A 57,671-nucleotide genomic window follows, 5' to 3' on the forward strand; every position below is an offset into this window, starting at 1 on the left:
GTTCAAAGAAAAGAGCTGCAAAATCATTCATGGTGGCTTATCTGCAGTATTTTTTATATGATGATGCCTGCTTTAGGACGTGGTATGATCGTTTTTTGGCGAAGTATACTGCCTCCCGATAAGTTCAATCCCATGATTGTTTTTGTTAGCGCTGAAGTCATATACATTCCGTTGTTTGTATTGTTCGTTTATAAATTTGGAAAGTTTAAACACTTGGCGACTATTATTGGATTTTTTCTGGTTATCGTTCGCGTATTGAGAGTTCCAATTGGCTCATCAGAAATGGTTCAGGAATTCTTAAAAGTGTTAATTAGGTTTTAAACGACCACAATCAAACATTCTCTAACAAATTAATATTAATTAAAAAGTAGCTTTATCTTTGTCTAATACATTCAATTTATCATGCTAGGATTAAAGCTGTCAACAGATCCTCGTTGGGTCAACATTGTCGAAAAAAACATTGAAGAAATTCTAGTCGATCATGCTTATTGCGAGCAAAAAGCTGCTAGTACCGCTATCTCATTAATTATCGGTTTTCCAGAAAAAACAGCATTGGTGCAAGAAATGATTGCCCTAGTCAAAGAGGAAATGAGTCACTTTAAATTGGTACATGATCACATTATAAAACGTGGCTATGTTTTAGGACGTGAACGTAAAGATGAATATGTATTAAAACTGCTGAAATTTTTCCCTAAGGGAGGAAGTAGAACCACACACCTCGTTCATAAGTTACTTTATGCCGCATTAATTGAAGCCAGAAGTTGCGAGCGTTTTCGATTATTATCAGAAAACATCAATGATGAAGAACTAGCAGCTTTTTACAGAAACTTAATGGTAAGTGAAGCGAATCACTATACTATGTTCTTAAAATTTGCTCGAAAATATGGTGAAGATCGAAAGTTAGTCGACAGAAAGTGGCAAGACTTATTAGAATATGAGGCCGAAATCATGAAAGAGCTAGGCACCGTTGGGACGATGCATGGGTGATTGGACTTTAGATAATCTCTTATATCGAGAACATAGGTCTCATATCTAACTACAACGTATATGCAATAGTGACTTGTACATAACGATGTTGACTATCTTGAAATACATTAGGGTCATCAAAAATTTGTTGTAACCCGAAAGAATACCGAATATCGAATTCAATATTTTCGATAATATTAATCCCTACGCCACCGACAGCGGCATAGTCCAGATTTTTTAAGCCATCTTGAAATTCATGAATCTTAAGTCCTACTTGAGGACCTAATTGAATATTGACATTTTTAGTAACGAAGTATTTCCCTAAAACTGGAAGTTGTAAGTACTCTACACGAAATTGCTTTGAGCCTTGAGCCGAATATTGTAGCTCTGGTTGAATTTTAAATTTGTCGTTAATTGAATAGCTAATAAAAAATCCGGTAGCAAATCCGTTTCTGGTATCGGCAACATCTTTTCCTTCAAAAGTGAGGTCGGAGAAATTAGCCCCAATTTTAAACCCATATTTTGGAATTGCTTGCGAAAAACAATTCAACGAAAATAAAATAAAAGCAATTGCTAAAAGCTGCTTCATGAAGATGATGTTTACTACTGTAAATATATTTTAAACCTCTAGGTTAAGCATTAAAACGCGGAACTAATGTTTAAATTATCGGTAAATATGCGTTTTTTTCGACGTATTGCGGAAAATGAATCAAGCATTTATTCGCTTAGCTTTTCCAAATAGTAATTATAAATAGCAATTTGTGAGCGTATTGCGGGTCCATCAGTTTTTCGATAAGCATTATCATTTTTAGCAGAAAATACTCTCGCTTTTACATTATCGCTCCAGCAAATATCAAACGTATCGATCAATTCTTGCTTGATATCTTCATCATAAATTGGACAACTTACTTCCACACGTTTATCAATATTACGGGTCATCCAATCGGCTGAAGAAATATAAATTTTGGTGTCTCCACCATTTCCAAAGATAAATAATCTTGGATGCTCTAAGTACTTATCAACTACGCTAATTGCTTCAATATTTTCACTCATTCCAGGAATCCCGGGTATTAAACAACAAATACCACGGACGATGAGTTCTATTTTAACTCCGGCATTACTTGCTTCATATAATTTGTCGATCATTTTAAAATCGGATAAACTATTGATTTTTAGTTTAATGAAAGCAGTTTTCCCTTCTTTTGCATTGGCAATTTCGGTATCTATAAGTCGAACAAATGCTTTCCGAGTATAATGTGGTGAAACGATTAAGTGTTTGTACCGTGCAATCTTATAGTTGGTCTCAAAAAAGGTGAATACTTTATCTACTTCCTTTAAAATATCTGGATTTGCTGTAAACAAAGTATAATCAGTATACAGTTTTGCTGTCGATTCGTTGAAATTACCCGTACTAATAAATCCGTATCGTTTTATTCCGCCTGCTTCTTCACGCTCTACTATACAGGTTTTGCTATGTACCTTTAGTCCAGGTACTCCAAAGGTCAATTTTACACCTTCTAGTTGCATTTGCTCGGCATACTTAATATTCGCTGCTTCGTCAAATCGAGCTCGAAGTTCTAGTTGTACGGTAACTTCTTTCCCATTTTTCACTGCATTTATTAGTGAACTGGCAACATGCGAAACCTTGGCAAGACGATATATAGTGATTTTTATTGTTCGCACTCTAGGGTCAAGAGCTGCTTCGCGTAAAAACTTCACCAAATACGCAAATGAATGATAAGGCGCGAACTGCATATAATCTTTCTGAGCTATTTTATTAAAAAGACTTCCTTCTAAACTCAGTCCCTTAATAGGCAATGGTGGATATTGTTTGTATTGCAACTCATCGCGGCCTAAACTTGGGAAGCCCATATAGTCTCTTCTGTTGTGGTAACGTCCACCGGGAATAAGACTATCATTATTTTGGATTTTCATTTTCTCCAATAGAAATTGGAAGGTATCCTTGTCTATTTTACTATCATAAACAAAACGAACAGGATCGCCTTGACGTCTGTCTTCGACACTAGCAGCTATTTTTTGTATGAAACTCTTCTTAAAATCATTATCCAAATCAAGCTCCGCATCTCTTGTAATCTTGATCATATGTGCTGATATGGTCTCGTAGTCAAACACATTAAATATCGAATCAAGACAATACCGAATCAGGTCATCAAGAATCATAATGTACTGCTTATTTCCTTCTTTAGGAAGCACTACAAAGCGATCAATAGAGCGAGGTATTTCAACTAAAGCATATCGTTTTTCCTTTGGTTTAGATTTAAATAGTTTTCCGAGACCTTTAGCTTCATTTTGCGGCTTTAAGGTCATTTTTACCGCTAAATATGCAGCACTGTCTTTTAGTTCGGGAAACTGAGTAAGGTCATTTAAGACAATGGTAACTAAGGCCGGACTAACTTGCTGAATAAAATAATCTCGTATATAGGCACTTTGACCTTCAGACACATGATTTTCATTAATCATGAAGATATTCTCCTTCTCCAATGCTTTCTGGATTTCGCCCAATATTTTGAGGCTCTCGGCTTGTAGCTCGATCACTTTTTCAGTGATATCTTCCATCAGATCCTTCGCTTTAATTCCGCCAAGAAGACTTTTGGCGCCCTTTCCAACCTCTGCAATTCGTTTTACGGTTGCATATCGAACTTTAAAAAACTCATCTAAGTTGTTCGAGAAAATCCCAATAAATCGAAGCCTATCAATCAGCGGAACTTTGGCATCCGCTGCCTCCTGCAGTACACGCGCATTAAATTGAAGCCAACTTTTTTCTCGATTGAAATATTTTTTGTCTGCAGTTTTTATCATTTAAGTTGTTTTGGAAAAAGTACTAATTCGGTAACTCCTTTTTCCTCTGGAATATTTTCCCAATTAGAACTGGCAAAATTAATAACTACAACACCAGCAGTTGTCACATTATCGATAAATTTATCGCCAAGCATGTTTACAACAGAGGTCATCGCATAATTATGTCCAAAAAGCATGGCGGTATCTGCCTCATTAGGTAGACTTTTTATTGTAGTAATCAGTGAAGAGCCTTCAAAGTCATATAAATTGGCATCTATCTTTAATGTCGATGGTGAAATAGCCATTTGCCTTAACATTATTAAAGCTGTATGCATAGCTCGGTTAGCAGGGCTGGAAAAAACAAGATTGGGGTGATAGTTTTCTTTTTTTAATCGATCTCCTATTAAATAAGCATCTTGAATGCCTCTCATTTTTAAAGGCCTGTCTATATCACTTACCTCATAGTCCCAAGAACTTTTAGCATGTCGCGTAAATATTATTTTTTTCATGATTGATGGTATTCAATTATTGTTGAAAAAATAAGTGGTAAAAAATGTATTCAGCTATTGAGCACGTATTAAATAGTGCTATTTTTGCGGCTAATTAAACTCATTTTTTCTACTGTTGAAATTAAAAAAATAACAATAGAAATGAGCAGTTGCAATGCCCTTTTTAGAGTTATTTAACCGTAATTTGGTCGTTTAATCGAATTTATGTGAAGACGCTATTGAAGGTACATACCTTTAGAGTCCAACTTAGATCCGTAGTGTAAACGGAACGAAACAACTGCCTTTTGTAAGCCCCCTATTTATCGACCCTACTTTCAGATGGAAATCTGAATGCTATTGTATTTTATAATGTAAGCTTATGAGGCAATTTTACACTAGGGGGTTGGGAGTCATATTGGTATTTTTTACCGTCAATATTTCCCTAGCAAATTCAAATACTTTAATATTAGGTAACACGACGGATAGTTGTACACTCTCTAACTTCGTTGAAGCATTGCCTCAAGATACGACAGTTGAATGTGCCAACATTCCTGATCCTGCTATATTGACGGCAATAGACAGTTGCGGAAATAATGTTACCGTTGTTTTTAAAGAAACTAATAATGATGATGGCACTTGTACAGATTACACTATAGTTAGAGAATGGTCTGCATGCGGACCTTCAGGAAACGTGATCAAGCACAAACAAACTATTACAGTTAGAGATACCGTAGCTCCTTATTTTATTCAAGATCTTCCTAGTGACCTTACCTTAGAGTGCACAGATACAGTTCCAGATGCAGTTACCTTAACGGCCGCTGACAAATGTGACCCTAGCGTTTGTGTTGTTAGTTTTGAAGAAGAGATTACAGGTCTAGATGATGGATGTGCTTCCAACTACGTGATTACAAGAACATGGAAAGTAAATGATTGTGCAGGAAATGAAAACGTTCATGTACAAACGTTGACTATAGAAGATAATGAAGCACCAGAATTTCAACAGGATTTACCGGAAAGCTACACCTTAGAATGTACTGCTGGTATTCCTGATGCCGAAACCTTAACTGCTCGTGATTCTTGTGATTCATCAGTATGCGCAGTTAGTTTTAATGAGATAACTATTGGCAAAGACGATGGTTGTGATGCGGAATACAAACTGAAAAGAATTTGGAAAACAGAAGACTGTGCTGGTAATGAAAACCAACATATCCAAATAATTACGATCGAGGATAATACGCCGCCAACCTTCGTTCAAACCTTGCCAACGGATGCTACCTTTCAATGCGATGCCGACGTGCCGGATGCACAGACGATCACCGCAGTAGATTCATGTGACTCTTCCGTTTGCGTGGTCGACTTTAATGAAGTTATCACAGGAAAAGATGATGATTGTCCAGCGACATTTCAAATCGTTCGTACATGGACGACAAAAGATTGCGCTGACAATAGCGTTTCGCATACTCAAACATTGACGTTTGAAGATACTACTGCTCCAGAATTTGTTGAAACATTACCTGCGGATATTGAAGTTAGTTGTACTGATATTCCTGATGCTGCAGTCTTAACAGCAAATGACAATTGTGACGCTAATTTGGTTGATGTCACTTTTGAAGAAACTGTTTTTAATAAGGATGATGAGTGTGACACCGATTATGTCATAAAAAGAGTTTGGAAAGTATCAGATTGTGCAACCAATGAAGTAATGCATACTCAACACATCACTGTTACTAGTGGGGATCCAGCTTTTGTTGAAAGCTTACCAGCAGATATTGAAGTTAGTTGTGAGAGTATTCCAACCGCTGATACTTTAACAGCAACGGATGGATGTGGAAATATGCTAACAGTCAACTTTGAAGAAACATCAACTGCTGATAGTACTACTTGCGGTGATTATACTATTACGAGAACGTGGACAGCCCAAGCATGTGATTCTGAATTAGTGCATACTCAAACTATTACAGTAACTGCACCGACAGTTTCTTTTAATGAAACACTTCCAGAAAATGTAACTGTAAGTTGCACAAACATTCGTCCTCCCGAAACTTTAACTGCTATAAATAGTTGTGGTGACGCTATTGCGGTTGTTTATGAAGAAACTAGTACGGCAACAGGCGATAGCTGTGAAGCATACACTTTAACTAGAGTGTGGAAAACTGACAGTTGTGTGGATACTGATATTACGCATACTCAAGTAATCACAGTTGAGCCTGCAGATAGTGCATCGTTTAACGAAACTCTACCTTCAGATGAAGCAATACAGTGTACGAATGCTTCTGCTCCAGCAACATTAACCGCTGTTGACGCCTGTGGAAATACTATCGATGTTGTTTTTGAAGAAAGTTCGGACCAAACAGATAATTGTAGTAGTTATACACTAACAAGAACGTGGACTGCAGCCTTTTGTAGTGATAATTCAATTTCACATACGCAAACGATAAGTGTTACAACTGGTGAATCGACCTTTAATGAGGCACTTCCAGAAAATACTGAAATAGAATGTACGAGCATTCCAACCCCCGCTACATTAACAGCTATGGATGGTTGCGGAACACCAATTGAAGTTACTTTTAACGAAACCTCAACTCAAGTTGACGATTGTACAGCCTATACGTTAACAAGAACATGGTCAACTGCAAGCTGTAATGATCAAACACTAACGCATACACAAATAATTACTGTAAACCCAGGTGAGGGGTCATTTGTTGAAACTACATTACCAGAGAATATTGATATCCAATGTGAAGATCTCCCTGATCCAGTAGTATTGACAGCAACTGATGGTTGTGGTAATAGCATCGATGTAAATTTTGAAGAAATATCCGATCAGGCTGATGATTGTGCAAATTATATGGTTACGCGTAAATGGACAGCCACCTATTGTGGTGACAAAGTGCTGTCTCATACACAAGTAATTAATGTAACTTCTGGAGAGATTTCTTTCGTTGAAGAATTACCAGCGGATGAAACAATCGAATGTGGTGATCCTGATGCAGCAGTAACACTTACAGCAACTGACGGTTGTGGAAAACCCGTTGATGTAACTTTCGAGGAGACTTCAGATCAAGATGAAGCTAACGATTGTCCTTTATACTTAATTACAAGAACTTGGACAGCAATTGACTGTAATGGATCAGAAATTTCCCATACACAAATCATCTCAGTTGGTGATACCATAGCACCTACGGTTGTGGAGACTATTGAAGATATCGACTTAATATGTGGTCAAGATGTTCCTCCAGCGCCAGACTTAACATTTGAAGATAATTGTACTGCGTCAGAGAATTTAACAGTTGAATTCGCAGAAGACGAACAAACAAATAATGGCGACATTGTAATTACCAGAACATGGAGTGTAACTGATAGTTGTGACAACTCAGAAACATTTAGACAAGTTATTACAATTACAGAACCTGCTACCGAATCTCAAACAGTTACCAATTGTATTAATGATGGAACAATTGACCTAATGTCATTATTCAATGATAATGGAGTAACGGGGACTTGGGAAGACCTCAATAATTCTGGTGCACTAACAGGTAACGAATTCAACACCTTCGCAACTGGTGTTGGCACTTATAACTTTAGATTAATCGATAACACTACAAATTGCACAACAGGAAGAGAAGTAACTATAATTTTAGATGATAGTTGCGAAGTACTACCATGTCGTTTAGAGGATATCGAAATATCAGAAGTAGTTACTCCAAATGGTGATGGTATTAACGAGTTTTTTGTAATTGACGGAGTTGAAGGTTGCGGTTTTGTAACACAGGTTAAGATTTTTAATCGTCTGGGACAATTAGTTTTTGAATCTAATGACTATCAAAACGACTGGTCAGGACGGGAATTAGGCAATGATCAGTTACCGTCGGGAACATATTTTTATATTGTGAAACTAGTAAATAGTGGCTTTGATGATATACAAGGCTTTATTTTCCTAGGTTCTGGGGCTTAAATAAAAACTATGAAAAAAAAATATGTATCACTCCTTCTAGTGGTGATTACAACCGTAAATTGTTACTCTCAGCAGAATGAACAATTTACGCAATACATGTATAATACCATTGCAATCAACCCGGCCTATGCAGGGTCGCGAGAAGCGCTAAGTATTATCGCACTCAACAGAAACCAATGGATTGGTGTTGAAGGTGCTCCCGTTACTCAAACTATATCGATTAATACACCATTACGAAATGATCGTGTAGGTGTTGGAGTCTCTTTTATTAATGACCAATTGGGCTTCGAAAAATCGACCAAGCTCTACGGTGATTTGTCTTATACCATTCCTGTATCTCAAACAATAAAAGCATCTTTTGGATTAAAAGCAGGGGCTAATTTCTTTAATTTTACAGGCTTGACATCGGCTACCGCACTTGCAGACCCCTACATAGCGGGTATCAATAAGCAATGGACATTTAATTTTGGCGTAGGAGGTTACCTCCACAGCGAAAAATTCTATGTAGGATTATCTGCGCCAAAATTATTAACTAATGATAGGAATAGAAATGCCGATTTTGAAACTTTAGAGCAGAATGATGTTTATGTGATTGCTGGATATGTTTTTGATATAAGTGAGACCGTCAAATTTAGGCCAACATCCTTATTACAGATTACCCAAGCTGTTCCAATCTCTTATAATTTTACAGGTAGTTTTCTACTATACGATAAACTTTGGCTAGGGGCTTCATATCGTGTTGGCGGCAATCTAGGTAATGCCATTGGAGCATTGGCTGATTTTAAAATATCTGATCAGTTTAGGGTGGGTTATGCATATGAATCTCCTTTAACTGCCTTAAAGGCATTTACAAGATCGACTCATGAGATCTTGCTTATTTATGAGTTTAGTTTCGTGAAAAACAAAATGAAATCTCCTCGTTATTTTTAATCGCATCCATTTAATGAGACACTATATTTCAATCACAATTTTATTACTACTAACTACTGTAAATGTTGTAAATGCTCAATATGGAAGGCAACGTCGCGGCGATGCAATGTTTAATGGCTTTGCATATGCCAAGGCGATCAAGTCTTATCAAGAAATGATCGATAACGATTATAATGTCAATTACGCAAAACGAAAAATCGCAGATGCATATAGTTTATTAAGAGATCCGCAAAATGCTTCTAAATACTATGCCGATGTTGTAAAACAAAAGGATATCGATCCTGATTATTACTTGCGCTATGCACAGGCACTCCGTGGGATAAAAGAATATAAAGAATCACGTATTTGGTTAAAAAAATATCGCAAAACAAAAAAAGGAAACCTTGATAATGTTGAGCGCATGATCAAAAATGATAGGTTCGTTGACGATATTTATCAGGCAAAACAACGCTATGAAATAGTAGAAAGCCCTTACAACTCAACCTTTAGTGACTTCGGGGCCTATACACACGACTCAATTACTTATATCGCTTCTACTAGAGATGATGGCGGCTTAATAAAGCGCTTATACGGTTGGAATTTACAACCATTTTTAGATATTTATAAAACTGAAATCGATACTTCAGGGATCGCTATACTTACAAAGCTTTCAGGTGATGTGAATACAAAAGTGCACGAGGGATCAATGACCATTTCAGAGGACGGGAATACCATGTATTTTACTCGAACTAATTACCTGAATAAAAAAGGAAAAGATGATAATGGTATTAGTAATCTAAAAATATACAGGGCCACCAAGATTGGTGGTAAATGGGATAATATTACCGAATTACCCTTCAATAGTAATGATTTTTCTACTGGACACCCGTCGCTTTCAAAAGATGGAAAAACCTTATATTTTGCATCGGATAGTAAAGAAGGATATGGAGGTAGTGACCTTTACAAAGTCTCAATTTTAGAGAACGGCACATACTCTACTCCAGAAAATTTAGGTGATACGGTTAACACTCCGCTAAATGAGTTATTTCCATTTATACATGAAAACGGCACACTGTTTTTCTCTTCAGATGGCCATCAAGGTCTTGGACAACTCGACATTTTCGCAACTATTTTAAACGATGATGGAGATGCAGTTGATATTTTAAACCTAGGGCTTCCGGTAAACAGTAATAAAGATGATTTTTCATATTATCTGGCACCAGATGGAATTAACGGTTACATTTCCAGTAACCGCATTGGCGGTACTGGTGATGATGACATCTATTCTTTTGAACGTATTCCACAAATAACATTGAAAGGTGTTGTTACCGATGTTGTAAACGCAACACCAATTGCAAATGCTACAGTTAAAATTACCGAAGATAACAACAAAGTCTTTGCTACCGTACAAGCAGATAAAAATGGGTATTATGAGCAGGACGTAGATATGGGTGTGATTTATACTGTCGAAGCTTCGGCACCTAAATATATATCACAAACTAAGCAAATTGAAACTATAAAACCAGAAAATGGTAGCTATAGTATGACCTTAGACTTTCAGTTAGAGCCAATAAAAAAATTAGAAGTCCTAGCAGATATTGATATCAATAAAATCTATTTTGACTTCGACAGATATAACATTCGTCGAGATGCAGGCAAAGAACTTGATAAGGTAGTTGATTTAATGATCAACAAATATCCTGAAATGATTATTGCCATAGGGTCACACACCGATAGTCGTGGTGCTGATGCCTACAACTTAAAACTATCTCAAAACAGAGCCTTAGCAACCTATCGTTACTTAACTAAAAAAGGGGTTCCTAAACATCGTATCGAAAACCACCAAGGGTTTGGTGAAATGGAATTAATCACTCCTTGTGACGATGGTCAACAATGTTCAGAAGAAGAACATGAACTCAATCGCCGATCTGAGTTTGCAGTAGTGCGAATGGAGTCAAATTAAAATATTTATGTCCAAAAACCGTGGGCCTCAGCGCGAAAGTGTTGGGGCTTTTTTGTTTTCAATCAACATCAGAATATAGTGTTTGCGAAAACTATTTTAAAGTTAGTTTCGGTGTCGTATTTTAGCTTCAAATTGAAGCTATGTTATCTATTGACGCATACCGGTCGGTGTTTGTAGAATTTCTAGAAAAGAATACTTATAACAATCAACCTAAAAACCTTTACAAGCCAATTAATTACATCTTAAAACTTGGAGGTAAACGGTTACGGCCCTTACTCACACTTATGACTACTGATATATTTTCAGGAGATCATAAAGATGCGCTAGAAGCTGCCCTTGCCATTGAGGTTTTTCATAATTTTTCTTTGGTCCACGATGATATAATGGATGATGCCCCCCTGCGAAGAGGACAGACTACCGTTCATGAAAAATGGGATTTAAATACAGGAATTCTTTCAGGTGATGCGATGCTAATTAGAGCATATCAGTATTTTGAAAATTACGATGATCCTATTTTTAGGCAGCTTGCAAAGTTATTTAGTAAGACCGCTATCGAAGTTTGCGAAGGTCAACAATATGATATAGACTTTGAGACTAGAGATGATGTAACTATCTCTGAGTATTTAAAAATGATTGAATACAAGACTTCGGTTCTAGTTGCAGCAGCAATGAAAATGGGAGCGATTATCGCGAAGGCCGATGAAACAGATCAAGACCATATTTACGAGTTTGGTCGAAACTTAGGAATTGCTTTTCAATTGCAAGATGATTATCTAGATGCATTTGGCGATCCCAAAACGTTTGGAAAACAAGTTGGTGGTGACATTATAGAGAATAAAAAGACATATCTATACCTAAAGGCTCTTGAGCATGCCAGCAAAGAGCAAGCGAACCAACTTACAGATCTATTCTCTATTCAGCCAGCCTCTAGCGACGAGAAGGTTGCAATAGTCAAACAACTTTTTGAAGAGACTGGTGCCTCCAATGACACTAAACAAGCTATTAAAGATTATACCGAAAGTGCTTTTACAGTCCTTAATGACTTGAACATTAGTTCAGAGAAAAAGGCATTACTAAGAACATTTGGTGAAGGTTTAATGAACCGGACAGTTTAGCTAAAAAAGTCGCTTAAAAAAGGTCTCAAAAAATGGGAATGAAGTCAGACTAAACATTATACGAAGCTCTTCAAAAAAATGTGTCTGTTCATCTAGAAAGCGTAAAATTTGCCTAGGAGCGTTTCGTTTAAACATTCGGGTAAAAATCAATCCGCCTTTATGATTATACTTGGTCAAAACATCTAAAAACCACAGATCGTAATACCAAAACCTTGTTTTTTTATTGTAGGTTGTAAAGTCTAATGATTCATTTATCCGTGGTACTAGTTCCTTGGTCTTACGACTTATCATACTAAATGTAAATCCCGTACTTGCCTTAGTCCAACCACCAGCAGTACCAATATTTAGTATGTTTCTCGTATTTGTTGAAAACGGAGCGACAGTCATTGGTATTGAGCCTTGCTCCTTTTCTGCTATACGATACTCTTTAACACCAAGTTCGTTTAAATACTCCTTAATGGCATTTTCATATTCAGATTTATCCAATATATGTTCTGAAAACAAGGTATACTCCAACAATGCTTTTTTTGATGTCTCCGGCAACACATACATAAATCGCGTATTCCCATTTTGCTGCAGATCGAAATCCATAAAAGTTGCCGTATCTGCATTAAAAACTGACTTTTCCGTCTCAACAAACCAGCCAATAAAGTGCTGTTGTAAAACAGGGTATTTTTCTTGTTTGGTGATGGTGTTCCAATCAAAAATACTATTGAATACTTTTACACTTTTATAGGAACTAACATCAGTTATAATAGAAACATGAGAATGCTCATCTTTTATAGATTGAATGGATTCATATTTGATAGTGACATTACTATAAGTTGACAACGATGAAAGCATCATCTCATAGAAATCAATTCCTTTAATCATTTTATAAGAAAAAGGTGATAACCTAAAAGAATTGCTGTATCCTTTTCCTTTAAATAAACAGCTATCCCATTTTTTAGTAATGATAGTATCCCATTCTCCTTCTCCCTCTTCCCAAAAACACCAAGTACGATCGTTGGTGTTTTTAAGGTTCTTATCAATTAGCAAAAATTGTTTTGTATTGAAATCGCCTGATTGCAACATTCTATATGCCAACATTAAGCCAGCAGCGCCTGCTCCTGCAAAGATATAGTTATACGTTGCCGACTCACCTACTTCCATCTAATTAGAGTAGGTAATTACAGGAATGCGAATAGTCTCTTTCTTAAAGGCAATATCTTCAACTATAGCTATAATCTCAATTGCAATGTGAATACCGTATAAATTATCAGGATTATTTAAGGCTAAGAAAACCGCATTTCGCGATTTCTTTTTGACGGTTACAATACCTGATTTATAATTCTCTCGTGAACTACTTAGATCATATGCGAAGTCATCTTTATCCTTAAAGAGCAAAGCATTCGATTCATCAACCACATAAATATCACAAATATTAGCCCCAGGAGGCGCATTCAAACTACTCACAGATTGTTGCAATGATGACTTTTTCTCAATAAAAGACGACAGTTCTCCTGCAAGATTAAAAGTTTTTAAAGTATTGGTAATCTGCTCCTCATCGCGAGAAGCTGAAAACACATAGTACCACTCTTTCGTATTGTTTGGAATATTTACCGGCAGTAAAACTCGATTTTTACCGCCTTTCACTAGTGCATTGCTTCTGCTATTCAAGTAAAATTTATCTTTTTGAATGGATTGTGTTTGTAAAATAGCGACCGATTTCATCACTGTAGTTTGGTAGGCATAAGTGGTGTCAATCTTTCTTTTTTTCTGAGCTACTGAGACCATGGTTACAAAAGAAAAAACAACAATTAGTGAGGAAGATAAATTCATATAACTACGTACTTTTCTCAAAAGTAAGAAAAGCAATTTATAAATCAGTGCCTATTTTTAAGCCTACAAAATAAGTCCTTGGGCGTGAAGGACCATAAATGTAATTTGCATCTCGATCTGCACCGAGATCAAAATCAAATTGATAGCTATTAAATACATTTTGCATTCCCGCACTTAGCTGTATTTTATATGAATCATCAATATCAAATGTATATGATGATTTAAAATTTAATTCAAAAAAATCCTTTGTGAATTCCAGTCGGTCTTGCTGAATAAACCCCGCGATATGTGGCACATACATGCGACCAGTATAAACAGCGGATAGATTATGCTGAAACTTCTTTGTCGGGGCAAAAGTGACAACAAAATTGCCGTACAAATTGGGTGATTTAAAAAACTGATCTGCATTTTCTAAATCGATATCTTGGTCGTCGCTCCAGCGAATGGCTTCATCATAAATAGATTGTTGAATAGTACCACCAAGTTGCATCGTCCATTTTTCATTCGGCGCATACTTTGCTTCCATATTAACGCCATATACATTTGCGCCTGTACTATTCTTTTTAATATAGATAAATTGATTTTCTGACACGTCGAGACCAAGAGCCGCCAACTCTTCGTCAGTTGCTTGCTCCGACACAAAAGGATCTTGTAATCGCGTATAAAAGGCCTCTATTGTAAGTCCAACCTCAGAAAACTGAGTAGTTTTAGACCAGTCAGCCGATGCTAAAAAGCTATGTGATGTTTCCGATTTTAAATTAGGCGCAAAACGAACAAAAGATACTTCACCAGCTGCCAAGGTTGCGTGTAAATCTTCAGTAAAAAATTGAGCAGCCCTAAAACCTTTTGCATAACTGGTACGCAACTGTAAATTATCGTTCACATCATACAAAACATTAAGTCTTGGATTTATATTTACCGCTTCATCTGTAATATTATGGATATCAACTCTCACACCACCAAGTAGCTTTAATCGCTCGTTTAACTGCCATTCCTGTTGGGAGTATAAACCATAAATGCGGACTGTTTGATCAACAAAGGCGTTAAAACCTGGTTTTGCATCTTGAGTTAAATTGTATTTAAATTCAATTCCACCAGTAAAAACACCTGAACCACCTAAAAACTTATCTTGATTTCTGGAAAATTGTCCTCCCGCAACCCATACATTGTCTTCAGAGGTTCCGAAACCGATAACCTCACCTTGCTGAGCAATTAGATCTTCACCCCCGCCGTAATAATTTTGATTATTTGAAAGTTGCGTACTTACATATAGGGAATATCGGTTTTTGAGTAATTTATCGAATAACTCATATGTCAGACCAACTCCAGTCACTTTACTATCGATCTGCTCGGTAATTTCCGACTCAAAAGGCTGTAAATTTAACTGATCGCCACCACGTCGGAATTCATTAATATGATGAAAATCTAACGAAACCTTACTTTGGTCATCCGGTTTGTAATAGGTTTTAAAACCCAGCGTAGTATTCTCCATGGTCGTGATCTCAGTGAAACCATCGTATTGATAATCAAAAGGATTTCGATCTCTATATAAACCAAAAAAAGTAATTCCTGCTTTGTTGTTGTCAGAAACAACAGTACCGTTAAGCGTCAATGACCTATCGGGAGCTATGCCATTAATAAACGCCAGATTACTACCTAGTTGAAAAGAATCTTCTAAGGCTTCTTTGGTGATTACATTAATGGTTCCAGCTATGGCATTCGACCCATACAAGGCCGAGCCACCACCGCGCACTACTTCAATACGATCAATTATATTGGCGGGGATTTGATCGAGCCCGTACACACCATTCAGTGCGCTAAAGATGGGGCGACTATCTATTAATATTTGTGAATAAGCTCCATTGAGGCCATTCATACGTACTTGAGCAAAACCACAGTTTTGACAATTAGTTTCCATACGCAAACCAGGCTGAAAATTCAACCCTTCAGATAAACTAATAGACTGAGTTGCGTTAAATATTTTTTCGTCAGTAATCGTAACAATAACTGGGGCTTCTTTCCTGTTTTGCAAACCCCTAGTTGCAGATACTACTACTTGATTTAAACCAAGTACTTCTTCTTTTAATTCAAAGTTAAAAGTTAGTTTTTCGTGCTTCTTAATTGTAAATTCCTGTTCTATTTGTTTAAAACCAATGGTACGCACAAGCAGCGTAAATGTACCCACGCCGACTTTTAGTTCATACTCACCTTTATTGTTAGTGGTGGTTCCGATATCCGTTCCTTCTACATAAACGCTTACATAAGGTACGGGTTCATCGTTGTGTGTGATTGTTCCATTCAAGAATCCACCATCATGTGAAAACAATTTGGACATAAAAAGTAGAAAAAAGACAACAATAAAAATTCTCATATTCAATTTTGAAGTGCAAAAATAGCTTTATTTTTAGATTAATCTAAAAAACAAATTACCAAAGCTTAAAAAAATGATATATTTGTTAAAATTTTGAGACCATGTTCACGCATTCAGAAGAAAATTATCTAAAAGCTATTTATCATTTAAGTCAGCAACAGGAAGGTGGAGTAAGCACAAACTCAATTGCTGACAAAATGGAAACGAAAGCTTCATCAGTAACTGATATGATTAAAAAACTAGCGGAGAAACAACTTGTTGATTATGTGAAGTATCAGGGTGTTACTTTAACCAAAAAAGGTGAAAAAGTGGCGATTAAAATTGTTCGGAAGCATCGTTTGTGGGAAGTTTTTTTAGTAGAAAAATTGAATTTCACCTGGGATGAAGTACATGATGTAGCAGAACAGTTGGAACATATTAAATCGGAAAAACTAACCGCTGAGCTTGATGCATTTTTAGAATACCCAACCGAAGATCCGCATGGAGACCCAATACCAGACAAGGATGGGCTGATAAAGAAATCGAAGCGCGTAACCCTATCTGAAATTGAAGTTGATGAACGTTGTTTTTGCGTTGGTGTTCATGATTCTTCTTCAGATTTTCTTCAATACCTAGACAATCACAACATTCGACTGGGAAAGAAAATGAAGGTAATCTCCAAAGAAGCATTTGATGGTACCATGGTAGTACGGCTTAAAAAGAAAGAACTCCCTTTATCTAGTAGAATAACCAATAATTTATACGTAAAGAAAATTTAAATGTTTGATCAGATTGTAACATATTTAGAAGGAATTGATCCCATTTTGGCAGCACTTTATGCTTCTTTATTTACATGGATTTTAACCGCTACCGGAGCAAGTCTTGTTTTTCTTTTTAAAGGAATGAATAGAGCATTGCTAGATGGTATGCTAGGGTTTACAGGCGGTGTAATGGTAGCAGCAAGTTTTTGGAGTCTGCTCGCACCAGGAATTGAAATGAGTCCTGGCGAAGGTTTTGTAAAAGTAATGCCCGCGGCAATAGGTTTTGGACTTGGAGCATTTTTTATTTTTGGCTTGGACAAAGTACTACCGCATTTACATATCAATTTTAGACAAGAAGAAGCTGAAGGTATTAAAACTCCTTGGCATAGAACCACTTTATTAGTACTTGCTATCACATTACATAATATTCCTGAAGGTCTTGCTGTAGGAGTACTATTTGGAGGTGTTGCAGCTGGGTTACCCGAAGCTTCGATTGCTGGAGCCGTAGTATTAGCAATGGGAATTGGTATACAAAATTTTCCTGAAGGCTTAGCTGTTTCAATGCCGATGAGAAGACAAGGCGCTTCTAAGTTCAAAAGCTTTTGGTACGGACAATTATCAGCAATTGTAGAACCAATTGCAGCGGTAATTGGCGCAGTTGCAGTAACGTTTTTCACTCCTATCTTGCCGTATGCGCTGGCTTTTGCTGCTGGAGCTATGATATTTGTAGTGATTGAAGAAGTAATACCAGAAACACAACGTGATAAATATACAGATATCGCGACTATGGGATTTATCGGGGGATTTATCGTCATGATGAGTTTAGATGTTGCTTTAGGATAACTCATAAAACAATAAAAATTAAAAAGACCTAGCTAAAATTGACTAGGCCTCTTTGATTTATAAACTATTCCCTTTCTCATAGTTTACTAAAAATCATATTTAGAATTTTAATAACTATTCTGTGCGTTGTGCTTACGGAATCACCGCTGCGTGCTGATCGAATCCTTGGTGTAAGTAATCTTCAGTACTGAAATTGAATTCAATTACTTCCTCTTCTTCGATATTTACTTCCTTTTTAACCTCGCTATCCTTTTCTATTAGAAATGGATCAAAATTTTTCGGTAGATATTTTTTTGCATTAAAACCAAGAGTTACAACTTCCTCTTGGGTAAAATAGAACACCTTTTGAGTGCTGTCTTGTCCATTTTTTTTTAACTCTATAACCTCTAAGACATCTTGAAAAGTGATTTCTCCTGTACTAGTGGGCTTTCCCGATCCTATAATTATGACTCCTGCAATAATTAATAAGATGAATAAGGCTACTTTTCTCATGTTAATGGCTCTCTATTTAGTACTTAGTATAGTTTTCTTATTGTTAATCGTTAAGCGCTATCTCAATTATAGTTTAGAAAAAATAGTAGTATAGTAATACTTTCCGTTCGTATCTTTTTTAGCTGAGATACCAATGTGAGTAAAATCATCTTCTAAAACTGTTCGGTGGCTATCACTGTTAATCCATGCAGTTACTACTCCTTGCGCGCTATTATAGTTAGCTCCTACATTCTCGGCAACATCATCAGCACCCAACGTATTTTTAATATAAGTAGCTCTGGCTCCAAAATTTTTATGCGAGGCAGCTCCGTCTTTTATCATTGTATCGGAATGTTCATCAGCTTTTTCCGTAATTACATCTTGCAGCACTAGGACTGAAAGACCAAGATTGGATCTAAATTGATTGATTCGTTCTTGAATCTCTTTTTCAATACTTGTATACGAAACAACGACTTTAACATTGGAATGTTCTGTATTGCTAATACTTAAACCGTCAGTTTCATTCTCGATAGAATCGACCGAACAAGAACTAAGAAAGCATAGTAAAAATAGAGCAGCGACTTGAGGGAATACTGATTTCAAAACATTATTTTAACGATTAAGTGTCAAATATATCGATGAAAAATCAATGTAATCATAATTAAATGTTAAAATAAAGATTATTAACATTTAATATCGATGAAATACATAAAAAATAAGAAAAGTAAATCAAAAAAACTATTTTAACGAAGATAGTGGGGCTTTGAAACTGATTTTTAAAGTTTTAATCATATATTTTTTCGAACCCATTTTGCATCCGCTATTGTAGAATAGTCAGAACGGATAATTTAAAATGAACGAGTGTATTTTATTCTCGAAGTTCTAATGCGATTTGGATACTGAAGATTGAATACCCTAGACTATGGGGCAAGTCGCTCCATAACCCAATTGAAATCGGAATCTAGTTTGTAGCGCAATCTATCATGTAGTCGGTTTGCGCGGCCTTGCCAAAATTCCATTTCGACTGGGCGCACCAAATATCCGCCCCAATAATCGGGTCGTTCGATAGATTTACTTTCGTATTCAGCTTCTAAGGCTTTTAGTTTGTCTTCTAAATACTTCCGTGAAGGTATTACTTGACTTTGGTCAGAAACAATCGCTCCTAACCTACTACCTTCTGGTCGAGATTCGAAATATCCATCGGATTTATTAGGTGCAATCTTTTCAGCTTTTCCTTTGATAATAATTTGTCTTTCTGCTGAATGCCAAAAAAATGAGATACAAATATTGGAGTTCGCGGCTATTGCTTTTCCCTTTTCACTTTCATAGTTAGTATAAAAAATGAATCCTTCGTGTGTATATTCTTTTAAAAGAACTACCCTAGTTTTTGGGAAACCATCTAAGCCTATTGTCGAAACTGACATAGCATTTACCTCATCAACAACCTCCATCTGCTCTACTTCATAAAACCAGCTTTGGAATAGCTGCATTGGATTGTTGGGAACTGAATTTTCTGACAATTCGCTTTTCTCGTATGATTTTCGGTAATCGCCTAGGTTCTTATTCATTTCAATTAAAATTCAAACACTTTACCATCTTCAGCAAGCTCCACATTTTTAAAAATGGTCTGCGCTTCATCCTTAAATACATCAATGCTTCCGTATCTGGTAGAATAGTGTCCTAAAATTAATGTTTTCACATCAGCTTTGACAGCAATCTTTGCAGCTTCTTTTGCTGTTGAATGTTTTGTCTTATCTGTCAAATGTTGATGCTCATCTAAAAAAGTAGATTCATGATACAGAACTGTTACGCCATTTAACTGTGGTACATTATCTACCTTATATACAGTATCACTACAAAAAGCATATGATTTTGGTGATGTAGGATCGAAAGTAAGTTGTTCATTCGGAATCACGCGACCATCTTCTAAAGTGATATCATCTCCATTTTTAATTTTTTGATAATAGGCTCGGCTAATATCAAAATCCTCAACAGCTTTAATATTTAAATTTCGCTCGTTCGGTTTCTCTTGAAATAAAAAGCCATTGGTATAGACGCGATGTGTTAATGGAATAGTTGTTACCGTGACTTTATCATCTTCATAGATTAATTCTGGCTCATCACTCTCTAATTCAACAAAACGAAGCTTAAAATTTGTCCAAGATTCTGATAACTTCAATTGAAGAATAATGGCTTGCTTAATTCCTTTAGGCCCGTAGATTGTGAGATCAGCTTCCCGACCTAACAGTCTAAATGTTGAGATTAGACCAATCAACCCATAAAAGTGATCTCCGTGTAAATGAGATATAAAAATGTTTTTAATACGCGCAAACTTGATTTTGTTTTTACGCAATTGCACCTGAGTTCCCTCTCCACAATCAATGAGAAATAAATTTCCTTTTATCTCCAAAACCTGAGATGTAGGATTATTGAATGTTCGTGGTGTAGCTGAGTAGCAACCTAGAACGATTAACTTCATTATACAGTTGTGTTAGGTTGATATGCAACAGCCTCTTCGGCAGTAAACTCATGTTTAAACCCAAAAGCATAGGGTGTTGCTCCATGTGTATTATAATAGCTTAAACGGTCTTTAGCTTCTTGTGGGGTCGGAAAATGGCCTTTAGGAACGTACCAAAGCGCCATATGCATGTTTTTCATGTTCGAAAACCACTCCGTTTTTCGCTTTAATATTTCAACATGCATACTTTTATATACATAGTCAAATAAGGTTTGTCTGTTTTCCCAAACTGACATATTGATGATAAGAAATTCGTCATCAAAAACACGGACGGCCATCGCATTGCCCTCTTCATCTTTTAAACGCCAAACAAAACCATTACTTTTTTCTGCTAAAGCATTAATCCTATCTAAATTTGCAACGAAATCAGCCATAATTGGATCATCCATAGGCGCCAACATTTGTGCAATATTTACTTGGGCGAGGTGAAATTCATTCATACTGTAAACAGACTAAAAGCCAAGATCCCGTTCAATCTCATCCATCTCGACTAAGTCGTGTGCCTCTTGGGCCGTAGGAACAACTACTAAATCATCGGACACGGTTGTATAATCAATCTTCGACGCTACGATAACAAAAGAATGTTTTGCTGCACGATGCTTTCTAGAAAGTAATAGGAATTCGTTTAAGTCGTTATTCGTTAATCCTTCAATGGAGAATAAATTGACGATAATATTATTATGAGAAAACGAATCGTACTGCTTGGTCATTCGTTGTACCATATCGACCACACTAGCACGTTCTCTGGTGATAATTGTGGTATTTCCTTTAGTATCGATTATCATAGCTTACTGTTTTATTTTTGATGCCAACAAGTAGATAACTGCCATGCGGATTGCTACACCATTTTCTACCTGATCTAAAATAATAGCCTGTTTTGAATCGGCTACGTCACTTGTAATCTCTACTCCTCTATTTATTGGTCCTGGGTGCATGATCACAATTTCCTTATCAAGCGAATTGAGTAATTGCTTGTTAACGCCAAACTGCTGTCTGTACTCCCGTGTCGATGGAAAATAACTTACCTCCATTCGTTCATTCTGCACGCGAAGCATATTGGCTACGTCACACCAGTTAAGCGCTTTTTCAAGATTTGGCTCTACGGTTACTCCTAAACTTTCAATATGCTTAGGTATTAATGTTAGTGGTCCGCAAACCTTTACCTTTGCCCCTAACTTATTCAGTGCAAAGATATTACTTAAAGCTACACGACTGTGTAAAATATCACCAACAATCACTACTTTTTTTCCAGCGACATCTCCTAATCGTTCTCTAATAGAATATGAATCTAATAATGCCTGCGTCGGATGTTCATGAGCACCATCACCAGCGTTAATAATACTTGCATTTACGTGCTTTGATAAAAAGACACCAGCACCCGGGTTAGGATGACGCATTACCACCATATCAACTTTCATCGAAAGGATATTGTTAACCGTATCAACTAAAGTTTCTCCTTTTTTTACAGAGGATGAAGCCGCTGAGAAATTTACCACATCAGCCGATAATCTTTTTTCAGCGAGTTCAAAGGATAATCGTGTTCGAGTGCTGTTTTCAAAAAATAAATTGGCAATGGTAATATCTCGTAATGAAGGTACTTTTTTAATTGGGCGATTAATCACTTCTTTAAAATGATCGGCAGTTTCAAAAATGAGATCAATATCTGATTTTTGAAGATATTTTATTCCTAGCAAATGAGATACACTTAACTCACCCATTGGTTGTATTTAGTTATTTAGGTATTAATTACATAAACGGCATCTTCACCTTCATTCTCAAGCCAACTCACCTTTACTTTTTCATTATTAATAGCATCTACCTGTCGCCCTCTATAATTAGGCTGTATTGGTAAATGCCTACTAAAACGTCTGTCTATTAGCGTCAATAATTCTATATTAGTCGGTCTCCCAAAAGATTGTATCGCTGTTAAGGCTGCACGAATACTTCTGCCTGTATACAGCACATCGTCAATAAAAACTACATTTTTATCTTCTACTACAAAATCGATATCCGTCTTATTCGCCTCAAGAATCTTTTCGCCTCTTCTAAAATCGTCACGATAAAAGGTAATATCTAAATTTCCTTTTTGAATATTGGGAATTTTGTATTCCTCTTCTAGAATTTTAATAAGTCTATCTGCTAAAAAAATCCCTCTAGGTTGAATACCTATTAATACGGTTTTCGAGAAATCCTTATGATTTTCAATAAGTTGACAGGCCAGTCGATGTAGAATGATGTTTACTTCTTTTGCAGTAAGTAACACTTTATGGTTCATAGTGTGCAGTGAAAACCCTTTGATGGTGTAAAAATAATCATTTTTTCACCTCTATTTATCGCAATATGTGAAAAGCATACCTAAACAACACAAATTAACCATTTATCCATTGTAAATCAGTAAATAAGGAATAAATTTGCCCACTTTTAAAACGAAAACATATTTCCAATTATACCATAATTTTTTCCAACATTAATGGATTCATTTAGCTCTTTAAATTTTGCGCTTTTAATATCGCTGTACATCTCTATAGCATTTTTTGTTTCGCTAATATTTAAACTTCGTACTAAACTTGGCATAGGGATATTGTTTGCAGGAATTGGTGCTTTTCAGTTCTTACAAACCTACTTGACAAATACAATACAAATTCAAATCGACTCATTTTTGACAATTTCCCCTGGCACAATTCTATTTAACGCCAGTCTATTTGCAGTTTTGATCTTATTTGTAAAGGAAGGAGCGGCAAGAGCACGATCACTGCTTTATGCACTGCTAATTACCAATTTATTTTTATGCGCTATTCAATACTTTATAGGCCTTTCATTTCCAGAAAGCCCAATGGCAAATTTATTCAACACGGATAGTATTGCCATTGGAATAAAGACCTTTAGCCTAGGAACAATTCTATTATTTCTAGATGGGCTTCTTGTTTTCTTTCTATACAATCAAATATCGAGAAAGCTAAATGGTTTTTTTAAGAAAGCGGTCATAATTATGACCTTGGTATTCTTTTTTGATGCATTTGTATTTTTAACTGTTATTCAGGGAGTTGAATTGAACAGTAATTTCCTGAACTCAACTATACTAAAAGCCTTCCTTTCTTCTTTGATTTATTCAGTGCTTTTTGCACTTTACCTCAAATTCTTTGAAAAATCAAAATTTGTAAAAGGTAATAGTTATTCTTTAAGTACTTATTTTTCCTTTTTACTATATCGTGGTGAATTAGAAAATATTCAGAAAAAACTCGCACATCAAGAAAAGGTATTCTCAGATGAATTAGTAGCGTCAGAAACTAGATTTCAATTAGCAAGTGAACTAGCAAATCTTGGATACTGGCAATTTAATGCTCAAAATAAAGTGTTTTTACTGAATGATCAGCTATTAAAAATTTACAGAACACCACTAGAAAGTATCGGTAGTTATCTATTATCAATAAAGGATTATATCGATCAATTTATTCCTAAAGAAGAGCAAGCCGCTTTTATTTCTAAACTAGATTCAATTGACTTTGGTCAAGCGCCGTCAAGATCAGAAATTAAGCACAAAGTAGCTTTTGGAGATGGCAGTCAAGGGTATGTTATTACTGTTATTCTTACTGAAAAAGATTCTAGTACTAATGAAATAAAAGTGCACGGAATAACCCGAGCAACTAGGTAATTTCAGCACTTACTTTTCGAGGGCTATAACCACATTTCGAAACCAAAAGCAATCTGCATTTGTCTTTCTGTATTTTACTAAATGTAAACATACATATTTATGTGCTTTGATTTTTGTCTACATTTTGAATCAATGTATCTTTGCGCTCTTAAATAAGATTACAAATTATGATCAACATCACACTACCCGATGGTTCGGTTAGAAGTTTTGAAGCGGGAATTACTCCAATGGGAGTGGCACAAGATATTAGTGAGGGCTTTGCAAGAAATGTCATTTCAGCGACCTTTAATACTACTAAAGTTGAAACCACCACCCCTTTACAAACCGATGGTGATCTTACACTTTATACTTGGCGAGATAAAGAAGGCAAAGAAGCCTTTTGGCATAGTAGCTCTCACGTTCTAGCCCAAGCACTGGAGGAGTTATATCCTGGCGTGAAACTAACGATTGGTCCAGCCATCGATAATGGTTTTTATTATGATGTAGATTTAGGCGATAATGTAATATCTGATAAAGATTTTAAAAAAATCGAAGATAAGATGTTAGAAATCGCTCGCGGTAAACACGATTTTAAAATGCGAGCGGTCACTAAAACCGAAGCATTGGATTTCTACAAATCTCAGAATAATGAATTCAAGGTTGAACTGATCCAGAATTTAGAAGATGGTACAATTACCTTCTGCGATCATGACTCATTTACAGATTTATGTCGTGGTGGACATATTCCAAATACAGGAATCATCAAAGCAGTGAAAATAATGAGCGTTGCTGGTGCATACTGGCGTGGTGATGAAAACAAGCCGCAGCTAACACGTGTTTATGGTACTTCATTCCCAAAACAAAAAGAGCTTAAGGAATATCTCGAGCTTATTGAGGAAGCAAAGAAACGAGATCACAGAAAATTAGGAAAGGAATTAGAGTTATTTACGTTTTCTCAAAAAGTGGGTCAAGGCTTACCTCTTTGGTTACCTAAAGGCGCTGCTTTGCGCGAACGTTTAGAGAACTTTTTAAAAGCAGCACAGAAAAAAGCTGGCTACGAAATGGTAGTATCTCCACATATTGGTTCTAAAGAACTGTATGTGACTTCGGGGCATTATGCTAAATATGGTGAAGATAGTTTTCAGCCAATTACCACACCCAAAGATGATGAAGAGTTTTTGCTAAAGCCTATGAACTGTCCGCATCACTGCGAGATATACAATAGCAAACCTTTTAGTTATAAGGACCTACCAAAACGTTTTGCTGAGTTTGGTACCGTTTACCGTTATGAGCAGAGTGGCGAACTACACGGATTAAGTCGTGTTCGAGGTTTCACGCAGGATGATGCGCATATATTTTGTATGCCAGATCAATTAGATCAGGAATTTAAAAATGTAATCGATCTGTCACTTTACGTATTAGGTTCCTTAGGCTTTGAAACCTTTACAGCTCAAGTATCAGTTCGCGATCCTGAAAATCCCGATAAATATATTGGTGATGTTGAAAATTGGGAAAAAGCTGAAAATGCCATTTTAAACGCGGTAAAAGACAAAGGCTTAGATTATGTAATTGAAGAGGGGGAAGCAGCTTTTTATGGTCCCAAGTTAGATTTTATGGTGAAGGATGCGCTAGGTAGAAGTTGGCAATTGGGTACAATTCAAGTGGATTATAATCTACCAGAACGTTTTGATCTCACTTACAAAGGAAGTGATAATGAACTACACCGACCAGTGATGATACACCGTGCTCCTTTTGGAAGTATGGAACGCTTTATAGCCTTGCTTTTAGAGCATACTGGGGGTAATTTCCCTTTATGGTTAAATCCTGAGCAAGTCATGATATTGAGTATCAGCGAAAAATATGAGAAATATGCTGAAAATGTTTTAAATTTATTAGAAAATCACGAAATTCGCGCCCTTGTAGATAATCGTAATGAGACGATCGGCAAAAAAATTAGAGAAGCCGAGATGAAAAAGTACCCCTACATGATCATCGTGGGAGAACAAGAAGCTGAGAAAGGTACTATTTCAGTGAGAAAACATGGGCAGCAAGACCTAGGATCAATTACCATCGAACAATTTGCCGATTTGGTAAAAAGTGAGATAAATAGTACTTTAAAGCAGTTTAACTAAAAAATAGTAAGTCATAGCAATACGTAGAAGAAGAAGTAGAGGTCCGGCAAGGATCATAAAAGAAGACCAACACCGAATAAACCGAAAAATTCGCGAAGACGAGGTAAGACTTGTTGGAGAGAATGTTGAAATTGGAGTATATCCGATAGCAAAAGCATTAGCTATAGCTGAAGAGCAGGAACTTGATCTGGTTGAAATTTCGCCAAATGCAAAACCTCCTGTTTGTAAGGTAATGGATTATAAAAAGTTTCTTTACGAACAAAAGAAACGAGATAAAGCCTTAAAATCAAAGGCAACCAAAGTGACCATTAAGGAAATTAGATTTGGACCTAATACCGATGATCACGATTATGAGTTTAAAAAGAAACATGCTGAGAAGTTCTTAAAAGAAGGTGCCAAGTTAAAAGCATACGTTTTCTTTAAAGGACGTTCCATCATATATAAAGATCAAGGTGAGATCTTATTACTTAGACTAGCTCAAGAGTTAGAAGAGCTAGGAAAAGTAGAACAAATGCCGAAATTGGAAGGAAAGCGTATGATTATGTTCATCGCACCTAAGAAGAAATAAATAGAATAACGAAGACCGATAAATTTTAGGAAGTAATGCCGAAAATGAAAACAAAATCCAGTGCTAAGAAGCGTTTTAAGCTTACCGGTACTGGTAAAATTAAGAGAAAGCACGCTTTTAAGAGTCACATTTTGACGAAAAAATCGAAAAAGCGTAAGCTAGCGTTAACACACAGTACTTTAGTACACGAAAGTGATGTTGACAATATTAAGACGCAATTACGTTTAAAGTAATTTAAACAGCGTCAGGTTAAAATTAGTTATAAACCTTGGAGTTAGGCCATTTAAAATGAGCAAGTGTCAGTTGACCGCCTACTACAAAAAAATTTAAAATTATGCCAAGATCAGTTAATTCTGTTGCGAAGAGAGCAAGAAGAAAAAAAGTTCTTAAGCAAGCAAAAGGTTACTTCGGAAGACGTAAGAACGTTTGGACAGTAGCAAAAAATGCGGTAGAGAAAGCAATGTCTTACTCATACCGTGACCGTAGAAACAAAAAGAGAACATTCCGCGCACTTTGGATCACCCGTATTAATGCAGGTGCCCGTTTACACGGTATGTCATACTCACAATTCATGGGTAAAGTAAAAGCTAATAATATCGAATTAAACCGTAAGGTTTTAGCCGATTTAGCAATGAACCACCCAGAGGCTTTTAAAGCCGTTGTTGATAAGGTAAAATAAGGCGTTAAGCCATTAATTAATAAAGTCTTCGTTAAAAAATCCTGACTCGTATGAGTTGGGATTTTTTGTTTTTATATCTTTCTTTTCAGCAAATGTGCAATCATGAAAAAATTAATACTCCTATCTAGCATTACGTTAGTGGTAAGTTTGTTAGCAGCTTATTTCCTAATTGCTATTTTAAATTCGTCTGGTTTTAATATCTCGGTTATTGCTGTCATTGTAAATGAAATAACCACTTCAGCATTGGCAAAATTGCTTTTCACGTCCTTGTTATATTTCTCCTTGCTAATCATTTTACCATTTTTAAGTACAGAAATCACACGATGGCTTGGACTTAAAAAAAGTGATTTTTGGAAACTTTTTATAAGTCTTGAGTTATTGGTTTTGGCTTTCTCTTATCTTTCAACACCACCAGATATGACATCGACTATTCTCATGTTTGCAGTATGTCAATTAATTGTTATTGTAAATATCATCGCATTCTGGAAAACTTTAAATCAGAAAAAAGCATAGAAGTTATTGAGTGTGAATTAGAATTATAGGATGTCAACCTTTTTAAACTAGGACAAAAAAAGCCCCAACATCTGTCAGGGCTTTCATTGAAAATATAAAGATAAGTCTTAGATAACTTTTACGTTTACTGCGTTTAATCCTTTGTTTCCTTCTTTAAGGTCAAATGTAACCTCGTCACCTTCTCTAATCTCATCGATTAATCCTGAAATGTGTACGAAGTGATCTTTTTCAACTCCTTCTTCAGTGATGAAACCAAATCCTTTGGTGTCGTTGAAAAATTTTACTGTTCCTTTACTCATTGTACTTTAATTTAATGTATTAATATTTAATAGTTTGCAAAGATGATGCCATTAATTTTAATACTGGTCATTTATTTCTTTTATTTTCTTGATAAGACTAAAACACTAGATACTGTAAACCTCTAAAACTTCAATTTTTTCATCTTATCGAAACGTATCTATAATACAAAAAAGCCCTAACTACTCCTTGTCAGGGCTCTTTAATAAATAGTATGGTAATTATCCCCCAATAATTACCACACTATTTTAAATTCAAATAATCAACTCTTTAAGTGAGGGGTAATATGGGTAGTTTAGGGTTTTTAGTTTACAAAATAGGGGCCATTAAATGTATTTGGCTGAGTCTGAATAATCATTTGATCTCCTTCCCAGTTAAAGTATATAACTTCTAATGTGGTTGGCCCAAATTGAACCTTTGTAGTAGCACCAACACTTTCAAAAAAGTCGACTCCAAATATTGTCTTAGGGGCATCGATATCAGACCAGACATAACGATCAAGAGTTCTATCAAAGTTTAGCGCAATTGTACTTTTACCATCATTTGAAAAATAACGTTGAGTAGCATCTTCACTATATTGAATAGCGGCATCAATACCATCATTTGCAAAAGGAAATGAAGTCACTGGGTTAATGGTAGTAGCATAATAGGTACTCGCTTCAAAAAATTTGGGGGATCCATCAGTATTTCTCTCTATAGTACCAATTGGATTATTTGGTGAAGAAAGAATAGAACTTGTAGAGTCGTAATTAAATTTTAAAAATTTAGTCCCATCCATATTGAATAAATGGATTCTATCTTCCCCCCAGCGAACTGCTGCGCCAATAGGTCCCGTCGATATATGATTCGAGGTTATTGCCCCCTCCCAGTCACTAACATCCCAAATACGTGGTGCTTCTCCGCTGCCTACATTATAATAGGCGTATTTATCACCTGTTTTATTGTACATTACAATAATCTTACCGGTTAATTGAAAAGCAGCGCCAATTCCGTCTTCAAAAAGATCAACCAATGGTCTATATACATCTGGAGGTAAAATACCTTTTACTTCACAGCTTACGATATCATATTCAGTAGCTAATTTTGTACCTACAACAATGTCAGGACGTTCTACACTTCTAACCACGTATGACAGAGGTAGGCCTGCTCTAATATCTGTACTTGCTCCTATTTTATTAGCAATTGCAGCTATAGATGTTTCTCCAAGAAGTTGAAAAGAACCCTCTGCATCACCACCATAGGCAATTGATTTAATTTTTACTTCTTTTAATGAATTAAAAGTCTCCACATCTAAGGAGCCAGAACCGTTTATGGCAGCAGCATCGTATGTTACTTTTAAACTTGCTTGCATTTCTTCACGACTTGAGGTTGATTCTATGAGCATATAAAATATACGACCATACGTAACTGAAGAAATAAAGGTCGCAGGGTTATCGGCTTGTACAAATGTTTCAAGCTGTTCTGGTGTTACGTTATCTCCAAATATTTCATCGAGACTCGTTGGTAAATCAAAACTCATCGTATAATACGACTGATTTACTTTCACCAAGGTTCTGTTATATTCTTTTTCGGTACTAAATGACATATTTCCTTCCACTTTTGTGGTAAATGTTTCTACTTCAATACCCATCTCTAATGCCATTTGGCTTTCTGATTCAATTTGTATTATATCTACCTGAAAATTAGCCGGGACTACCTCACCAGCATTTGCGATGATATTGTTCATTCCATTCTGAATTGAACTTTTTTTAACTTCGTCTACCGTAAACGTAGAATTTGTATTCCCGTTATTGAGGTCATATGAGATTGTTCCACCTGCCCGCCCAACAACAATTGGTTTTGGTGTTGCGTCGGTTAAGGTTTTTCCTTGTAATAAATTTCCAGGAAAAACGACATCGGCATTACTATTAAATAACGGAAATTGTCCATTACCATCTAGTACACTCACTGTTTCAGTAACACAAACAGATCGCTCTGTGACTTCTCCGCCTTCTTCATCTTCTCTTTCATAATCCTCATTCATAGGAGCTGATGTGGCAATCGTTTCCATCGTTCTAGATTCAGGGAAAGGCTCGAATTCGCCCCCTGCAGCAAATACTTGCGCAAATGTAAGCCCCTCAGTTACATCCGGTTCTTCTTCCGCTACTGGTGGTTCTTCAGTTACTTCGTCTTTGCTGCATCCCGCAAGTAAAAAAAGACACAACAAAAATAACATTGATTTTTTCATTTTAAATAGTTTTAGTGATTAGTACTTTTAGTTATTAAAACTTCACCAACAAGCTTTGAAAACGAGATACTCCTAAAACTTTGAGAAAGCGTAATCATCTATTGCTAGTTTAATGACCGCAAGCTATTTAAAGTGTATATGTTGTGAAATACGTAGCAATGTATCATTATACGTAGGGCTACGTAGAGAGGAAGAAATTGTTTAAATGGTAGCGAGAAATTCCTTGTGCTCTTTTGTCCAAACAACAAGAGAATCCGTTTGCGGAGCTAAGTCTAATTTGGCTATAATATTAGCCCGATGTTTTTCCACCGTGCGACTAGAGATACTTAATTGCTCACCTATTTCTTTTGATGATTTTCCTTGAGCGACCAAACGTACAATGGTTCGTTCTGACGGTGACAGCAATTTAATTTTTTGTAGTTGGGGCCGAATTTCATTGTCAACAACATCATTAAAAACCGAACTAAAATATGGGATGCCTTTACTAACACTTTGTATGCACTTATGCAACTCAATAAAAGGCTCATCTTTTATCATATAGCCCGATATATTTAATGATTGTGCCTTATGAATAAAGCCGCGTTCTTTATGCGAGGTGAGGATGATGAATTTGGTCTCTATATTTTTTTCTTTACATTTTTTGACGACCTCAAAACCACTTAGCATTGGCATTTCTACATCTAGCAAGGCAATAGTTGGATTTAACACCATTATCTTTTCTAAGGCATTGGCACCATTTTCTGCCTTACCGACGACATTGTAATTAAATTCTTTTAGCTCATCGACCAATCCTTTTAATAACATTGGGTGATCATCTGCCACGAAAATAGTTATGCCGTTACTCATCTATACAGGAATTTTGACTAATATGGTTGTACCTACTTCTTTTTTGCTCTGAATGGAAAGATGACCTTTTAAAATACGAACCCGCTCTGCCATGGTTTTTAAACCCAGACTATTTTGAAGTACCTCTTTAGTAGTTTGAAATCCGCGTCCATTATCTTTTATAAGCACTTCAATATTCTTTTGCTGCTTAACAATGTTTACAATTATGGTTTTAGCATTAGCATGTTTCAATACATTATTTACTGATTCTTGAATAAACCTGTAAAAATTAAGTGTTTCTGTTTCATTAAAGTTTTGATTGATATCCTCTACTTCCACAGAAAAAAACATATCACTTTCTCCATCTAAATCAAATAACAGCTGTTCTATACTCGCTGCTAAGCCTAATTGTTTCAATGTTGCCGGATACAAGTCTCTTGAAATACTCCTAACTTCTTCTAAAGCGGTATTGGCTAGTACCGAAAGTTCTGTTTGATCTAAATTTTGTGCTTTCTTCTTTATAAAGGTTAACTGCTGTCCTACACTATCATGCAAATCTTTTGACACGCGCGTGCGCTCATTTTCCTGAGCCTCGATTAAGCCTTGTGTAAAATACTCTTGTTGTTTTATATCCCTTTTAGCTTTTTGTCGCGATTTAAATACTAAAATGAAACCAAATACTGCTAAAAAACCAGCACCGCCAAACCATAATAATTGGGTTTTCAATTTATTTTGAGTATCTAAAAGTGTAATGTTCTTTTTTTGTGATGCAATCTGAGCTTCGTTCTGCTCGGTTTTATAAATGGTAGTAAGTTCTCGAACTTGTTGCTGATTCTCTTGGACAGATAAGGAATCGTTTAATTTCTGAAAATCCATATAGAATTGTAATGCTTTTTCAATTTCACCTTGCTCTTGTGCTATTATAGCCAGCGTTTGATTGGCATCTTTCTGCCCTTCTAAATATTCAATAGTTTGAGAGATTTTAAGCGCATTTGTAGCATAATCAGTTGCTTCACTATATTCATTGCGTTTTATATAGGTTTTGGAAATTGCATTGTGAATTTTAGCTCTATCTTTAAAATTTGAATTTAGATCATAATTCTGTAGAGCCTCTTTCTGGTACTCCAAGGCTTTGGTGTAGTCTTTTATTTCGTAATAGGTGTTCCCTAGTTGAAATTGTATCGGACGAATTTTTTTCTTATTCTTATTATTTTTATGGTACTCTAGGGCTACTTGAAAATAATCTAGTGCTTTATCATAGTCTTTTAACCGACTATAATTACTCCCCTTTTTTCTCGAGATAATTGACAATAAATCAGTATTATCGATGTTTTTTACTATAGGAAAGGCTTCATTAAGATAATCGAGTGATTTATTATGATCTCCTTGTTTATATAAGATATTAGATAAGGATATATATACTGCAGCTGTTCCTGCTGGATTATTTATTGCTTTATAAAGCTCAGCGGCTGTAAGGTAATACTCTATGGATTTTTTGTGATGCGCCATTCTACTATAGGAAACTCCAATATTCTGTATAGATTTTGCCCAAGCTAGAGAATCTTTCATAGTTTTGAATATGTCTCCAGCTTTTTCAAAACTCAGTATTGCAGCAGTATAATCATCTTTCAAGTTTTGTACAGCACCAATTTGGTTTAATGCAGATGCCTGGCCCCATGCATGCCCTAGCTCTTCATTAATTTCTAGCGCTTTTTGAAAATTGATTAGTGCTTCATCATAATCTTTTTGATAGTAATCTACAATTCCTAAACAATTATAGGCTCCAGCAACACCTCGTTTTGCATCGGCCCTTATAGCTAAACTTAAGGCATTGTTAATGTATTGCTTTGCAAGTTTAGGATTTGAACGCCCAAACTGAATACCCAAATCATTATAAGCTTTTACTTTTATAGTATCTTCTACCTTTTCTTGTTGGATAAGTTGTTTTAGGCTGTCTACTATTTGTTTGTTTTGGGCATGTAAAAAATTTACATTTAGAAAAAGAAAAAAAGACACCCAAAGTGTTTTGAATACAGGTTTAACAATCATATAAAGTGTAATAAAGTCAATACAATCTTTTTTTGTAAACCAGTATTCCAAGTTTTACTATTTGGAAGAAGTAAGTGTAGCTTTTTCAGCCGGTTTGTTTTTGAAAAAACTTTATATTCGAAGAACAATATATGTTAAATTATTGTTTAAGAGTTTATATTTTTAACAAAAAAATCAGCCTAGATTCAACCAGTAAAAAAATAATAAGAAAAAAATTCTGCAAGTGAGTACAAAGAGGTGCTTCAAAGTGGGTTGAATATTTCTTAAATGTTTCTTATTAAGAATGGATTAGTCGACTAAATATTAAACAATTAAAAATAAAATCGTCATTTACTTAATCAGTCATTCAACTTCCCAATTCTAGCCAGCAACTTAACCTCAATATTCGATACCTGTTGTATTAGCCCTACATATTTGATACGAAAACCACTGCTCATTAAAAAAGCTAGGCTTATCTAGAAATACTATAAAGCTCAACTGCTTCAGTTTTTCCTCGAAGAACTATTTCTCCTTTTTTGTCCATATCCCAGTTTTTGGAATTGCTTAATCCATCTTTCAATTGACCCGAAATCAATATTCGTGTATTGTAATTATTGCATTCGGCTTGAATACGAGCTGATGTATTCAAAACATCCCCCGTATAAACAATCTCTTTTTTTAGCACACCAATCTGCCCAGCGGACACTTTACCAATATGGTAACCGGCTTTAAATTCTGGTACTAATCCAAAAGATTTTATGAAACGTTCTTCATGTTTTTTAATGGCTTCTTCTATTTTAAAGTAACATTCAATGCAATTATTATTCAATAGACCAACTTCCTCAGGCCATGTAACTACAATTTCATCCCCGACATATTGATAGATTTCTCCAAAAGTTTCAAGTATTGCATTGGTCATATATGAATAATACAGTTTTAGCAAATTGAAATATTTAATGTGGCCTATTTCTTCTGCAATAGTAGTTGATGATTTCATATCAAGAAACATAAAAATTCGTGTTTCCTGTTTTGGCTTATGGTATTTACCGAAAGAATAGTTATACAATACTTCATTACCTAAATGCTCGATCAATTCAGAATAAAACAAGGCTAGATAGATGATTACTCCCATGTAAAAAACGAGGCTCCAGAAAGCAAAAGATGTAATAAAATCTGTTAAGCTAGTAATAATCTCTGCTTCAAAAATGCCTTTTTTCATGATTGAAGCATTTGTTACTAATGTGAATGCTACCAAAAACAAGATTATGAATAAGAGATAAAAAATACTTTTGAAAAATATTTTTATCAAAAAAGGCTTTTTACGAAACTTATATCGTAGCCAAGTAATTTCTATCCACCCTTGAATAAAACCAATTAAAAAACTACTAGACAGCGTAAACAAAAAAGAATTCAAAGGCTCATAAATGTTACCTGTAGTAGGATACAATCCGGAATTTCCTAACAAACCATACTCTAGTAACGCATAAACTAAACCAAAAATGAACCAAATAACCCCAAATGAAAGTGCCCTTTTTAAATTCCTTTTGTACTTAGGATGCATACTAAAGGTATTAGACTTGAAATTCATTTTTGGCACTGTTGTTTCAGTAAATTTAAAACAACATTGACACTTTACCTATTATGAAAAAAAGGCACGTATTATTAGTCTTCATTCAATTTCCCAACTAATCCAAGCAACGAAACGGTAATATTAGATACTTCCTGCATTGCCCCTGATGTATTTGACACCGCCACGACTGCTGACTTTTTCTCCGGAGCAATCATTAAAAAGGCACTGCAACCATACTGCCCACCAGTATGCCCAATTACATTTCCTAATTTCGGGTTCTCACCGTACAAATACCAGCCTAAACCATAACCGCTACCCTTTTTCTCGAGTCCATAATTTTTGCTCATCATTTCGAGCGAATTTTCAGAAACTAGCTTATGATCAATTAATGCCTTGGCGAACTTTAGTAGATCATCTACCGTTGAAACTACTCCACCTGCAGGAATTCTATTACTTAGATTATTAGCTTTTGCTTCCTTAATTCTTCCAGGTTTCGATTGATGATATAACACTGATTTTTGATTATCAATAGTTGTTGTATAGTTGACCTTGGTATCATTCATTCCTGCAACATCCCAAACATGAGTTTTCATATAATCTTGATACTTAAGCCCAGAAACTACTTCGATAACTCGACCTAGTAGTACATACCCATAAACCGAATATTCAAATTGAGTGCCCGGAGTAAAAAGTAATTCTCTTTCTAAAAAAACTGGAATTAATCCTTTTAGACTCAAATATGTTATTGAGTTCACGACTTCTTTTTTTCCTGCGTAATGCGGAATACCCGATGAATGCTGTAACAACTGTAATACAGTAATATTTTGGTAGTTTATGTTATCCTTAAGTTCCGGAATAATGTCTACTATGCTATCTGTAAGTTTGATTTTATTAGCTTCTACCAGTTGCATAATGGCTACCGCTGTCATAGGTTTTGCGATTGATGCAATTCGGGAAGTGTTGGCAGTAGTAAATTTTAATTTTTCCGATTTATTACGTAATCCAGCTGCCCCGGTCCAAACAACAGAATCCTTAACAATAATACCTGCGGCTATACCCATACATTCACCTTTATCAATGGCATTTTTTAAATGCGAATTTGCCTTTAGAAAATGAGATTCTTCCTGTGCTACTATAGCTGTAGTTACAAAAAGTAAGAACATTATTAATTGTAATTTTTTCATGATGATTGCCATTATTTGTTTGGTCAAACATATAATATGATTGCCAGCAAATCTAGTAATAACAGTAGTTTGGGATGAAAATATGGCTTTTAGTGACGAATTAAATAATGTTTCTCAGCTCCTCTTTATATTTTTTAGAAACGGCAATCTTTAGATCATTCACTTGAATTGTATTTCCATCGATCCATTTTACAAAATGTGAAGGGTTTACAAAATGACTTCTGTGCACTTGCTTTAATTCATCTAGTTCTGAGGTAATCGATTTTAATGTGCCACGCAATAAGGTTTTCTTCAGCGAGTCATTTAATAGATAGTATACCTCCACATAGTTTTGCGTACTTGAAATACAAACAATTTTTTCTGGCTCTACCTTTAAAATATCCGATTTATTATCACCTTTTAGCAAAATCTTGTCGCTGTCTTTTTTACTTTGTAGACGATTAATATACATGCGCCCCACAATCACGAATACTGAGATGAGTGCAAGTATCGGAACATAAATACCAATCACATATTCCCACAATGTATATGTTCCATTTACTAGATTACTTTTATAATATGGAAAGCAGAAAAGTAGGGTTGTTAAATATAGTAATACAAAAAACAGTAGTTCTAGTTTTATATTCCAAAACCCAAGGCGCCAATACAACTTGTTTTGAAAGAAAACGCATAGCATATAAGCACCAAATACCAATACCCCATAAGGTGGTAACAAAATAAGTTTAGCCTCAAAAGTTAGATCAGAAACGTCAAAGGGAGAAATAAAAATAAGAAAAACAGTAAGCCAAATACCAAGACCGAGCCCGACCATACTTTGGTCTTTATATGAAGTGTTTAGTTGAATATGCTTCATTTAAAAGTGAAAATACAATAAAACTTCAATTTAAGTTTTCTGTTTTTTCTTTCTAGCTGCAGGAAACAGCACATTATTTAATATCAAGCGATATCCAGGGCTGCTTGGATGTAGTTCTAATTCCGTTTTCGGGTCGCCTACTCTATGGGTATAATCTTCAGGGTCGTGTCCGCCATAAAAAGTAAAAAAACCTTTTCCCTTAATGCCATGAATGTATCGAGCTTCACCATTACTCTTATTCTCACCCATCACCAGGACATTCGATTTTAAGTTGTTTCGATCGTAACTGGTCGTTTGTCCCATAAAGCCTTTTACTAAAGCGGTATGATTTTGGCATAACATTGTTGGAATTGGATCCCATTTTGCAGAATAATCCATCAATGTGAAATAATCAAGATCTTTTGGGATACGTCGTTTTCTGGTCATATCAATATCAGAAAACTCATAGGTAGACGGGTTGCGTTCTAATATGAAATTGGTAAAGGCGAAAGTGTTATTAAAATCTAATTTCGATTGGTAATTCGGTTCTGATGGATCGCCATCAAACATGGGTTCACAAATGTCCACATTTTCTGCAGCTAAGGCGATGTCAAAACTATCCGTCGCACTGCACATAGCAAACATAAATCCACCACCAATTACATAATCCCGAATCGTTACCGAAACCGCTCTCTTTAATTCTGATACTTTAGGATAGCCAAGTTTAGTCGCTAAGGCCTCCATTCTCTTTTTATCATTTATATACCAAGGTGTCGTACGATAGGCACCATAAAATTTCCCGAACTGTCCTGTGAAATCTTCATGGTGTAAATGCAACCAGTCATATAGTAATAACTCATTAGACAATACTTCCTCATCATACACCACCTCATATGGTATTTCAGCATAGCTTAATGCCATTGTCACCGCATCATCCCAAGGTTGATTCGTTTTAGGAGAATACACAGCAATCTTAGGTGCTTTTTCTAGCACCACCGCTTCCATATTTTGTGATGGACTTGCTATCTCTGTTAATATCGATTCTGTCGCAGCATCTGAAAGCACTTCATAAGACACGCCCCGTATTCTACATTCCTTTTGAAGCTCCTCCGAATCAGGAATTAAGAAAGCACCGCCTCTATAGTTAAGAAGCCACTTTACTTTTTCTTGTTTTGCCAACACCCAATAGGTAATTCCATATGCCTTTAAATGTTCGTTTTGAGTTTCGGCATCCATAGGAATCAAAATATAGGATGCAAATAGGTTATGTGCACTGAATACACTCAGTAATAAAAAAAGGCAAGACCGAAATAAGATCGATCTTGCCTTTTTTGAAGCTTTTATGTTGTTAAAAAGGTACGTCATTATCATCTGGCGAATCATCATTAATACTTCCGAACGCCTCATTCGCATCAGGAAAACGATCCGGTATAAAAGGATCATCACCATCTGCATTGAGTTTCGATTGAAACTCAAAAGGCGAATCGAATTCCTCTAAATTATCAAATTTACCTAAATGACCGATGAATTTTAACCTAATATTATCCAATCCACCATTACGATGCTTAGCCACAATAAATTCTGCTTGCCCTGCGGTTGGTGAACGCTCCTCGTCATCCCACTCATCAATTTTATAATATTCGGGACGATAAATAAATGACACAATATCAGCATCTTGCTCGATTGCACCAGATTCCCTAAGGTCAGAGAGTAAAGGTCGTTTGCTACCACCACGCGTTTCTACAGCACGAGATAACTGCGATAACGCGATTACCGGTACATTCAGTTCCTTAGCCAAAGCCTTTAGGTTTCGTGAGATTGTTGATATTTCTTGTTCACGATTTCCTCCACCTTTTACAGCACTACCAGCTGTCATTAACTGTAAGTAATCGATCATGATTAACTTAATCCCATGTTGAGAAGATAGACGTCGCGCTTTTGCACGTAAATCGAAAATAGATAAGGATGGCGTATCGTCAATAAAAAGTGGTGCCTTTTCTAGCCCCTTTACTTTAACGTTTAGTTGCTCCCATTCATGCTTTTCCAACTTACCAGTACGCAATTTTTCAGAGGACAAGCCCGTTTCAGATGAAATAAGTCGGGTAATTAACTGCACTGATGCCATTTCTAATGAGAAAAATGCAACAGGAATATTTTGATCTACAGCAATATTTCGTGCCATTGATAAGGTTAATGCTGTTTTACCCATACCGGGACGAGCCGCTACAATAACCAAATCACTAGGTTGCCAACCAGAAGTCAACTTATCTAGCCTATCAAATCCAGTAGGGATACCACTTAAACCTTCTTTATTCGAAATTTCTTCGATCTTTTTCTTTGCCTGAATTACTAAACTCTGCGCAGTTTCTGAAGATCGTTTGATATTTCCTTGTGTAACTTCGTATAATTTCGATTCTGCATCATCTAAAAGACTGAAAACGTCTTTTGTTTCATCATAGGCATCTTCAATGATCTCTCCCGAGATCTTAATTAGACTTCGTTGGATATATTTTTGAAGAATAATACGTGCATGGAACTCGATATGTGCAGATGATGATACTTTTTGAGTTAATTGAATTAAGTAAAAATCTCCTCCGATTAAATCAAGCTTAGCGTCCTTTTTTAATTGAGCTGAAACGGTTAATAAGTCAACCGGCTCGCTATTTTCAAACAAGGTATAGATCGCTGTAAAAATATATTGATGTGCCTCTTTATAGAAAGCCTCTGGTGCTAAAATATCGATAACTTCATCAACACCCTTTTTATCAATCATCATTGCCCCTAATACAACCTGCTCTAAATCAGTTGCTTGCGGAGGTATTTTACCTCGCTCCAGTCCAACAACGGTACTTTTATCCAGCTTTAAAGCCTGTATAGGGTTCAGTTTTTCCATGGCTGCGAATGTAAACAAAAGGTTAACACGAGTAGGTAAAGCGGGGAGGTAGAATCTTCACTACTCGTTAACAAAGTAACTGTTAATAACTTAAATATATTGTTAATAGCGATAAAAAAAATCCAAAGTCAGAAACCTTGGATTTTGATAACAAGTGTAAAAATAGCTAGTTAGCCATTATAGACTCCCATATTGGTATATTTTTCCATTCGCTGATCGACCAATTCTTCTGGTGATAACTTTTTTAATACCTCAAAAGACTTCAAAATCGATTTTTTTACAGTCAAAAAGGTCTTGGTTCTATCAGAATGTGCACCTCCAAGAGGCTCTTTTACGATCTCATCAACAAGCTTCTGTTTTTTCATATCAGCGGCCGTTAATTTTAAAGCGTCTGCGGCTTGCTCTTTATATTCCCAGCTTCTCCATAAAATAGAAGAGCAAGATTCCGGAGAGATTACGGAGTACCAAGTATTTTCTAACATTAAAACTTTATCTCCTACACCAATACCCAATGCACCACCAGAAGCACCTTCACCGATAATAACGGTGATAATTGGCACTTTAAGACGGGTCATTTCTAGTATATTCCTTGCAATTGCCTCTCCTTGACCACGCTCTTCAGCTTCTAATCCCGGATATGCACCTGGAGTATCGATTAACGTAATCACAGGAATGCCAAATTTTTCAGCACTCTTCATCAAACGTAATGCTTTGCGATAGCCTTCAGGATTTGCCATCCCAAAATTTCGATATTGGCGCGTCTTCGTATTGAATCCTTTTTGTTGACCGATGAACATAAAACTCTGGTCATCGATTTTACCTAGACCACCAATCATCGCCTTATCATCACGAACGTTACGATCGCCATGCAATTCTAAAAAAGAATCGCCTGCAAGTGCATTAATATAATCTAAGGTATAAGGACGAGAAGGATGTCTTGATAATTGAACCCGCTGCCAAGCAGTCAAGTTCTTATATATATTCTTCTTTGTTTCTTGTAATTTCGTCTCAATTTGCTTGCAAGTATCGGTTACATCGATCTCACTTTCAACACCTATGACTTGGCATTTACTCAATTGCTCTTCAAGGTCTTTAATCGGTAATTCAAAATCCAAATATTCCATTAGATTTTTATAGATTTTAGTTAAACAACAAAAATAGTCATTTTGACTATTATGGCTACACAGCCTTTACGCTTTTTGCCTTTCGATTTTTAAGAATCCCATTTATTACTACTGTAATTAAAATTATTAGCGCTCCATAATAAAACTGTGGACTCATTTGTTCTTTATCACCTAAAATTAACCAGGCTAATAAAATACCATAAACGGGTTCTAAATTGATGGTAAGCATTACGGTATATGGGCTAAGGTATTTCATCACTGCCGTAGAAGCAATAAAAGCATAGGCCGTACAAAATGATGCGAGCAAGCCAATATACAACCAATCGGTATTTGTTAAACTAAAAAAATCAGTATTAAAATCTCCAACTATACCAAGATAAATAGTAATACCTAATACACCGATTAGCAACTCATAAAAAGAAATCGTTGTTGGGTTATTCTCTTGAACTAGCTTCCCATTAAGGATTGAAAAGAAAGCGGCGAGTAAAGACGCAACAAGTGCAAAACAAATCCCCCAGAAATAGTCTCCCTCAAATTGAAAAATAATTGCTAATCCTGCAACGACAAACAAGCCCAAAACAAGTTCATACAAAATGAATTTACGTTTGTAAATAATCGGTTCTAAAATGGAAGTAAAAAAAGCACCAGTCGCCATGGTAGCCAAAGTAACAGACACATTAGATATTTTAATGGCATGAAAAAAGCACAACCAATGTACAGCTATCAATATTCCACCAATGCTATACCACACCAATTGTTTATTGGTAATTTTCAATGGCTTTTTGGTAATTGCCATAAATCCTAATATAAGGACCGCAGCAATTAACATTCGATACCAAACTAAGGGGATGGCATCTATACTAATGAGTGCACCCAGCACGGCAGTAAAACCCCAAATAAAAACAATAAAGTGAAGATGTAGATAATTACGAAGCTTAGCGTTTGGCATTGTTCAAGAGATAAATGGCCAGAACTCCGAAAATAATATTAGGAAGCCAGACGGCTAAAATAGGTTCCATTCCAGATTTTTGAGCAAGCACTCCCAATATCTTGTCTAAAAAGATAAACGTAAATGCGATGATTATTCCAAAAGCCAAATTAACTCCCATTCCTCCTCTTCGTTTTATCGAAGACACCGCTACCGCAATTATTGTAAGTACAAAAGCCGAGAAAGGTAAGCTCCACTTTTTATATTTTACCATTAAATACCGATTGATATTAGATGAACCGCGCATTGTTTCTTGTTCTATAAACTTATTTAATGCGGTATAACTAAGTGTTTCGGCAGTATAATTATTAGGGGTAAGATCTTCGAGATCGAATTTGAACAGTGTATCGTGTTCTCGTTTTCGCTCAAAAACATCATCGCCTGGGCCTATTTTACGCTTAACGTAATTTCGAAGTTTATAAGTGCTGTCTTTATCATCCCAAGTAATACTTGCGGCAGATATTTTTAAGGTCATTTTATTATCCTCAAAATGCTCTAGTGTAAATCGATTGGCACGCTTTTTTTCAAGATTAAAACTACTAGAGTATATAAAGTCGTTAGGGCTTATTTGTTTATACAAGTTGACTGTTTCTCGAGAAGTGTCTTTTCGCTTAAGCCATTTGTATTTAAACTCATAAAAGCCTTGACTAGCATCGGGTACCAAAATAATTCCCATAAAAAACCCAAATGCAGCAACTATACCTGCGCTAATCATAAAAGGCCTAAGGAAACGAGTAAACGATATACCCGAGCTCAACATAGCGACTACCTCAGTATTGTTGGCCAATTTTGATGTGAACCAAATTACTGATATAAATAAGAAAATGGGAAATAGCAGATTGGCAAAATAGACGGTAAAGTCTAAATAATAACCAACGATCGCATCAAATGGGACTTTACGCTCTAAAAATTTATCGACCTTATCAGACACATCGACCATAATGGCGATAGGAATGAACATAATAAAAAGCACTGTAAATGTTGACAGGTACTTTTTAATAATATATCGGTCGAGTATTGTAAGCACAGCTTATAAACGTTTATCCATTTGTTTAACCATCATGTCTTTCCAGGTTCGGAAATCGCCTGCTAAGATATGTTTTCTAGCTTCGCGTACCAACCATAAATAAAATCCGAGATTGTGAATTGTAGCTATCTGCTTGCCCAATAATTCATTTACAGTGAATAAGTGTCTCAAATAGGCCTTACTATAATCGGTATCTACCCAAGTAATTCCCATTTCATCAATAGGAGAAAAATCGTCTTCCCATTTTTTATTCTTGATATTGATGGTACCATTTGCAGTAAATAACATCCCGTTTCTCGCATTTCTTGTAGGCATAACGCAATCGAACATATCGACTCCTAAAGAAATATTTTCAAGAATATTAATCGGTGTGCCTACACCCATTAAATACCGAGGTTTATCTTCTGGAAGGATCTCTGTAACCACCTCAGTCATTGCATACATTTCCTCTGCAGGTTCCCCTACTGAAAGACCTCCAATAGCATTACCAAATTGCTGGGTGTTTGCAATATATTCAGCCGATTGCTTTCTTAAATCTTTGTAGGTACTACCCTGAACAATCGGAAATAAAGTTTGGTTGTAATCGTATTTTAAAGGTGTTTTCTCTAAATGCGTAATGCACCGTTCTAACCAGCGATGCGTCATATGCATCGAATTTTTAGCATAGCTATAATCGCAAGGATATGGCGTACACTCATCAAAAGCCATAATGATATCAGCACCTATGGTACGCTGAATTTCCATTACGTTCTCAGGAGTAAAAACGTGGTACGAACCATCTATATGACTCTTAAACTTGACCCCTTCTTCTTTGATCTTTCTATTTGCAGAAAGTGAGTAGACTTGATAACCACCACTATCAGTTAAAATATTGCGATCCCAATTCATGAATTTATGCAAACCACCTGCCTTTTCTAGAATAGGTGTTTGTGGGCGTAAGTATAAATGATAGGTATTACCTAGTATAATATCCGGATTAATATCATTCTTCAATTCACGTTGGTGCACTCCTTTAACCGAAGCTACAGTGCCTACCGGCATGAAAATGGGGGTTTCAATACTACCATGATCGGTAGTTACTACACCTGCTCTCGCCTTGCTTTGAGAATCGGTTGTTAGAAGATCAAATTTCATTTACTTATAAAATCAATTGACAAAGATAACCAACTGCTTGAAGTGGTCTATTAATAAAAAGGTAAAATTACGTCCTCACTATTTATGGATATTATATCTGGATTTTATCCTAAATCTGATTTTCATCGATAAAAAAATCTTTTAGTCTAAAACCCTAATTAGCTATTAAACAATTTTTAAGACTTTTTAAAAAAACGTATCTTTAACAGTAATAATAAAAACCCATTAAAATTTAAACTATGAGTGCAAAAGCCAAATATCAAGAAGTACTAAATCTAGGAGAACAATTAGGTATCAAAGATGGTGCTGTTAATGAAGAAGGCGGTGTGTTAAAAATAAAAGGTACAGCTACGAATCAATATGAAAAAAATCAGATCTGGGATAAAATAAAAGAAATTGGTGGTGAGTCGCCATCAGATATTCAAGCGAATATTTCTGTTGAAGATACTAGCGTTTATGCACGCCACACGGTAAAATCAGGAGAGACTTTAGGAAAAATAGCTAAGCACTATTATGGAGATGCTATGAAGTACAAACAAATTTTTGCAGCCAATACGAACATTCTTAAAAATCCAGATGTTATTCATCCTGATCAAGAATTAGTAATTCCGAATTTATAAATCGGAAAGTAGAAATACGAAATATGAAAACGTCACTCTTTTTTAGGAGTGGCGTTTTTCTATTATAATTTATTTTGATAAAAAACTTATTGGAGCTCAATAACATCTTTCGTATAACTAAGCATCCGTTCTAACTGCTCTTCTAATCCCATATCGCTATTATCAATCTCAATGGCATCGTTGGCTTTTTTAAGAGGCGAATCCTCCCTGTGCGAGTCGATATAATCTCGGTCTTGCACATTTTTAAGAACGTCTGCATATTTTACATTATCACCCCTATCCAGTAATTCTTTATAACGTCGGGTAGCTCTTTTTTCTGGAGATGCAGTCAAAAAGAACTTGACTTCAGCACTAGGAAAAACAACGGTACCAATATCACGACCATCCATTACCAGACCCAAGCCTTTTCCCATTTGTTGTTGTTGTTCTACCAACTTTTTTCTCACAGCAGAAATTGCTGCAACATTACTTACATTCTTAGATACCTCCAGAGAACGAATCTCTTCTTCTACGTTCTTACCATTTAAGATAACATCCCCATTTCCAGTTTTTTCATTGAGCTGAAATGATATTTCGACGGACTTTAAGAGCGACTTTAATTTGGTTCGATCAATTTTACCATTATTGATAGCTCCAGCTTGCATTGCAGCCAAGGTTACACTGCGATACATCGCACCTGTATCGACATATACATAATTAAGAGCCTTTGCAAGTTTTTTAGCTAATGTGCTTTTGCCAGTACTGGAATATCCGTCAATGGCAATAGTAATGGAGGACATAAAGTAATAATGTTGTTTCAGGTTTTGAAATTACAAAAAATACGGTGGGGAATTTAAAATTATTTGTAGACGCAAATGCATAGCTATTACTTGGTAATTATAGTTAGCAACAGTGCATTTCTGTTTTTAACAACCGGTTCCCTTCCCTTGAGGGAAGGGTTAGGGATGGGTGTTTGTTTTATTATATAAGTAAACTTTGATTTTCTAAAGGTAGAACACCCCTTTAAATCTCTCCTCAAGAGGAGACTTTCAATAAATTACTTTAAAGCGTCTTAGCATTCTTTACCTTTTCATTGGTCAATGCTAAATCCAATACTTGACTCATATCATTGACATAGTGGAAAGTCAAGCCTTTTAAATAATCAGGTTTGATCTCTTCGACATCCTTTTTATTATCAGCACAAAGTAAAATTTCTTTAATGCGCGCTCTTTTTGCTGCAAGAATCTTTTCTTTAATTCCCCCTACAGGAAGAACTTTACCTCTTAGCGTGATTTCTCCAGTCATCGCAAGGCTTTTCTTTACCTTTTTCTGTGTAAATAATGAAACTAGTGAAGTCAGCATAGTAATACCAGCGCTTGGACCGTCTTTAGGAGTCGCTCCCTCCGGCACGTGAATATGCACATTATACTTATCAAACACATCTGGATTAATTCCTAGTTGGGATGCATTTGCTTTAATATATTCCATCGCTATGGTAGCTGATTCTTTCATAACCTTACCTAGGTTACCCGTGATACTAAGGTTTCCTTTTCCTTTTGAAAGAATAGACTCTATAAACAGAATATCACCGCCAACGCTTGTCCAAGCAAGTCCGGTTACAACTCCAGCTACATCATTATTTTCATATTTGTCGCGCTCCAGTCGTGGTGGCCCTAATACTTCTTCTACAACTTCGTCAGATATTTTGATGTCATACTCCTCCTCCATTGCGATGTTTTTCGCAGCATAGCGCACCATTTTAGCGATTTGCTTTTCTAGTCCACGAACACCACTTTCTCGAGTATAGCCTTCGACAATTTTTTCTAGCTGTTTTTTGCCCAGCTTAATGTCTTTTTTAGTCAAACCATGCTCGGTTATCTGCTTAGGAAGTAAATGCTGTTTTGCGATCTCTACTTTTTCTTCTATCGTATAACCTGTTACATTTATGATCTCCATACGATCGCGCAATGCTGGCTGAATTGTGCCAAGACTATTTGCAGTAGCTATGAACATAACTTTAGACAGGTCATAACCCATTTCCAGGAAGTTATCGTAAAATTCAGTGTTCTGTTCTGGGTCTAAGACCTCTAACATAGCTGACGACGGATCGCCCTGATGACTTGAAGATAATTTATCAATCTCATCTAAAACGAAAACGGGATTAGATGTCCCGGCCTTTTTCAAACTTTGAACAATTCGACCTGGCATAGCACCAATATATGTTTTTCTATGACCACGAATCTCTGCTTCATCACGAAGTCCACCTAATGAAATACGCACGTATTCACGACCTAAGGCTTCTGCAACTGATTTACCCAATGACGTTTTCCCTACTCCTGGAGGTCCATATAAACATAAAATAGGTGATTTCATATCGTTACGCAGTTTGATAACCGCTAGATATTCAATAATTCGTCTTTTTACATCCTCAAGACCATAGTGATCACGATCTAGTATTTTTTGAGCGCGTTTTAAGTCAAATTGATCTTTAGAAAACTCGTTCCAAGGCAAATCAAGAAATAGGTCTAAATAATTACGCTGTATGGAATACTCTGCAACTTGCGGATTCATGCGTTGCATTTTTGCAAGTTCTTTTGTAAAATGTTCCTTTACTTTTGCATCCCATTTCTTTTTCTTAGCGCGCTTTCGCATTTCTTCAAAATCTTGCTCATTGCTCACCCCGCCTAATTCTTCTTGAATGGTTTTCATCTGCTGATGCAAGAAATACTCACGCTGTTGTTGATCCATGTCCGATCGTACCTTCGACTGGATATCTTGTTTCAATTCCAATTTTTGGTACTCGGTATTCATGTGCTTTAAAGTCGTTAACGCGCGCTCCTTTAGGTCGGAAATACCAAGAATTTCTTGTTTCTCAGCAACTGACAAGCTCATATTCGAGCTAACGAAATTGACTAAAAAACTATTACTTTCAATATTCTTAATTGCAAAAGAAGCCTCACTAGGAATGTTTGGACTCTCTTTAATTATCTCTAAAGCTAGATCTTTTATAGATTCAATGATCGCAGCGAACTCCTCATTGTCCTTTTCTGGACGCGTTTCTTCAACTTCGCGCACGGTTGCTGTTAAATAAGGCTCTTCAGTTAATACCTCAGCAACTTCAAATCGCTTTTTACCTTGTATAATTACTGTGGTATTACCATCAGGCATTTTTAGTACGCGAAGTATTTGCGCTACAGTTCCAAGTGTATTAATATCTTTAGGAGAAGGATCTTCAATACTTTCGTCCTTTTGAGATACTACACCTATTAGTTTACTACCGTTATTTGCATCCTTTATCAACTTAATCGACTTATCACGACCAGCGGTAATAGGTATTACAACTCCTGGAAAAAGCACGGTATTCCGCAAAGGTAAAATCGGTAAGGTTTCAGGTAATTCTTGTCTATTTATTTCCTCTTCATCCTCTGGAGTCATTAATGGAATTAAATCCGCCTCTTCTTCTATAGATTGAAATGACAAACTGTCAATACTTAAAAATTTTGATTTACTCATATCTTCATATAAGCCATAATGTCATTAATATCTATGGCTTTTTCATTTTATAAAATTAGTCTCTTGTTTGGTTAAAGCTTTCAAAACAGGCATATTCAATACACACGCTTACCAAACCTTCTTATAATAGGCAAAGGCTGTGCCAAATAGAAACTGACCCATTTCATCTGACAAATAAAAATATTTTGGTAAAAATCACGTAACACACATATTATCAGTTGTTTAAATTAACAAGGAGGCTTGTTTGCCCTATTGATAATGATATAATTATCTTTAAATATTCTTTTTTCTATTGGAAACTGTAACAAAGCAAAAAACAATTCATCTTTATTAACAAATAACCAAACTTTTTGAGCCAACAAAAGTTAAATATTGAGCAATTATTGCCATTGTGCATGACGGGTAATCAATCCGCACAAATGGAAATATACAACCGCTATTATAAAGCGATGTATAATACCGCTGTGCGAATTGTAAAAGACGTCGAAGAGGCCGAAGATGTAATGCAAGAATCATTTTTAAACGCGTTTACAAAGCTTGCATCTTTTAAAGGAGAAGTTACATTCGGAGCCTGGTTAAAGCGCATTGTAATAAACAACAGTATTTACCATTACAACAAACAAAAAAAGCACCAAAAAGTGTCTTTAGATGACAATGTAATGCAAAAGGTCGAAGATAACGAGGGCGTTGCTTCGGATGACATGATAACAAGCTTGAAGGCTCAAAAAGTATTGGAAACCATGAACAAGCTGAAAGATAATTACCGAGTTTCTTTGACCTTACATTTAATTGAAGGCTATGATTACGAAGAAATTAGTACAATAATGAATATTAGTTATGCTAACTGTCGCACAACGATCTCTAGAGCCAAAGAAAGTTTGCGAAAAAAATTAGTTGAAGTATGCGTTTAGATGATAACATGAATGAACTTTTTGACAATCTTAAAGGTGACTTCGATATAGAAGATCCTAAAGATGGTCACCAGCAACGGTTTTTTGATAAACTGAAAGGTTTAGACGAAAACAGTACCGCTGGCGAAGAAGAAGAAATTAAAGTAAGACGGTTAAATTGGAAAAAGCCATTTCTTATAGCTGCTTCTTTCGTAATAGTATTTGGATTGTATTTTGGCTTACAGAATACAAATACCGAAGCTGACCTTGCAGAAGTATCACCAGAAATGCAGCAAACCGAGATTTATTTCACTTCTTTAATCAATGAAGAATTAGAAAAAATTGAAGGTACTGTAGATGAACGCACTCAGCAAATATTTGATGACGCAAAAGAACAACTAAAACTATTAGAAAGCGATTACAGCCTGCTAAGCCAAGATATTATTGACAATGGTGCCGACAGACGCATTATAAGTGCAATGATAAGCAACCTAAAAAATAGAATAGAACTGCTTGAAAATGTATTAGAACAAATTGAAGCGGTAAAAAACCTTAACAATTTTGAAAATGAGAACACAATTATTTAAATCATTCCTTATCGCTCTACTGATACCAGTATTTGCCATTGCTCATAATGGTGGCTGGAAAGGAAAATACACTAAGGAAAAAAAGATAAAAAAAGAGTTTACCGTTAGTGCGAATGCTACTTTAAAGGTTAATAACAGCTACGGCCATGTAAATGTTACTTCATGGGATGAAAATCGTATCGTTATTGAAGTGCATGTAAAAACAAACGGTAATAACGAAGAAAAGGTACAGCGTAAACTTGAAGAGATCGACGTTAATTTTGAGGCTACCAACAGTCTAGTATCTGCTCGTACAATATTCAATAAGGATAAAAGTAGTTCATGGTGGAAATGGGCTAAGAACAACAATGTAAACATGCAAATTAACTATACCGTTAAAATGCCAGTTACTAACAATGCAAATCTTAATAATGACTATGGAAGTATTAGTTTAGATAGACTGGAAGGTGTAGCAACTATTAACTGTGATTATGGTAAAATCACCCTCGGTGATCTTATGGCAGATGGCAATTATTTAAACTTTGATTACACCTCTAAGTCCACTATCGGATATATGAAAAGTGGGAAGATCAGCGCCGATTATTCTGGATTTACATTAGACAAAACGGAGTCTCTGGTTATTAATGCAGATTACACATCTTCTACTATAGAACAAGCTAAAAACGTTGACTATAATTGCGATTACGGTTCTTTGAAAGTGAAAAATGTAGGAGATTTTAAAGGTAATGGGGATTATTTAACAACTCGACTAGGAACAGTTCATGGTGATGTTAGCATTAGATCTGATTACGGATCTGTTCGAATTGAAAAAATGGACAGCGATGCCGGAAGCATCGATATTAGATCAGATTATACCGGAATAAAAATAGGACATGTTTCTGATTATTATTTTGATTTTGAGATCAATTTAGAATATGCTGGACTTGGTGGAGATGATGATTTTGAGTTCTCTCGTAAAGTGGTTAAAAGCAGCGATAAATACTATGAAGGATACTACGGAAAAAAAGGAAGTGGTAATACAATAACAATAAATTCGGAATACGGAAGTGTTCGTTTCGAAAGACAATAACAACAATCAAATAACAATACAATGAAAAAATCAATCTTATTTTGTGCAGCTTTCGCACTGGCAATAACAACAGCAAACGCTCAATGGTGGGGCAATAATAAAGTAAAAGGAAATGGGGATGTGAAAACGGAAACCCGTAACACATCTGATTATGACCAAGTAAGGGTTGCAGGCTTTTTTGATGTAGAATTAGTTTCTGGTAATGAAGGTAAGATTACCGTAGAAGCCGAGTCGAACTTTATGGAACACATAATGACTGAGGTGAATGGTTCTTCACTTAAAATATATGTAGAAAAAGGAGTTAACCTAAGACCTACATGGAATAAAGGGATAAAAATTACTGTTCCTTTTGAAGATCTAGATATGGTAACCTTATCAGGTTCAGGTGATGTGGTGAGTAAGGCTGTGATTAAAGCAGCTAACTTTAAAACAAGTGTTTCTGGTTCAGGTGATGTTAATCTAGAATTAGATGTCAATTCACTTGAAGGAAAAGTAACCGGGTCAGGAGACCTAAGACTAAATGGTGCTACTAATGATGCTGAGTATTTCGTTACTGGATCAGGAGACATTCACGCCTTTAGTGTAAAAGCGCAAGATGTAAGCGCAAAAGTAACGGGTTCTGGTGACATTAGAGCTCATTGTGATGGCTACCTAACCGCTAGAATTACAGGTTCAGGAGATATTAGGTATTCAGGAAACCCGAAAAAAGAAGACAGTAAAGTAACAGGTTCTGGAGATATTGAAAGAGCTAATTAACAATATGTCAGATCGAGTGTTTTTAGTTTAACGATAGTTAAATTAAAAATGTATCGAGATCATTTTAAATCTGCTGATTGACTAGGTTCTCGATACATTTTTTCTTTCGTGCCTCATAAAAAACACTCGAACAGACAGTTATTTTCATCAATCAATACAATCATCAATCAATACCTGCGTTATTAAAACGTATTAGGGAGTAAACCAATCATAAAATACTTTACCGAAACCCTGTTTTTTGAGGCAAAACAGGGTTTTTTATGCTTTTACTTGTCTTGGAACTCTAAAAAGTAATAGCATCCCAATCAAGAAGAATAATCCCAAAAAGATAATCGAATTTCGCATCGAACCCGTTATTTGGGCCACAATACCATATAGTAACATACCGATCACAATTCCGATTTTTTCGGCCACATCATAAAAACTAAAGAAAGAAGTAGTGTCCTCGGTTTCTGGCAAAAATTTAGAGTATGTAGACCTCGAAAGTGCTTGAATTCCTCCCATAACCAAACCAACAACTCCTGCAGTCATATAAAAATCTAATGGTGTAGTCACGAAATATCCCGCAATACATATACCTATCCAGACCATATTCACATAAATCAATGTTTGGATATTTCCGATTCGTTCTGATAGTTTTGAAGTCAATGTTGCGCCAATGATAGCTACCAACTGAATTAGTAAAATACTTACAATAAGGCCCTGCGTTCGCTCATCACCTGATCCCCAATTAATATCTTCTTCACCAAAGTAAGTCGCCACCAGCATAACCGTTTGAACAGCCATACTATATATAAAAAACGCTACTAGGTATCTTTTCAATCTAATGTCATCAGTAAGAGAATTGTAGACCATTTTTAACTCTTTAAAGCCATTAAACAGTACGTTGTTTAATGAACCTTCTGATTTGGTGCCTTTTGGCATATGTTTAAAAGTGTATTGCGCAAATCCCATCCACCATAATCCCACCATAATAAAGGAGATTTGTGTTGGTGCCGCGGCACTTTCAAAACCAAACAATTCAAACTTTAAGATCATTACCAGGTTGACCAATAGCAAAATCACACTACCTATATATCCTAAAGAATATCCTTTCGCACTTAAAGCATCATGTTGTTCAGGGTAAGCAATGTCAGGTAAATACGAATTGTAAAATGCAAAACTGGTCCAAAAACCAACTAATGCCAAAAAATAACAGAGTAAGCCGAAGTAGATATATTCTAAAGAAAAGAAATAAAGCCCGATACAGGACAATGCACCCAGATAGGTAAAGAACTTCATAAAGCCGCGTTTATTCCCAATATAATCGGCAATTCCCGCTAATAATGGTGTAATAAATGAAACAACAAGAAATGCCGCCGCAGTAACATAACTTATTAGCGGAGCTCTTTCGATCATCCCTCCAAATACTGCTATTTTATCAATGCCAGCATCGCGAAATAAAGCACCATAAAAAATCGGAAAAATAGCAGAAGAAATAATGAGGTTATAAACTGAAATAGACCAGTCAAAAAACGCCCAAGCATGCAGCAGTTTTTTACTCCCCTTTTCTAAAGAAGGCATAAAGTATTTTGTTTGTTATCTAGTTGCCAAACAATATAAGTCAATTTTTAATGCTAGCACCAACTAATCTGATAAAGCACTTAAATACTAATTCTAATTACTTCTAAAGGTTGTTACCCCAAACTTTTTAGCCTCTGCCTTAGCTTGAGGTGCTAAAGCAGTCAAATTAGCAATACGTGAATCACTACTTGGATGCGTGCTCAAAATTTCTGGTGGCGCTTGTCCTCCGCTTTTTGCCTTCATACGTCTCCATAATTCCGCACCTTCATCAGGATTATAGCCAGCAATTGCCATTAAGGTAAGACCAATAGCATCGGCTTCACTTTCATGGCTTCGACTAAAGGGTAACATAAACCCTACCTGGCTTCCTACACCGTATACTTGATTAAATAATTGTCGGTTTTTTTCATTCTTAGCAAAAGCAACATTTCCTGCAACTCCAAGTAATTGCTGCCCGGTACCAGCAGTCATTCGCTGTGCGCCGTGATTGGCAAGTGCATGAGCTATTTCATGTCCCATGACCACTGCCACTCCAGTTTCGGTTTGGGTTACAGGCAATATTCCTGTATAAAAAACAATTTTACCTCCTGGCATACACCAAGCATTTAACTGGTCATTATTAACTAGATTATATTCCCATCGATAATCGGTCAAATAACCTTGCTGTCCTAGCGCATTCAACCAACGCTCAGCAGCTATCGCCATACGTTGCCCTACTCTCTTAATCATTTCGGAATCTTCTGTGCCAGTAACAACATTATTTTCATTTAAAAATTGATCGTATTGCTGAAAAGCCATGGGAAACAATTGATTATTTCCGTACATACTAATATATTGTTTTCCCGTAAACGGATTCGTTTTACATGCTGATACTATGAAAAAAACAATGGCTAAGGTGACTACTCGTTTCATATTACTAATAATTGGTTGTGTTAAAGTTACAAAAACTGAATAGTATTTAACATTTCCCATATTCATTTTATTTTTTACAAAAAATAATTTTTGGAATAGTTATTGATTTACCTTCATCATCATATTAAAATTCAATCAGATGAAGAACGTATTAAAAACAGTATTTGCCCTTTCAGTAATATTATTTGTTTCATGCGAAGGACCAGAAGGACCTCCAGGTTTCGATGGGCTTGATGGGCGAGATGGAGTAAATGGGCTTGACGGAGTTAATGTAACTGGACAAATTATTGAAATTGAAGGTACCTTTAACGCAGCAAATGATTATCGCATTTTTTATGAGTTCCCTCAATCTATCGAGGTTTTTGAGACAGATGTTGTTTTGGTTTACCTACTTTTTGATGAAGTAGATCTTACTGATGGAAGTACTGCCGATCTCTGGAGGTTATTGCCACAAACAAGAATAATCGATCAAGGCTTATTGCAGTATAACTATGAGCATACATTTATTGATGTCGATATTTTCTTAGAATCAGATTTCGACCTATCAACTCTTCCTGCAGGAGATACTGATAATCAAATTTTTAGAATTGCTGTAATACCAGCTGATGAAATATCCAGTGGACGAATTGATCCAGATACTTTAGGAAAGACATTAAATTCTATCAATATGGAGGAATCTAAGATCAAAGAGATTACTTTTTAAGCAATCCACGCGCAAATAAACAATTAAGACCGTAAGGTTTTTACATAAATCAAGTCTATTCTAAGTATCTTTATGACACTTTAGAATAGACTTTTTTAATTAAAATTGATATATGAAAAAATCATCTTTATTAGTACTTCTTAGCCTTTTCTTATTCGGATGTAATGGGAATGCACAAAAGAAGGATACTACACAGGCTAAAGAAGAGATCGTTTATGCTGTTACCAAAACTGATGCAGAATGGAAGGCTGCTTTAACCGATAAACAGTATTACATTCTACGTAAAGCGGGAACTGAACGTCCTTTTACGAGCGAATTGCTAGACAATAAAGAAAAAGGCACCTATGTATGTGCTGCTTGCGCTACCCCATTATTTAAAAGTGAAAACAAATTTAAATCTGGTACCGGGTGGCCAAGTTTTGATCAAGAAATTGAAGGTAATGTTGCCTATGATACCGATTATAAAGTAGGTTATGCTCGGACTGAAGAACATTGTGCTACCTGTGGAGGGCATTTGGGTCATGTTTTTAATGACGGACCAAGAGCAACGACGGGAAAAAGACACTGTATTAACGGCGCGGCGCTAAAATTTATTCCAGAAAAAGATGAGTAACGAGAAATATCCTGTTCAAAAAACAGAAGAAGAATGGAAACAACAGCTAAACGCTGAGGAATATTCCGTATTACGAAAAAAAGGAACCGAACGCCCTTTTACAGGAAAATATAACTCGCATTATGATGCTGGCACCTATTCCTGTAAAGGCTGCGACACCAAACTATTTGAAAGCGATAGCAAATTTGACAGTGGCTGTGGTTGGCCTAGTTTCGATGAATCAATTGAAGGTACAGTTGAATATATTCGAGACACTACACACGGCATGATTCGCACCGAAATTGTATGTGCTAATTGCGGAAGTCATCTTGGTCACGTTTTTAATGATGGACCAACGAATACCGGACAACGCTATTGCGTTAATTCATTGAGTATTGATTTTGAAACACCAACCGATTCATAAAATGCGAAGATTAATCATTTTAGTCCTTTTATTGTCCACCTTTATTGCCAAAGCTCAAGAAGGCACCTTAGTTGTACTCAATAAATCCGATCATACAGTCGATCTTATTGATCTACAAACTCAAAAAAGTAAGGCCACAATACCAACAGGAATAGGGCCGCATGAGGTAGCTATTTCGCCCGACCATAAAACTGCGGTTATCACCAATTATGGTGACCGAAGCGAACCAGGAAAATCATTAACAGTTATTGATATAGCTAATAAAAAGGTAGTTAAAACCATTCTATTAGAGTATAAGGCACCACATGGGATTGAGTTTATAAATACTGGCAACGTATTGGTGACATGTGAAGGCAGTAAAAAATTAATTCAGGTCAATATCAACCTTGGACGTGTTATGAAAACCATAGACACCAGCCAAGAAACCAGTCATATGGTTGCATATTCGCCTAAAATGAATAGAGCTTTCGTAGCCAATATAAGATCTAATAGTGTTTCGGTAATCGATTTGGATAAGAATAAACTAGACAGCATACTTAAAACGGGTAAAGGAGCTGAAGGAGTTGCATTATCCGCTGATGGAAATGAGGTTTGGATAACCAATAGATCAAACGACAATGTTTCTATTATTGATGTAAAAACGCTCGAGACCAAAAAGGAGATCGTTTCTACGAAATTCCCGATACGAGTAAAAACAACAACCGACGGGAAATATGCCTTAGTATCGAACGCACAAACTGGCGATGTCAATGTGTTTGATGCAAAGACAAAGCAACTGCTAAAAACCATTTCAATGAATATTACAGTAGAGGAAAAAGAAGCTTCTCGTCTATTTCAAGATTTTGACAAGAGCCCAGTTCCTGTTGGTATTCTTATTCACCCGAACAATAAAATAGCATTCGTCGCAAATACAAATGCCGACATTATTACTATTATCGACCTTACTACAATGGAAGTTTCTGGTCGACTTACGGCGGGTAAAGAACCGGATGGCTTGGGTTACTCTAATATCAAACTATAAAGCCCTTATATGAGCAGTTATCTATCAAGTGCTGAAAAACAGTTCGCGTATTATAAGTTGTTAGGTGAAAAAGTAATCGAACGTCTCGATGAAACACAGCTGCATTGGCAACCTAATGACGATACAAATAGTGTGGCGCTATTGGCCAAACATATGGCCGGAAATATGAAGTCGCGTTTCACTAATTTTTTAACTGAAGATGGGGAAAAGACCTGGCGAAAACGAGATACCGAATTTGAAGACACTATAAAAGATAAATCCCATTTACTAGTTGTTTGGGAAGCAGGTTGGCAGTGTGTTTTCGATGCTATCGATCCGCTAACGGATAGTCAATTAGAGGAACTGGTTTATATTCGGAATGAAGGCCACACCGTAATCGAGGCACTTAACAGACAACTTAACCATTATGCCTATCACGTTGGTCAAATGAT

Annotated in this window: 55 protein-coding genes (2 of these 55 cut by a window edge); 24 read left to right on the plus strand and 31 right to left on the minus strand. The window is 35.9% G+C overall.

The window, feature by feature from the left end; genetic code table 11:
- Both GWK10_RS10510 and miaE read left to right on the plus strand, forming a co-directional pair.
- Window positions 1-321 carry the end of a hypothetical protein gene (locus GWK10_RS10510; RefSeq protein ID WP_164032322.1) on the plus strand. It extends 396 nt beyond the left edge of the window, so 321 of the gene's 717 nt are visible here — the last part of the coding sequence; the start codon falls outside the window, past its left edge; it ends in the stop codon at window positions 319-321.
- Between the two features lie 81 nt (window positions 322-402).
- Window positions 403-987, plus strand: coding sequence for a tRNA-(ms[2]io[6]A)-hydroxylase (gene miaE / locus GWK10_RS10515; protein ID WP_164032323.1), 585 nt, complete (start codon window positions 403-405; stop codon window positions 985-987).
- Between the two features lie 49 nt (window positions 988-1,036).
- On the opposite strand, the gene GWK10_RS10520 is transcribed toward miaE, so the two are convergent.
- The 3 genes from GWK10_RS10520 to GWK10_RS10530 all read right to left on the minus strand — a co-directional run bounded on the left by GWK10_RS10520 (window position 1,037) and on the right by GWK10_RS10530 (window position 4,274).
- Window positions 1,037-1,555, minus strand: a complete 519-nt coding sequence (locus tag GWK10_RS10520; RefSeq protein WP_164032324.1) for a porin family protein — start codon at window positions 1,553-1,555, stop codon at window positions 1,037-1,039.
- 128 nt (window positions 1,556-1,683) lie between these two features.
- Complete coding sequence (gene ppk1, locus GWK10_RS10525; protein WP_164032325.1) at window positions 1,684-3,786, minus strand: polyphosphate kinase 1; 2,103 nt, start codon at window positions 3,784-3,786, stop codon at window positions 1,684-1,686.
- Window positions 3,783-4,274: a SixA phosphatase family protein gene (locus GWK10_RS10530; RefSeq protein WP_164032326.1), complete on the minus strand. Its 492-nt coding sequence runs from the start codon at window positions 4,272-4,274 to the stop codon at window positions 3,783-3,785. The genes ppk1 and GWK10_RS10530 overlap by 4 nt, the downstream gene beginning before the upstream one ends.
- Before the next feature lie 358 nt (window positions 4,275-4,632).
- Between GWK10_RS10530 and GWK10_RS10535 the strand changes: the two genes are divergently transcribed.
- From GWK10_RS10535 to GWK10_RS10550, 4 genes are all read left to right on the plus strand, one after another.
- Window positions 4,633-8,208 (plus strand): gliding motility-associated C-terminal domain-containing protein, encoded by a 3,576-nt coding sequence (locus GWK10_RS10535; protein ID WP_164032327.1) that lies wholly within the window; start codon window positions 4,633-4,635, stop codon window positions 8,206-8,208.
- A gap of 9 nt (window positions 8,209-8,217) precedes the next feature.
- On the plus strand, window positions 8,218-9,138 hold the full coding sequence (locus GWK10_RS10540; RefSeq protein WP_164032328.1) for a PorP/SprF family type IX secretion system membrane protein: 921 nt from the start codon (window positions 8,218-8,220) through the stop codon (window positions 9,136-9,138).
- Window positions 9,139-9,151: 13 nt separating this feature from the next.
- On the plus strand, window positions 9,152-11,080 hold the full coding sequence (locus GWK10_RS10545) for an OmpA family protein (protein ID WP_164032329.1): 1,929 nt from the start codon (window positions 9,152-9,154) through the stop codon (window positions 11,078-11,080).
- Between the two features lie 140 nt (window positions 11,081-11,220).
- A complete protein-coding gene (locus GWK10_RS10550) occupies window positions 11,221-12,195 on the plus strand; it encodes a polyprenyl synthetase family protein (protein WP_164032330.1) in 975 nt (324 codons plus the stop codon).
- Here the strand turns inward: GWK10_RS10550 and GWK10_RS10555 are convergent, their stop codons facing one another.
- The 3 genes from GWK10_RS10555 to GWK10_RS10565 are packed head-to-tail and all read right to left on the minus strand — an operon-like array spanning window position 12,196 to window position 16,387.
- The gene (locus GWK10_RS10555) at window positions 12,196-13,347 is read right to left on the minus strand and encodes a lycopene cyclase family protein (protein WP_164032331.1); all 1,152 of its coding nucleotides are present in this window, start codon (window positions 13,345-13,347) and stop codon (window positions 12,196-12,198) included. It abuts the gene before it with no gap.
- On the minus strand, window positions 13,348-14,016 hold the full coding sequence (locus GWK10_RS10560) for a hypothetical protein (RefSeq protein WP_164032332.1): 669 nt from the start codon (window positions 14,014-14,016) through the stop codon (window positions 13,348-13,350).
- A gap of 37 nt (window positions 14,017-14,053) precedes the next feature.
- A complete protein-coding gene (locus GWK10_RS10565; RefSeq protein WP_164032333.1) occupies window positions 14,054-16,387 on the minus strand; it encodes a TonB-dependent receptor in 2,334 nt (777 codons plus the stop codon).
- A 101-nt stretch (window positions 16,388-16,488) separates the two neighbouring features.
- Here GWK10_RS10565 and GWK10_RS10570 point away from each other — a divergent pair, with 101 nt between their 5' ends.
- Both GWK10_RS10570 and GWK10_RS10575 read left to right on the plus strand, forming a co-directional pair.
- Window positions 16,489-17,145, plus strand: a complete 657-nt coding sequence (locus GWK10_RS10570; RefSeq protein WP_164032334.1) for a metal-dependent transcriptional regulator — start codon at window positions 16,489-16,491, stop codon at window positions 17,143-17,145.
- A complete protein-coding gene (locus tag GWK10_RS10575) occupies window positions 17,146-17,970 on the plus strand; it encodes a ZIP family metal transporter (protein WP_164032335.1) in 825 nt (274 codons plus the stop codon). It abuts the gene before it with no gap.
- 132 nt (window positions 17,971-18,102) lie between these two features.
- Here the strand turns inward: GWK10_RS10575 and GWK10_RS10580 are convergent, their stop codons facing one another.
- From GWK10_RS10580 to pyrR, 8 genes are all read right to left on the minus strand, one after another.
- A complete protein-coding gene (locus GWK10_RS10580) occupies window positions 18,103-18,462 on the minus strand; it encodes a hypothetical protein (RefSeq protein WP_164032336.1) in 360 nt (119 codons plus the stop codon).
- A 66-nt stretch (window positions 18,463-18,528) separates the two neighbouring features.
- Window positions 18,529-19,044 (minus strand): CAP domain-containing protein, encoded by a 516-nt coding sequence (locus GWK10_RS10585; protein ID WP_164032337.1) that lies wholly within the window; start codon window positions 19,042-19,044, stop codon window positions 18,529-18,531.
- A gap of 317 nt (window positions 19,045-19,361) precedes the next feature.
- The gene (gene pdxH, locus GWK10_RS10590; RefSeq protein WP_164032338.1) at window positions 19,362-20,009 is read right to left on the minus strand and encodes a pyridoxamine 5'-phosphate oxidase; all 648 of its coding nucleotides are present in this window, start codon (window positions 20,007-20,009) and stop codon (window positions 19,362-19,364) included.
- 5 nt (window positions 20,010-20,014) lie between these two features.
- Window positions 20,015-20,920: a ribonuclease Z gene (locus GWK10_RS10595; RefSeq protein ID WP_164032339.1), complete on the minus strand. Its 906-nt coding sequence runs from the start codon at window positions 20,918-20,920 to the stop codon at window positions 20,015-20,017.
- Window positions 20,920-21,399, minus strand: coding sequence for a DUF3291 domain-containing protein (locus GWK10_RS10600; protein ID WP_164032340.1), 480 nt, complete (start codon window positions 21,397-21,399; stop codon window positions 20,920-20,922). The genes GWK10_RS10595 and GWK10_RS10600 overlap by 1 nt, the downstream gene beginning before the upstream one ends.
- 12 nt (window positions 21,400-21,411) lie before the next feature.
- Window positions 21,412-21,744 carry a ribonuclease Z gene (locus tag GWK10_RS10605; protein WP_164032341.1) on the minus strand — a complete coding sequence of 111 codons (333 nt, stop codon included), beginning with the start codon at window positions 21,742-21,744 and terminating at the stop codon, window positions 21,412-21,414.
- Between the two features lie 3 nt (window positions 21,745-21,747).
- The gene (locus tag GWK10_RS10610; RefSeq protein WP_164032342.1) at window positions 21,748-22,677 is read right to left on the minus strand and encodes an aspartate carbamoyltransferase catalytic subunit; all 930 of its coding nucleotides are present in this window, start codon (window positions 22,675-22,677) and stop codon (window positions 21,748-21,750) included.
- Window positions 22,678-22,694: 17 nt separating this feature from the next.
- Window positions 22,695-23,234 carry a bifunctional pyr operon transcriptional regulator/uracil phosphoribosyltransferase PyrR gene (gene pyrR, locus GWK10_RS10615; RefSeq protein WP_164032343.1) on the minus strand — a complete coding sequence of 180 codons (540 nt, stop codon included), beginning with the start codon at window positions 23,232-23,234 and terminating at the stop codon, window positions 22,695-22,697.
- A gap of 195 nt (window positions 23,235-23,429) precedes the next feature.
- Between pyrR and GWK10_RS10620 the strand changes: the two genes are divergently transcribed.
- From GWK10_RS10620 to GWK10_RS10645, 6 genes are all read left to right on the plus strand, one after another.
- Window positions 23,430-24,611 carry a hypothetical protein gene (locus tag GWK10_RS10620; RefSeq protein WP_164032344.1) on the plus strand — a complete coding sequence of 394 codons (1,182 nt, stop codon included), beginning with the start codon at window positions 23,430-23,432 and terminating at the stop codon, window positions 24,609-24,611.
- 167 nt (window positions 24,612-24,778) lie between these two features.
- On the plus strand, window positions 24,779-26,722 hold the full coding sequence (gene thrS, locus GWK10_RS10625) for a threonine--tRNA ligase (protein ID WP_164032345.1): 1,944 nt from the start codon (window positions 24,779-24,781) through the stop codon (window positions 26,720-26,722).
- Between the two features lie 55 nt (window positions 26,723-26,777).
- Window positions 26,778-27,290 (plus strand): translation initiation factor IF-3, encoded by a 513-nt coding sequence (infC, locus tag GWK10_RS10630; protein WP_317164686.1) that lies wholly within the window; start codon window positions 26,778-26,780, stop codon window positions 27,288-27,290.
- A 35-nt stretch (window positions 27,291-27,325) separates the two neighbouring features.
- On the plus strand, window positions 27,326-27,523 hold the full coding sequence (gene rpmI / locus GWK10_RS10635; RefSeq protein WP_164032346.1) for a 50S ribosomal protein L35: 198 nt from the start codon (window positions 27,326-27,328) through the stop codon (window positions 27,521-27,523).
- Between the two features lie 101 nt (window positions 27,524-27,624).
- A complete protein-coding gene (rplT, locus tag GWK10_RS10640; protein WP_164032347.1) occupies window positions 27,625-27,969 on the plus strand; it encodes a 50S ribosomal protein L20 in 345 nt (114 codons plus the stop codon).
- A 102-nt stretch (window positions 27,970-28,071) separates the two neighbouring features.
- The gene (locus GWK10_RS10645; RefSeq protein ID WP_164032348.1) at window positions 28,072-28,482 is read left to right on the plus strand and encodes a hypothetical protein; all 411 of its coding nucleotides are present in this window, start codon (window positions 28,072-28,074) and stop codon (window positions 28,480-28,482) included.
- Window positions 28,483-28,589: 107 nt separating this feature from the next.
- Here GWK10_RS10645 and GWK10_RS10650 read toward each other — a convergent pair whose 3' ends face one another.
- From GWK10_RS10650 to tgt, 13 genes are all read right to left on the minus strand, one after another.
- Window positions 28,590-28,781, minus strand: a complete 192-nt coding sequence (locus tag GWK10_RS10650) for a cold-shock protein (RefSeq protein WP_164032349.1) — start codon at window positions 28,779-28,781, stop codon at window positions 28,590-28,592.
- 302 nt (window positions 28,782-29,083) lie between these two features.
- Entirely contained in the window at window positions 29,084-31,006 is a 1,923-nt protein-coding gene (locus GWK10_RS10655) for a thiol-activated cytolysin family protein (protein WP_164032350.1), read from the minus strand.
- 201 nt (window positions 31,007-31,207) lie between these two features.
- A complete protein-coding gene (locus tag GWK10_RS10660; RefSeq protein ID WP_164032351.1) occupies window positions 31,208-31,852 on the minus strand; it encodes a response regulator in 645 nt (214 codons plus the stop codon).
- On the minus strand, window positions 31,853-33,880 hold the full coding sequence (locus tag GWK10_RS10665; protein ID WP_164032352.1) for an ATP-binding protein: 2,028 nt from the start codon (window positions 33,878-33,880) through the stop codon (window positions 31,853-31,855).
- A 451-nt stretch (window positions 33,881-34,331) separates the two neighbouring features.
- Window positions 34,332-35,447 (minus strand): adenylate/guanylate cyclase domain-containing protein, encoded by a 1,116-nt coding sequence (locus GWK10_RS10670; RefSeq protein ID WP_164032353.1) that lies wholly within the window; start codon window positions 35,445-35,447, stop codon window positions 34,332-34,334.
- A 74-nt stretch (window positions 35,448-35,521) separates the two neighbouring features.
- Window positions 35,522-36,613 (minus strand): serine hydrolase domain-containing protein, encoded by a 1,092-nt coding sequence (locus GWK10_RS10675; protein ID WP_164032354.1) that lies wholly within the window; start codon window positions 36,611-36,613, stop codon window positions 35,522-35,524.
- Between the two features lie 100 nt (window positions 36,614-36,713).
- Window positions 36,714-37,466 carry a LytTR family DNA-binding domain-containing protein gene (locus GWK10_RS10680; RefSeq protein ID WP_164032355.1) on the minus strand — a complete coding sequence of 251 codons (753 nt, stop codon included), beginning with the start codon at window positions 37,464-37,466 and terminating at the stop codon, window positions 36,714-36,716.
- 30 nt (window positions 37,467-37,496) lie between these two features.
- Window positions 37,497-38,816, minus strand: a complete 1,320-nt coding sequence (locus tag GWK10_RS10685; protein ID WP_239540744.1) for an asparagine synthetase B — start codon at window positions 38,814-38,816, stop codon at window positions 37,497-37,499.
- Complete coding sequence (gene dnaB, locus GWK10_RS10690; RefSeq protein ID WP_164032356.1) at window positions 38,794-40,338, minus strand: replicative DNA helicase; 1,545 nt, start codon at window positions 40,336-40,338, stop codon at window positions 38,794-38,796. The genes GWK10_RS10685 and dnaB overlap by 23 nt, the downstream gene beginning before the upstream one ends.
- 170 nt (window positions 40,339-40,508) lie before the next feature.
- Window positions 40,509-41,462 (minus strand): acetyl-CoA carboxylase carboxyltransferase subunit alpha, encoded by a 954-nt coding sequence (locus GWK10_RS10695; RefSeq protein ID WP_164032357.1) that lies wholly within the window; start codon window positions 41,460-41,462, stop codon window positions 40,509-40,511.
- A gap of 55 nt (window positions 41,463-41,517) precedes the next feature.
- On the minus strand, window positions 41,518-42,411 hold the full coding sequence (locus GWK10_RS10700) for a DMT family transporter (RefSeq protein ID WP_164032358.1): 894 nt from the start codon (window positions 42,409-42,411) through the stop codon (window positions 41,518-41,520).
- Window positions 42,398-43,477 (minus strand): LptF/LptG family permease, encoded by a 1,080-nt coding sequence (locus GWK10_RS10705; RefSeq protein WP_164032359.1) that lies wholly within the window; start codon window positions 43,475-43,477, stop codon window positions 42,398-42,400. The genes GWK10_RS10700 and GWK10_RS10705 overlap by 14 nt, the downstream gene beginning before the upstream one ends.
- A 3-nt stretch (window positions 43,478-43,480) precedes the next feature.
- On the minus strand, window positions 43,481-44,611 hold the full coding sequence (tgt, locus tag GWK10_RS10710; protein WP_164032360.1) for a tRNA guanosine(34) transglycosylase Tgt: 1,131 nt from the start codon (window positions 44,609-44,611) through the stop codon (window positions 43,481-43,483).
- Window positions 44,612-44,850: 239 nt separating this feature from the next.
- Between tgt and GWK10_RS10715 the strand changes: the two genes are divergently transcribed.
- A complete protein-coding gene (locus GWK10_RS10715) occupies window positions 44,851-45,231 on the plus strand; it encodes a LysM peptidoglycan-binding domain-containing protein (protein WP_164032361.1) in 381 nt (126 codons plus the stop codon).
- A gap of 86 nt (window positions 45,232-45,317) precedes the next feature.
- Here GWK10_RS10715 and cmk read toward each other — a convergent pair whose 3' ends face one another.
- Together cmk and lon are read right to left on the minus strand one after the other, a co-directional pair.
- Entirely contained in the window at window positions 45,318-46,010 is a 693-nt protein-coding gene (gene cmk / locus GWK10_RS10720) for a (d)CMP kinase (RefSeq protein WP_164032362.1), read from the minus strand.
- 262 nt (window positions 46,011-46,272) lie between these two features.
- The gene (lon, locus tag GWK10_RS10725) at window positions 46,273-48,723 is read right to left on the minus strand and encodes an endopeptidase La (RefSeq protein ID WP_164032363.1); all 2,451 of its coding nucleotides are present in this window, start codon (window positions 48,721-48,723) and stop codon (window positions 46,273-46,275) included.
- A 350-nt stretch (window positions 48,724-49,073) separates the two neighbouring features.
- On the opposite strand from lon, the gene GWK10_RS10730 reads away from it, so the two are divergent.
- The 4 genes from GWK10_RS10730 to GWK10_RS10745 are packed head-to-tail and all read left to right on the plus strand — an operon-like array spanning window position 49,074 to window position 52,025.
- Window positions 49,074-49,634 (plus strand): RNA polymerase sigma factor, encoded by a 561-nt coding sequence (locus tag GWK10_RS10730; protein ID WP_164032364.1) that lies wholly within the window; start codon window positions 49,074-49,076, stop codon window positions 49,632-49,634.
- Complete coding sequence (locus tag GWK10_RS10735) at window positions 49,625-50,200, plus strand: hypothetical protein (RefSeq protein ID WP_164032365.1); 576 nt, start codon at window positions 49,625-49,627, stop codon at window positions 50,198-50,200. The genes GWK10_RS10730 and GWK10_RS10735 overlap by 10 nt, the downstream gene beginning before the upstream one ends.
- Window positions 50,181-51,269: a hypothetical protein gene (locus tag GWK10_RS10740; protein WP_164032366.1), complete on the plus strand. Its 1,089-nt coding sequence runs from the start codon at window positions 50,181-50,183 to the stop codon at window positions 51,267-51,269. Before GWK10_RS10735 ends, GWK10_RS10740 begins: the two co-directional genes overlap by 20 nt.
- Window positions 51,270-51,290: 21 nt before the next feature.
- Entirely contained in the window at window positions 51,291-52,025 is a 735-nt protein-coding gene (locus GWK10_RS10745) for a head GIN domain-containing protein (protein ID WP_164032367.1), read from the plus strand.
- Window positions 52,026-52,283: 258 nt separating this feature from the next.
- On the opposite strand, the gene GWK10_RS10750 is transcribed toward GWK10_RS10745, so the two are convergent.
- Both GWK10_RS10750 and GWK10_RS10755 read right to left on the minus strand, forming a co-directional pair.
- The gene (locus tag GWK10_RS10750) at window positions 52,284-53,588 is read right to left on the minus strand and encodes an MFS transporter (protein ID WP_164032368.1); all 1,305 of its coding nucleotides are present in this window, start codon (window positions 53,586-53,588) and stop codon (window positions 52,284-52,286) included.
- 93 nt (window positions 53,589-53,681) lie between these two features.
- Window positions 53,682-54,500, minus strand: a complete 819-nt coding sequence (locus tag GWK10_RS10755) for a M48 family metallopeptidase (RefSeq protein ID WP_164032369.1) — start codon at window positions 54,498-54,500, stop codon at window positions 53,682-53,684.
- A 139-nt stretch (window positions 54,501-54,639) separates the two neighbouring features.
- Here GWK10_RS10755 and GWK10_RS10760 point away from each other — a divergent pair, with 139 nt between their 5' ends.
- The 5 genes from GWK10_RS10760 to GWK10_RS10780 all read left to right on the plus strand — a co-directional run.
- Window positions 54,640-55,203 carry a collagen-like protein gene (locus GWK10_RS10760; protein ID WP_164032370.1) on the plus strand — a complete coding sequence of 188 codons (564 nt, stop codon included), beginning with the start codon at window positions 54,640-54,642 and terminating at the stop codon, window positions 55,201-55,203.
- 112 nt (window positions 55,204-55,315) lie between these two features.
- Window positions 55,316-55,816: a peptide-methionine (R)-S-oxide reductase MsrB gene (gene msrB / locus GWK10_RS10765; protein ID WP_164032371.1), complete on the plus strand. Its 501-nt coding sequence runs from the start codon at window positions 55,316-55,318 to the stop codon at window positions 55,814-55,816.
- A complete protein-coding gene (gene msrB / locus GWK10_RS10770) occupies window positions 55,809-56,219 on the plus strand; it encodes a peptide-methionine (R)-S-oxide reductase MsrB (protein WP_164032372.1) in 411 nt (136 codons plus the stop codon). Before msrB (GWK10_RS10765) ends, msrB (GWK10_RS10770) begins: the two co-directional genes overlap by 8 nt.
- A 1-nt stretch (window position 56,220) precedes the next feature.
- Entirely contained in the window at window positions 56,221-57,240 is a 1,020-nt protein-coding gene (locus GWK10_RS10775) for a YncE family protein (protein WP_164032373.1), read from the plus strand.
- Window positions 57,241-57,249: 9 nt separating this feature from the next.
- Window positions 57,250-57,671: the 5' portion of a DUF1572 family protein gene (locus tag GWK10_RS10780; protein WP_164032374.1), read on the plus strand. The gene runs 130 nt beyond the window's last position; 422 of the gene's 552 nt are visible here — the first part of the coding sequence; the start codon lies at window positions 57,250-57,252; its stop codon lies beyond the right edge, outside the window.

The organism is Spongiivirga citrea (assembly GCF_010671565.1).
Lineage (GTDB): Bacteria > Bacteroidota > Bacteroidia > Flavobacteriales > Flavobacteriaceae > Spongiivirga > Spongiivirga citrea.

Excerpts from the sequence above, each read along its gene's own strand:
- ppk1 (WP_164032325.1), bottom strand. The coding sequence starts at position 3,786 with ATGATAAAAACTGCAGACAAAAAATATTTCAATCGAGAAAAAAGTTGG.
- GWK10_RS10555 (WP_164032331.1), bottom strand. The coding sequence starts at position 13,347 with ATGGAAGTAGGTGAGTCGGCAACGTATAACTATATCTTTGCAGGAGCA.
- lon (WP_164032363.1), bottom strand. The coding sequence starts at position 48,723 with ATGAGTAAATCAAAATTTTTAAGTATTGACAGTTTGTCATTTCAATCT.
- GWK10_RS10535 (WP_164032327.1), top strand. The coding sequence starts at position 4,633 with ATGAGGCAATTTTACACTAGGGGGTTGGGAGTCATATTGGTATTTTTT.
- GWK10_RS10715 (WP_164032361.1), top strand. The coding sequence starts at position 44,851 with ATGAGTGCAAAAGCCAAATATCAAGAAGTACTAAATCTAGGAGAACAA.
- GWK10_RS10580 (WP_164032336.1), bottom strand. The coding sequence starts at position 18,462 with ATGAGAAAAGTAGCCTTATTCATCTTATTAATTATTGCAGGAGTCATA.
- GWK10_RS10575 (WP_164032335.1), top strand. The coding sequence starts at position 17,146 with ATGTTTGATCAGATTGTAACATATTTAGAAGGAATTGATCCCATTTTG.
- msrB (WP_164032371.1), top strand. The coding sequence starts at position 55,316 with ATGAAAAAATCATCTTTATTAGTACTTCTTAGCCTTTTCTTATTCGGA.
- miaE (WP_164032323.1), top strand. The coding sequence starts at position 403 with ATGCTAGGATTAAAGCTGTCAACAGATCCTCGTTGGGTCAACATTGTC.
- GWK10_RS10520 (WP_164032324.1), bottom strand. The coding sequence starts at position 1,555 with ATGAAGCAGCTTTTAGCAATTGCTTTTATTTTATTTTCGTTGAATTGT.
- cmk (WP_164032362.1), bottom strand. The coding sequence starts at position 46,010 with ATGTCCTCCATTACTATTGCCATTGACGGATATTCCAGTACTGGCAAA.
- GWK10_RS10700 (WP_164032358.1), bottom strand. The coding sequence starts at position 42,411 with ATGCCAAACGCTAAGCTTCGTAATTATCTACATCTTCACTTTATTGTT.
- GWK10_RS10675 (WP_164032354.1), bottom strand. The coding sequence starts at position 36,613 with ATGAAAAAATTACAATTAATAATGTTCTTACTTTTTGTAACTACAGCT.
- msrB (WP_164032372.1), top strand. The coding sequence starts at position 55,809 with ATGAGTAACGAGAAATATCCTGTTCAAAAAACAGAAGAAGAATGGAAA.
- GWK10_RS10775 (WP_164032373.1), top strand. The coding sequence starts at position 56,221 with ATGCGAAGATTAATCATTTTAGTCCTTTTATTGTCCACCTTTATTGCC.
- GWK10_RS10650 (WP_164032349.1), bottom strand. The coding sequence starts at position 28,781 with ATGAGTAAAGGAACAGTAAAATTTTTCAACGACACCAAAGGATTTGGT.
- thrS (WP_164032345.1), top strand. The coding sequence starts at position 24,779 with ATGATCAACATCACACTACCCGATGGTTCGGTTAGAAGTTTTGAAGCG.
- GWK10_RS10745 (WP_164032367.1), top strand. The coding sequence starts at position 51,291 with ATGAAAAAATCAATCTTATTTTGTGCAGCTTTCGCACTGGCAATAACA.
- GWK10_RS10660 (WP_164032351.1), bottom strand. The coding sequence starts at position 31,852 with ATGAGTAACGGCATAACTATTTTCGTGGCAGATGATCACCCAATGTTA.
- GWK10_RS10685 (WP_239540744.1), bottom strand. The coding sequence starts at position 38,816 with ATGATAATGACGTACCTTTTTAACAACATAAAAGCTTCAAAAAAGGCA.
- GWK10_RS10560 (WP_164032332.1), bottom strand. The coding sequence starts at position 14,016 with ATGAATTTATCTTCCTCACTAATTGTTGTTTTTTCTTTTGTAACCATG.
- tgt (WP_164032360.1), bottom strand. The coding sequence starts at position 44,611 with ATGAAATTTGATCTTCTAACAACCGATTCTCAAAGCAAGGCGAGAGCA.
- GWK10_RS10550 (WP_164032330.1), top strand. The coding sequence starts at position 11,221 with ATGTTATCTATTGACGCATACCGGTCGGTGTTTGTAGAATTTCTAGAA.
- dnaB (WP_164032356.1), bottom strand. The coding sequence starts at position 40,338 with ATGGAAAAACTGAACCCTATACAGGCTTTAAAGCTGGATAAAAGTACC.
- GWK10_RS10740 (WP_164032366.1), top strand. The coding sequence starts at position 50,181 with ATGAGAACACAATTATTTAAATCATTCCTTATCGCTCTACTGATACCA.
- rplT (WP_164032347.1), top strand. The coding sequence starts at position 27,625 with ATGCCAAGATCAGTTAATTCTGTTGCGAAGAGAGCAAGAAGAAAAAAA.
- GWK10_RS10655 (WP_164032350.1), bottom strand. The coding sequence starts at position 31,006 with ATGAAAAAATCAATGTTATTTTTGTTGTGTCTTTTTTTACTTGCGGGA.
- GWK10_RS10735 (WP_164032365.1), top strand. The coding sequence starts at position 49,625 with ATGCGTTTAGATGATAACATGAATGAACTTTTTGACAATCTTAAAGGT.
- GWK10_RS10695 (WP_164032357.1), bottom strand. The coding sequence starts at position 41,462 with ATGGAATATTTGGATTTTGAATTACCGATTAAAGACCTTGAAGAGCAA.
- GWK10_RS10680 (WP_164032355.1), bottom strand. The coding sequence starts at position 37,466 with ATGAAGCATATTCAACTAAACACTTCATATAAAGACCAAAGTATGGTC.
- GWK10_RS10670 (WP_164032353.1), bottom strand. The coding sequence starts at position 35,447 with ATGAATTTCAAGTCTAATACCTTTAGTATGCATCCTAAGTACAAAAGG.
- GWK10_RS10595 (WP_164032339.1), bottom strand. The coding sequence starts at position 20,920 with ATGAAGTTAATCGTTCTAGGTTGCTACTCAGCTACACCACGAACATTC.
- GWK10_RS10570 (WP_164032334.1), top strand. The coding sequence starts at position 16,489 with ATGTTCACGCATTCAGAAGAAAATTATCTAAAAGCTATTTATCATTTA.
- GWK10_RS10620 (WP_164032344.1), top strand. The coding sequence starts at position 23,430 with ATGGATTCATTTAGCTCTTTAAATTTTGCGCTTTTAATATCGCTGTAC.
- pdxH (WP_164032338.1), bottom strand. The coding sequence starts at position 20,009 with ATGAATAAGAACCTAGGCGATTACCGAAAATCATACGAGAAAAGCGAA.
- rpmI (WP_164032346.1), top strand. The coding sequence starts at position 27,326 with ATGCCGAAAATGAAAACAAAATCCAGTGCTAAGAAGCGTTTTAAGCTT.
- GWK10_RS10540 (WP_164032328.1), top strand. The coding sequence starts at position 8,218 with ATGAAAAAAAAATATGTATCACTCCTTCTAGTGGTGATTACAACCGTA.
- GWK10_RS10610 (WP_164032342.1), bottom strand. The coding sequence starts at position 22,677 with ATGGGTGAGTTAAGTGTATCTCATTTGCTAGGAATAAAATATCTTCAA.
- GWK10_RS10645 (WP_164032348.1), top strand. The coding sequence starts at position 28,072 with ATGAAAAAATTAATACTCCTATCTAGCATTACGTTAGTGGTAAGTTTG.
- GWK10_RS10545 (WP_164032329.1), top strand. The coding sequence starts at position 9,152 with ATGAGACACTATATTTCAATCACAATTTTATTACTACTAACTACTGTA.
- GWK10_RS10605 (WP_164032341.1), bottom strand. The coding sequence starts at position 21,744 with ATGATAATCGATACTAAAGGAAATACCACAATTATCACCAGAGAACGT.
- GWK10_RS10760 (WP_164032370.1), top strand. The coding sequence starts at position 54,640 with ATGAAGAACGTATTAAAAACAGTATTTGCCCTTTCAGTAATATTATTT.
- GWK10_RS10755 (WP_164032369.1), bottom strand. The coding sequence starts at position 54,500 with ATGAAACGAGTAGTCACCTTAGCCATTGTTTTTTTCATAGTATCAGCA.
- GWK10_RS10530 (WP_164032326.1), bottom strand. The coding sequence starts at position 4,274 with ATGAAAAAAATAATATTTACGCGACATGCTAAAAGTTCTTGGGACTAT.
- GWK10_RS10665 (WP_164032352.1), bottom strand. The coding sequence starts at position 33,880 with ATGATTGTTAAACCTGTATTCAAAACACTTTGGGTGTCTTTTTTTCTT.
- GWK10_RS10750 (WP_164032368.1), bottom strand. The coding sequence starts at position 53,588 with ATGCCTTCTTTAGAAAAGGGGAGTAAAAAACTGCTGCATGCTTGGGCG.
- GWK10_RS10565 (WP_164032333.1), bottom strand. The coding sequence starts at position 16,387 with ATGAGAATTTTTATTGTTGTCTTTTTTCTACTTTTTATGTCCAAATTG.
- GWK10_RS10600 (WP_164032340.1), bottom strand. The coding sequence starts at position 21,399 with ATGAATGAATTTCACCTCGCCCAAGTAAATATTGCACAAATGTTGGCG.
- pyrR (WP_164032343.1), bottom strand. The coding sequence starts at position 23,234 with ATGAACCATAAAGTGTTACTTACTGCAAAAGAAGTAAACATCATTCTA.